We start from the raw sequence: 57671 nt of genomic DNA, 5'->3' as shown, positions 1-57671 counted from the left end.
CCGACAGATTATCAAGTGTCATTAGATAATATTACATTTCAGTCAAGTGTAATTGTTGAAACTACAGAAGCAGCAAATGGTAAAATAATTTATACAAGATTTACACCTTCGTCAAAACAATTAATAATTTCCGGCCCATTAACTGTAACCGGAACTGGATTAAACAAGCAAATTGGTTTATTGACAGGTTCTTCTTTACCAAAAGCAGATACATTTGATGTGGTAACATACAATTTAGAATTTTTTGGAACAGACGTAAAAGGAACAGACGGAGTAGAATTTGGTCCAACAGATGATGCCTTGCAAATTGATAATGTTGCCAAAGTAATGAACAAACTAAATGCGGACGTTTATGTAGTTCAGGAAGTTTCTGATGATCCGTCGATTGATGCTTTAATCCAAAAAATAAACATCAACGGAAAAACATTTGACAAAACAACTTCTACATCATGGTCGTATTCTTTTGATACGCCAGATCCTAATTTCCCGCCACAAAAACTTGTTGTACTTTATAACACACAGACAACTTCTGTAAAAAAGACTCGTGTTATGTTTAAAGAGTTTTATGACGAAGTTCGTGCCGGAACAAAAACGTTACCGAATTATCCTGGCGGAAATGGTTCTAGCTTTTTCTCTTCTGGACGTTTGCCGTATTTGGTAACAATCGAAACCAATATGGGCGGATTTACAAAAGAAATCAATTTGGTAGATCTTCACGCGCGTGCCAACAGCGGAAGCGATATTTCACGTTATAACATGCGTAAATACGATGCTCAGGTTTTAAAAGACAGTTTAGATGCACATTATTCAAACTCTAATTTAATTATTTTAGGAGATTATAATGATGACGTAAAAGCATCTGTAATTACGCCAAATCCTTCTTCTTACGAAAGTTTTGTTACAGATACCAATAACTACAATGCACTTACTTTAGGAATCAGTCAGGCTGGAGCTTACAGTTTTTTAAGTTCAGGCGGATTTCTGGATCACATTATAATTTCTAATGAATTAAGTGATGAATATATTCCAAATTCCATTGCAGTTTATGACCCGCGTAATGATATTCCGAGTTATACCACAACAACATCTGATCACGGACCTGTAATTGCTCGTTTTGAATTAAAAGAAGATGTTTTATCAACTCCTGATTTTGGAACTAAAAACGGATTTTTTGTAAAAGCATATCCAAATCCGGCAGTTGATGATTTAAATTTTGCCGTAAAAACAAGCGAAAACAGAAATCTAAAACTAAGACTTTACGATATAAATGGTCGTGTATTAGGAAATCCTATTGAGATTAAAAGCAGTCAGGAACTTTCAAATACCGTAATGTCAGTTCGTAATTTATATCCGGGACTTTACATTTATACTTTATCAGAAAACAATAAAGTGATTTATAAAGAAAAAATCCTGAAAAAATAAGCTAAAGATTAATTCATTAAAATTATTTTTGTTTTTAATAAATTAGTCTTTTACAATTTTGAAATAGATTGGCTTATCATTCCGTCGGAATGTTTCGTTGGTAGAAAAAAACAATAGCAAGCAGTGTTTACGTTCCGTAGGAACGTTTGATATGATATTGAAAAAAATGATAACAAAATGAAACGTTCCTACGGAACGTAAATTATATGGTAATAATATATTTTCTACCAATGGAATGTTCCTACGGAACAAAAACATACATAAAAAACAAAAAGGCAGTTCAATTCGAACTGCCTTTTTGTTTTTATCTATTTGCCAAGTAAAAACTTAGCACGATTTATATCTGTTTGATCAGAAATGGGTAAAAAATAATCCAATTGCCATTGCTGCGTTTTTTGAGCCTGTTTGCTTGTCGTTTCATCCCAAGGCGGATAAACTCTCGTGGCTCTTATTCCTTCTTTTACAGTTGTTGTAAAAATTCCTTTTTTAAGTAAAACCTCTTTCGGAAAAATAAACTGCCCTAAAAGATTTTCTTTTTGAACACCTACAATTACAAAATCTATTGCATCACAATAATCAAAAGGTTCGATAATTCCGGCTTTATTTCGTTTCCATAAGGTTACAAACTGACCCGTTTTGGTAGGCGTAATTTTAGCCGATCTAAATTTAATCTGGCTTTCGCCGATTTTAAAATCGAAAGCGTCATATTCCTGACTTTCCTTTTCGGGTTGAGGTTCAGAACATCCGAAACCGCAAATGTCATAAATCAGTTCTTTTGCAATTTGTAAATTCTTTGGAACAAATTTTAGATCATTCCAGTTATTTTTAAAAGTCATTATTGTTTTATTTTCCCTGCAAAATACAATAAATCAAACATTAATTCAATAAAAAAGGCAGTTCAGTTGAACCGCCTTTTTGTTATATCTATTGAAATTAAAAACAATAAACTATAGATATTAAAAGTTCACATTCAACCCAAAATTCAATCCCCATTGAAATTGATTAAAAGATTGATTGCTTAAAGGATTTGCATAATAATTAACAGCAGGTTCAACAAAAACGTTTGTTTTTTTATAAACCCTATATTGTACCGTACTGCTCAAAGTGGTACCATAAACATAATCGTTTGCATTTACGTTTTCGCCCATAGAATTTCCATCAATGGCAACACTGTTCGAAATCAGTTTACCAACAAATCCGCCTGTGTTTAGATTTATGTTTGTTCTGTTTTTGTTAAAAACAGAATACGAAACTTCTAAAGGCATTTCGATGTAACGAAGATTTTGGCTCAGATTTCCAGTTTCTATATTATCGCTTTGCAGCACATCTTTGGTAGTATTTGAAACTAAAACATAACGTGTATCGCTTGCAATTTGAGGAACACTTTCATTTTTTACAAAATAATCGCTTGAGCTGAAAAGAGCTTGGTTTCTTGTGCTTAAATAGGAAACATTTGCCACACTCTGTCCCAGTTCATTGATTTTAAAGCCAGAAGCAACAGCCCATTTTTTATTGATTTTATACTGTGTTTTTACACCGTACGAATTACTTTGTTTAGAATCGTTTACGTTTCCTAAAGTTTTATTGTTTTTATAATTTTCAGAATTGGCAACACCGGCAAAAAGCTGTAAAGCCCATTTTTCTGATTTAGATAATGTTTTGTCTTCTTTTTTCTTTTTCTCTGCTTCTGGAGTAACAGCAGCAATTCCTTTTTCTAAATTTTGAAGTTCCGCTAACTGCACAGAATCTTTTTTACTCAAAACAGTTGAATTACTAAAAGCAGTATTGTTTTTTGAATTACCATTTTGAACACTTGCAATACTTTTGTCAGCAGTCGTTTTTTGAATATTTTCTTTATTCAACGAAGGACTTAAAGCATTTGGATTTCTCTTTGCTGCAGAATTTGAAGCATTAAGTGCAAGTGCATTTTTATTTTTTGAAGACGAAAGATCCTCAAAAATTGAATTCGGTAATTGATTTCCTGAAACAGCATTAAAATTATTTGTTTTTGCCGGAGCAAATTTCTTCTCTGCTAAAACCTTATCAGCATTTCTTTTTTCAATGTCTGACTGACTTTTTGAACCGTAATTAAAAGAATCCGATTTGTTTGGGGCAAATGATTTTTCGGCAACAGCCTTATTTAAATTCTCTTTTTTAGTGGTCGAAAGTTGATTTTTAGATGCCGCATTAAATCCATTTTCTCCAGCTGAAACAAATGTTTTTTCGGCGACAGCGCGATTTATATTTTCTTTTTTATTGGTAGAAATTTGACTTTTAGAATCTGCATTTAACCCATTTTCTCTCGCTGGAACAAATGATTTTTCGGCTACGGCATTATTTCTTTCGACATTTACTTTTGGTTCAAAGCTGTTATTATTTGTTTTATTTTGAGAACCCGTTTGAGCTTTAACTGTTTTTGAATTTTGATTTAATTGATTCTGATCTGATTGATTTGTTGTTTTTTCTGATGACGAAACCCGATTATTATTCGATTCTTTTTCAAGGATATTTTCTTTATTTTCAATACTTCTGGTTTTATCTGTGTCCTTATTTTCCTGATCCAGAACCACATCATTATTTTCAATAGAATTGTTTTGTATTGTTTTAATTCCCGAATTATCAGAACTAAAATGCAATACAGATGGGAGCAGTAAACCTAATAATAAGCATGCAGCCGCAGACCACCAAAGAATTGCTCTTTTCTTCTTTTTAGGTTTGTCGAGTTTTTCTTCAATCTGACCCCACAATTCAGGAGGCGGAACACTCGAGAAGTCTTCCATTGATGAAAAAATATCTTCTATTTTTTGCTTCTTCATGCTATCTTAAAATTTTTTTTTATGCTCAGTATTCTTTTTTGCAAAATATGTTTAGCTCTATTTAAATTTGATTTTGATGTTCCTTCAGAGATTTTTAGTAATTCGGCAATCTCTTTGTGTTTCATCTTTTCAAAAACATAGAGGTTAAAAACCGTTCGATATTGATCTGGTAAATCTCTAATATATTCTAACAGTTTTTCTTGTTCTATTGGGATAATGTCCAGTTCCTCTTCTTCTACAAAATCAGTATCGGGATCAAAAACATCAAGAAAGAAACTCTCTTTTTTCTTTTTATTTAAAGTTTCAATCAGCTTATTAATGAAAATTCGTTTTAGCCAGCCTTCAAAACTTCCTTCAAATTTATATTGGCTGATTTTTTGAAAAACAATAACAAATGCTTCCTGGAAAACATCCTTCGCATCGTCTTCATTTTTCATATACTTAAGGCAAATACCGTATAAAACAGGAGAGAACAACTGATATATTTTCAGTTGTCCTCCTCTGTCATTTTTCATGCAAAGCTTAATATATTTCTCTAAATCGTCTTTCAAAAAATGGATTAATTTGGTTTTGCAAAAATAGTTCTTAAAAGCTTACAAAACTACATTTTGTAAATAGTTAGAACTAGTGGTATTTTGTGTTAGTTTTTGATTATCAAGTATATCTGTATCTTCTATTGGATAATAAAAGATACAGATGTTACTTAATGAGTATTATTTTAAGCTGTTGATTTTTGCCTTAAGTGCCATTCTGAAAGCTTTTATTTCACTGCTCATATCCGGAGTATCATTATTGTCAATAGTAATTTTAGTTACTGTAATTCCCTGACGAAGCTCAAAATAAACGCCGCCCTGAGCACCTGGTGTACCATAGGTTTTTGTCTGGCCTTTAATTGCTGTAATTTCTGTAGGGATAGTTTTTGACAATGTAGTATATTCACTTCTTACCGTTTTAGCATTGTATTTATATTGCTCAAACTCGTAGTTTCCGGTAGTTACACCAAGGAATTTTAAAATATTGTAGTCATTGATCTGAAAAAAGTCATTTGTAGTTCCAAAACTTCCAATTACGATATTGTCAGGACTTTCGTTAGTTCTGTTAAACAAAATTGCTTTTGCTGTTTTAGGGATCAAAATGAAATCTGTCGGGTAAGTTGGAGTCTGCGTTAAAGTTTCTCCCGTTTGAGGTCCTTTTTCGTAGAAATTAACAATGATTTCGCAGTTATTTTGTACAATAGAAGTAATTTTTATGGCGTAACCATTTGTAGGTTTTACTCCTGCAAAAAGTGCAATCATATAGTTATCACTAAAATTAATGTTTGGATCGCTTGCAACTGTACAGGTATTGGCATGTTTTGTAAAATAAGCGTCCATTTTTTCCTGCGAAGTTATAATAAGGGCACTTGGATTATTAGGTAAAGTTTTTACACTATAATTACATAAAACAGGGAAGCCCGAAAAAGGTAAATCTACATTAGTTCCACAGTCAACATTCAGGTCGTCATTACTAAGAGAGCAGGCGCTAAATCCAAAAGCGATAAATAAGCTCAACATTAATTTTTTCATGATTATTTTTTAATAGGTTATATAATGTAGATGGAGCAGCTTTAAAATGGTTGCGTGAAAAATTATTTTTTTAAAGGATTTCCGTAAATCTTATTTAGATTGTTTGTTTAATTTAGACCCCATACTAATTCGTGATATTTTAATTTTTAAAAACACGAACTACGTATTATTGCGTACTTTTACTTAAAATTAACTTAGATATGTTAGAATTTCTTCCACTTTTATTGGCTTTTGTAATTGCTTTGTTTCTGGGGATATACTTAGGAAAAATGTTGTTTTCTGCTAAATTTCAGGCAGAAAAAGTAAGTTTAGAAGAAAGACTTACTGCAAATGCAAATCAGCTTCAATTACAGAAAGAGCAGTTTGAAACAGAAAGAAATAATTTTCAGAAGCAACTTCATTTAATTAATTCTGAAAAAGAAAGTATCCGAACAGAAAAAGACAGTCTGGCCATTCAGCTTTCTAAAAAAGAAGTTGATTTTGAGAATCTTTGGGAACGCCATAAAGAGCAGAAAAGTGAAATAAACGAACTTCAGGAAAAATTCACCAAAGAATTTGAAAATCTGGCGAACAAAATTCTCGAAGAAAAATCGGCAAAATTTACAGAACAGAATAGCGAAAACATGAAAAATATCCTGCTGCCACTTCAGGATAAAATTCATGTATTTGAACAAAAAGTAGATCAAACCCATAAAGAAAGTATTGATTATCACGCAGCATTGCGCCAGCAGATTATTGGTTTAAGCGAAATGAACGCTCAAATGAGCAAAGAAACCCTAAACTTAACGAAAGCGTTAAAAGGGGACAGCAAAATGCAGGGAAACTGGGGTGAACTTGTTTTAGAACGTGTTCTCGAAAAATCTGGTTTAGAAAAAGGAAGAGAATATGAAGTACAGCAAAGTTTTGTAAATGCCGAAGGAAACCGTGTTTTTCCAGATGTTGTCATCTATCTTCCGGATGGTAAGAAAATGATTGTCGATTCTAAAGTTTCTCTTGTTGCTTATGAAAAATGGGTAAACGAAGAATCTGATTTACTAAAAGCAGACTGGCTTAGAGAACATGTTTCATCTATTAAACGCCACGTTGAGCAACTCGGAAATAAAAACTATCATGATTTATATCAAATAGAAAGCCCGGATTTTGTTTTGCTTTTTATCCCGATAGAACCCGCTTTTGCGATTGCGCTCAACGAGGATTCTACGTTATATAATAAAGCTTTCGACAGAAATATTGTAATTGTTACACCAAGTACATTATTAGCAACGCTGCGCACGATAGATAGTATGTGGGCAAATCAAAAACAACAGGAAAATGCTTTTGAAATTGCCCGACAAGCCGGAGCTTTATACGATAAATTTGAAGGTTTTGTTACCGATTTAGTTAGAATTGGAAATAAAATAAAAGACACTAAAACTGAATACGAAAACGCCATGAATAAGCTTGTTGACGGCAAAGGAAATTTGATTTCGAGTGTAGAAAGATTGAAAAAAATGGGTGCAAAAGCCAAGAAATCACTTCCTGAAAATATTATCAACAGAGCTTTAAATACGGATGAAACCGAATTATTGAATTAAAATAAAATACCAAATATTCCAAAAACAAAAAACATGACTACAGATTTTAAACCCGTTTCTTCCTCAAAAATCAGCATTTCAGAATTAATGCTTCCGTCGCATACTAATTTTAGCGGTAAAATTCACGGGGGCTATATTTTACAGCTTTTAGATCAGATTGCATTTGCTTCGGCGTCAAAATTTAGCGGTAACTATTGCGTAACGGCTTCTGTTGATACCGTAAACTTTCTTAAACCAATAGAAGTTGGAGAATTAGTAACCATGAAAGCCTCTGTAAATTATGTGGGAAGAAGTTCGATGATTGTGGGCATTCGTGTTGAAGCAGAAAATATCCAAACCGGAGTAATCAAACATTGTAATTCCTCTTATTTTACAATGGTTGCCAAAGATAAAGAAGGTAAAAGTGTTCCTGTTCCGGGATTAATTTTATCAAATTTAGATGAAGTGCGACGTTTTAGAAAAGCAATCAAACATATCGAGGTTCGAAAAGAAGTAGAAGAACACGAAAAAGTTGCCAATATTAACTCAATCGAAGACTTAGCAAGCCTAGATAAATACAATGTGCTCTTAGAAATCAGCTAAATTTTTCTACCGATCAGATATCTCTCTGAGATATTTCTTTCGTATTTAGTTGTAATTTTTTCATTCAATGATTATATTAGTAATATAATATCTCGTTGGTAGACGAAAAAGATATGTACCAACACATTTTGTCCCGTAGGGATATCTCATTTTTATTAATCATTCATTAAATAAAGAAATCATGATAAAGTTTGGATATACAATTTTATACGTTGAAGACGTAGAAAAATCAATAGAGTTTTATGAAAATGTATTCGGGTTCGCAAGAAAATTTATAAGCCCGGATAATGATTATGGAGAATTAAATACGGGCGAAACCACCATTTCGTTTGCATCAAAAAAGTTGGCATCGCATAATTTAAGCGAAGGTTTTATAGAAAGCAGTTTAGAAGACAAACCTTTTGCAATAGAATTAGGTTTTATTACAGAAGATGTTGGCGATCTTGTTCAAAAAGCAACTTCGTTTGGAGCCGTTTTAGTTACAGAACCAAAGAAAAAACGGTGGGGACAAGTTGTAGCGTATGTTAGAGATACAGATGGTTTTTTATTGGAGATTTGTACGCCAATGCATGGATAAAATGTCATTAATAATAGCGGTATAGTCCCTACGTGACATTTGGGTCATTCGTTATTTTTTTTTGCTACCGATATGTAATCTCTACGAGATATTCCGTTAGGAATTACATATCGGTAGAAAAAATTAAAATTTTCAAAAACGAATTTTGTTCAAATAGAATATTCACAAAAGAATATCTCGGAGAGATTACATATCGGTAGAAAAATCAAAATTTCCATCTCGTTTTGTCCCGTAGGGACTATACGACATTTATTATTTCGCTGTCAAAAAAAATATCTCGTAGAGATATCTCATCGGTAGAAAAAATAAAATTTCCGACCCCAATATTTGTCCCGTAGGGACATTTGATTTCACCTCAAACAAATTACATTTCACATTTTATATCCACCATTTCGTACACCAAAATATTCACAAATATTTAGCACTAGTTCAAGAACTCCGCATCTTGAAATTTCGTAACTTTAAGTATAAACATTAGGTTACGAATTTTTTCACGGAGTACTGCCGTTCTATTTTTGAACTTGTAAAATTCTTCTTAGAAATAGAATGACATAATTGTTTAATTGATGACGATTATGAAAAGAACTACATTACTTATTTTATTTTTTACTGCATTTTCATTACTTGCCCAAGACAAATTTAAAACCACTACGGCAGTTGTAAATTTTGAAGCTTCTGTTCCTTTTTTTGAAGAAGTAAAAGCAGTAAATAAACTCGGAACTATTATTCTCGAACCTGAAACAAGTACTTTAATCTGTACTGTTGTAATCAAAGATTTTCGTTTTAAAATGGATTTAATGCAAGAACATTTTAATGAAAATTATATTGAAAGCCATCGTTATCCAAAATCAGTTTTTAAAGGAAAAGTTCAAAAATTTGACTTGAAAAACGTTGATGAAATTGAAAAGGAATATGACGTAAAAGGAAAACTTTACCTGCACGGAAAATCGAAAATCATTGAAATGAAAGCCTTAATAAAAAGAGTTCCGGACGGAATACAGATTTCGTGTAATTATCCAATTTCAGTTTCAGATTTTAATATAGAAATACCGAGTGTGGTTGCCAGCAAAATTTCAAAAACGGCCAATACAAATTTACTTGGAGTTGTAAAAAGTGAAGATATGAAGTATCTAACTTTGAAATGATTTTAATGAATACTTGCTATAAGCGCTTTTTCTAAATCAGTAAACTGAAATTCAAATCCGGTTTTTTGTATTTTTTCTGATGAAACCCTTTGTCCGGTAAGGACCGCTTCGCTCATTTCTCCTAAAACAATTTTAAGAATAAAAGGAGGGATTTTAGGCAGCCAGATTGTATATCCGTATAATGAAGCCAATATTTTAGAAAACCTTGAATTTGTAGTGTTATCTGTCACAGCCGCATTATACGGGCCATGCATTTGGTCATTTGAAACTGCTTTGCAATAAATCTGAGATAAATCTTCGATATGAATCCAGGGTAAATATTGTTTTCCTGATCCTAAAACAGCACCAAAACCAGCTTTAAAATTAGGATTGACTTTTTTCAAAAAACCTTCATCTTTTCCCAATACAATTGCAGTTCTGATTTTTACAGTTCGAATGCCTAATGCTCCGATTTTATCAGCTGCATTTTCCCAAATTTGGCAGGTTGTGCCTAAAAAGTCATTGGCAGCAGGCGTTTCTTCAGTACAAATTTTATGACTGGTAACAGCGCCATAAATTCCCACTCCCGAAGCCGAAATAAAAGCATTAAGCTTTTTATTGTTTTTTTCTAAAACCGAAAAAATCAAATCAATTGGTTTTATGCGGCTTTCCAGAATTGCTTTTTTTCTTTTTTCTGTCCATCTTTTTTCAACGATTCCTTCACCGGCAAGGTGAATTACGAAATCAGCATTGAGAACGGCATTTTCATCAATATAATTTTTGTTCAAATCCCATTTATAATACGTGATTTCAGTTGTATTTTTTTTATGGGAACGGCTCAAAACAGACACAGAATATCCAGCTTGAATAAGAACATTTGTTAGATGTTTTCCAATGAATCCGCTTCCTCCGGTTAATAGAACATTTTGAGCCATAATAGTTTATAATATATTTAACAGTGCTTGCCGTTTAATCATTAGTAAAGGTACTTAAACAATGTTTACCTTTATGGCAAATTCTAAATTTTAAATAAAATGACGACTAAAAAAAAGGTAATTACCAAAGATGATATCGTTTCAAAATACATGGATGAAGTTTTAGAAAAAGGCCAAAAACCAAAATCAGTTTATCATTTTGCGAAAGAAAATGATTTTACCGAAGCGGAATTTTATTCCTTTTTTGGAACATTAGAAGGTTTAGAAAAAGAAATATTCCGATTGTTTTTTGAAAACACGGTTAACTTACTTCACAAAAACGAAGAATATCAGGAATATGACATGAAGAATAAAATGCTGAGTTTCTATTTTACCTTCTTCGAAATTTTAACCGCAAACAGAAGTTACGTTTTACAATCGCTTAAAATTGATAGAAATCCGCTTAAAAATCTGGTTCAGTTAACTACGCTTAGAAATAGTTTCAAAGAATATGTTTCAGAAATTCTGACTGATGATTATAGATTAGAATTAGAAAAACTGCAGAAATATCAGGAAAAAGCCATTCAGGAATCGGCATGGTTACAATTAATGCTGACGATTAAATTCTGGATGGAAGATGAATCTGCTGCTTTTGAAAAAACAGACATCTTTATCGAAAAATCAGTTAATGCATCATTTGAATTAATGAATGTTGCACCAATGAATCATTTAATAGATTTTGGAAAATTTCTATTCAAAGAAAAAATATACAGCAAGCAATGAAAACAATCGATTATATTCCAACTTCAAAAATAGAAAGAGCTGGAAAACTAGTTCAGACCGGAGCTAAAATAGGAGTAAATTATATAAAGCATTATGCTGAAAAAGTAGTAAATCCGGATTTAAGCCGCGATAAACTTAACGAAAATAACGCCGAAGATATTTACGACGGACTTAAAAGCTTAAAAGGAAGTGCCTTGAAAGTAGCGCAGATGTTAAGCATGGACAAAAACTTTTTGCCTCAGGCTTATGTGGAGAAATTCTCTTTGTCACAATTTTCAGTTCCGCCGCTTTCTGCACCTTTGGTTTTAAAAACTTTCAAGACTAATTTTGGTAAAACGCCTTATGAAATTTTTGATGAGTTTAATGCAAATTCCGTAAATGCAGCAAGTATTGGTCAGGTTCATCTGGCTAAGAAAAACGATAAAAAACTGGCCGTTAAAATTCAATATCCGGGTGTTGCCAATAGTATTTCTTCTGATTTAGCTTTGGTAAAACCTATTGCAATCAGAATGTTTAATCTGCAGGGAAAAGATTCAGACAAATATTTTAAAGAAGTTGAAGACAAACTTATTGAAGAAACGAACTATTTGTTAGAATTAAAGCAAAGTCAGGAAGTTGTAGAAGCTTGTAATAAAATTGAAAACATCATTTTTCCAAATTACTATCCTGAATTTTCATCAGAGAAAATCATTACAATGGATTGGATGACGGGAATTCATCTTTCTGAGTTTACAGCTAAAAATACAGATCAGGTAGTTGGCGATAAAGTAGGGCAGGCGCTTTGGGACTTTTATATGTACCAAATTCATGTTTTGCGAAAAGTGCACGCAGATCCGCATCCGGGAAATTTTTTAGTTAATGATGAAAACCAGTTAATCGCTCTAGATTTTGGCTGTATGAAACAAATACCTGAAGAGTTTTATACACCATATTTCGAATTAATCAATAAAAATGTGATTACAGACGAGAAGCTTTTTAATAAAAAATTATTCGAATTAGAAATCCTTCGTCCAGACGACACTCCGGCAGAAGTAGAATATTTCACCGATATGTTTCATGATTTATTATCACTTTTTACCAAACCTTTTCAAAATGAGACTTTCGATTTTTCCGATGAAACTTTCTTTAATGCGATTGCTGAATTAGGCAAACGTTTTTCTGAAGATACAAATTTGAAAAAAATGAACGGAAATCGTGGTTCTAAACACTTTATTTACATGAACCGTACTTTCTTCGGACTTTATAATTTAATGTTCGATTTGAAAGCGAAAATTGTTGTGGAGAATTATTTGAAGTATTAAGTTGGGAAATTCCAAATTTTTTAAATTCCAAATTCCAATTTATAGATATACGCCTTTGTCAAAGTTTTAAACTTTGACAAAGGTTTTTTTTGTTTAATTTGTCAGGATGACAAGATTGTGTATAATTGGAATTTGGAATTTAAAAAATTTGGAATTTTATTTAATGATCCCCTTCTTATAAGTCGCAATCGCGCGATCCCTCGCAAAGGCATGATCAACCATAGGTTCATTATATCCAAAATCAAACTCAGGAATCCATTTGCGAATGTATTGGCCTTTTTCGTCAAATTTCTTTTGTTGGATTTCAGGATTAAAAACTCTGAAATACGGGGCAGCATCACAACCTGTTCCTGCGGCCCATTGCCAGTTTCCTACGTTTGAAGCCAGTTCAAAATCCAGTAATTTTTCGGCAAAATAAGCTTCGCCCCACTGCCAGTTAATCAATAAATGTTTGCATAAAAAACTGGCCACAACCATACGAACGCGATTGTGCATGTAACCCGTTTCGTTGAGTTGACGCATTCCCGCATCGACCATTGGATATCCCGTTGTTCCGGAACACCAGCGTTTAAAATCTTCTTCATTATTTCGCCATTGAATTCCGTCGTAAGCTGATTTGAAATTATTATTCACACAATTAGGAAAGCTGAACAGAATTTGAATAAAGAATTCTCTCCAAATCAATTCGCTTAAAAAAGTCTGATTTTTTTTGTTTGCCCAGTTTACTAATTTCCGAATACTTACGGTTCCGAAACGTAAATGCGGCGAAAGATAAGATGTACTGTCAAGAGCGGGAAAATCCCTTGTTTCCTTATAATTGGCAATTTGTGTTAAGTTGTGAGGCTGAACTTTTATAGAACTTCTTTCAAAACCAATTGCTGCTAATTCAGGAAATGGAAATTGATTTTTTGCAAAATTAGATTGAAATGAAGTGGAATCATATTCTGGAGCTGATCCTGATAAATGATATTTTTCAAGCCATTTATTTTTATAAGGAGTATAAACCGTGTACGGAAGTCCGTCGGCTTTTGTGATTTCTTTTTCTTCGAAAATAACATGATCTTTAAAAGAAAGACATTCAATATTATTTTCTTTTAATAAAGAACAAATTGCAGTATCACGCTGGATCGCAAAAGGCTCATAATCTTTATTGAAAAATACGTTTTGAATATCAAATTCTTCCAGAAGTGATTTCCAAACGTCTTTTGTTTTTCCTTTTTTGATTAAAACCGAAGATTTAAAAGTGTTTAATTCGGTATTTATTTTTTGAAGTGAATCGTAAATGAAACTTACTCGTGCATCGTTTTTTGGAAGATTATCCAGAATATCATCATCAAAAATAAATAATGGAATTACAGGAAAACTGGATTGTAAAGCATGAAATAATCCGGTATTGTCTTCTAAACGTAAATCACGTCTAAACCAGAAAAAGGAAACTTTTTGTTTTGTCATTTTATATGTTTTCGCTCGACTAATTTTTTAAGTTTTTTTCTTTACTGCCGAAATTTGCTCGCAAAGACGCAAAGTCGCCAAGTATTTCTTTTTAAGTTTTTGCAACAAAACTTTGCGACTTAGCGTCTTTGCGAGATTAAAAATTATGCGACTTTATTATGTGTCAAATAGAGAAAATGCTTAAATACTTTTTTGCTCGGCATTTATCTGTATAATCTTTGGCTGTGATTTTGAATTAAACAATTCTTCGATTTTATTATAACGGAAATCAAAAATGGTTTTTAATTTATTCTTCACCACCAACCAATTCATAATTCTCCCTAAAATTCCCAGTGGCAGCGCGTAATGAACAACGTCTGTCATTTTGGTTCCTCCGTCAGCAGTTCGTTCAAAAAAGTGTTTGTGGTGCCATAATTTATAAGGGCCAAAACGCTGAACATCGATAAAATAGTTGTTTTCTTTGCAGGCTGTGATTTCTGTAACCCACGAAATTTTGATTCCTAAAAGCGGTCGCAAAGTATAAGTTATAATTTGTCCGTGATACATTCGCTTTTCGTCAAAATCCTTGATTTCAAAATTCATATTGTCGAGTGTAATAGTCTGCAGGTTTTTTGGACTTGAGAAAAAATCCCAGCAGTCTTCGACCTTGGCGTTTACATATTGTACGGTTGCTATCTTGTATAATTTCATCTTCTAACTAAATCAATGGTTACAAATGTTTCATTTGGAACACCCAAATAAGCTACATTTTATAATATTTTAAGGGTACAAACAACATTCCGAAACATTCTCCTTTTTCTTTATTTAGGTGTTTGTGATGTATTTTATGTGCCTTTCGAAGCCCAATGAGGTATTTGTTTTTGGTGTTTTTAAACCATTTAAAACGCTGATGAATCAATACATCGTGAATTAAAAAGTAACAGGCTCCGTAAAGCGTAACGCCGCAGGCAATGAAAAACAAATAATTGAACCCGCCCTGAACTCCAAAATAAAATAGGAGAATACTTGGGATAGCAAAAATGACAAAGAAAATGTCGTTGCGCTCAAAAGTATGCTCGTATTTTGGCTGATGATGGTCAGCGTGAAAATACCACATAAAGCCGTGCATTACATATTTGTGCGTAAGCCAGGTCACACATTCCATAAACAGAAAAACGCCTAAAAAGATTAAAAAAGAAATCATTTTATAAATGTTGTTATTAAAATTATGATTTAAAATCGTTTGAGTTTAGCTTTAGTTTATAAAAGATTGACTCTAAAGATTATTTTTTTGTTATTGTGAGTTCTCTCATTTTTGTCATCCTGAGCGAAGTCGAAGGACCGTAAGCAGCTCCGCAATCTAAAGTAACAATCTTTGTAGAGCTTCTCGCGTTCCTTCGACTTCGCTCAGGATGACAAACCGTTCGTTTAATATAAACTAAACTAATTTCAGTTTATAAGTCACAAACGACTGCGCTAAAAGTCCGGCTTTTGTATAATTTGAAACTCTGATTCTTGAATTTCCAATTTCATGGGACGGTGTGTTTTTTAGTTTTTTAAGCAATTTGCTGTAATAAACATATGCCGTATAAACGCCAAATTTGGCTTCGATTGGCAATTTTACAATTCCCTGATAAGCAATGTGAAAATCTTCTTCAATTTCTTTAATGATCTGCGCTTTTGAATCTTCGTTGAAATTGTTGAGGTTAACGCCAGGGAAATAAGTTCGGTTTAAGATGGTATTGTCATCTTTTAAATCTCTCAAAAAATTCACTTTCTGAAAGGCCGATCCTAATCGCATGGCTTCGCTTTTTAATTGTTGATATTTATGTTCTTTTCCTGATACAAAAACCTTTAAACACATTAAACCCACAACATCTGCAGAACCGTAAATATAATCCGCATATTCGGCTTGTGTGTTATAAGTTGATTTTACAAGGTCGAGTTTCATGCTTTTTAAAAAAGCCTGAACCAGATCATCAGTAATATTATATTCTTTCACCGTATGCTGAAAAGAATTTAAAATAGGATTTAGGCTGATTCCTAATTCCATTGCTTTATAATATTCTTTTTCAAAATCGTCAATCAGGGCTTCTTTATCATAATCATGAAAAGAATCTACAATTTCGTCTGCAAAACGAACAAATCCATAAATGCTGTATATAGCATCGCGAATGCTTGGTGACAGCATTTTTACAGCAAGTGAAAAAGAGGAACTATAGTTTTTGGTAACTAGTTTGCTGCATTTAAAAGAAACGGCGTCGAATAATGATTTCATTTTTTAAGATCTTAAAGATTTTTGAATTAATTCAGCGGCTAGTTTTCCTGAAATTAATGCAGGCGGAACACCAGGGCCGGGAACGGTCAATTGTCCTGTGAAATATAAGTTACGTACTTTTTTGCTTTTTAGTTTTGGGCGCAAAAATGCAGTTTGCAATAATGTATTAGCCATTCCGTAAGCATTTCCTTTAAAAGCATTGTAATCTGCTTCAAAATCGTTTTTACAAAATGATTCCTTAAATATAATGTTATTTCTGATTTCTTGTTGTGTAAGTAGCTCAAAACGAGTAATTATCTTTTCGAAATATGCTTCTCTTAGTGTTTCGTTATCTTCAATTCCCGGCGCAAGCGGAATTAAGAAAAATCCCGTTTCCATTCCGTCAGGAGCTGCGGTCAGATCTGTTTTAGACGGGAAGTTGGCATAAAATAATGGAGCTTCCGGCCATTTTGGATTGTCATAAATATCAGCTGCATGTTGATTAAAATCGACATCAAAAAATAAGGCATGATGCGAAATATTTTCAATTTTCTTATTGAAACCCACAAAAAACAGGAGAGAAGAGGGTGCAAAAATTCGGCTTTCCCAGTATTTTTGAGAATAAACCTGATATTTTTTTTCCAGTAAAGTTTCGGTATGCTGATAATCGGCACCACTTAAAATAATATCGGCTTGTATAATTTCGCCATTAATAACAATTCCTGCTGCGATTTTATTTTTAACTATTATTTTTTCAATAGGAGAATTTGTTTGGATGGTAACACCAAGTTCTACAGCTAATTTTTCTATTCCTCGAATAACATCAAACATCCCGGTTTTAGGATGCCAGGTTCCGAGTCCAAAATCGGCATAATTCATAAAATTGTAAAATGAAGGCGTTTTAGTTGGCTTTGCGCCGAGGAATAAAACGGGAAATTCGAGAATTTGAATCAGCCTTTCATTTTTAAATTTCCTGCGTATATCTGAGCTGACATTGCTAAAAAACTGATTGAGCTTTAATGCTGTTTCCTTTGTAATTAATTCAAGTGGAGAAACTCCGGGACGATAAACCAAATCTTTTATGGCAATATCATAATTACTTTTGGCTTGATTAATAAAGATTTCCAGCTGGCTGCCGCTTCCTTTTTCAATTTCTTCAAATGTGGCTTTAATCTCTTCTAAATTATCATAAATGCTGATAAAATCATTTATTCCAAAATAAACGCGATAGGCAGGATTTAGCTTTATAAGCTCGTAATAATCTGATGGTTTTTTATTGAAGTCATTAAAAAAACGTTCAAAAACATCAGGCATCCAATACCAGCTTGGACCCATATCAAATGTAAAACCCTCTTTTTTGAATTGTCTTGCGCGACCGCCTATCGTTGAGTTTTTTTCGTAAATAGTCACCTTGTTACCTTGCTTTGCCAAGTAACATGAAGCGGCTAACGAAGAAAAGCCCGAACCTATAATTGCAATAGTTTTTGTCATTTTTGTTTAACAAATATACAAAAACTTTAAACGAAACTTTTATATTGTTTCCATTGTTTCTTCCATCGAATCAAAAATACGGATTCGTTCCGGCAGGTTTTTGTGATCAATATGTTCAACCATTTTACCCATAAGCCAGATTTCATTATTTTTTTGCAGCAGTTTTTGCCCCATTGACTTGACATACTGGTTGATAACGCTGCGATCCGGCTGTATTGTCATGAAGGAAACAAAAGTGATGTTTTCAAAATGTTTGGTTAAATCCTGTAGGTTTTCAATTGGCATACTTTCGCCTAAATAAATGGTTTTGTAGCCTTTAGATAAAATTTCATATTGAAGATAAAGCAATCCTATTTGATGAATTTCATTTAATGGAAGGGAAAGAACAAAGATTCGGTCTGTTTTTGTTGGTTTTTGAATCTGAAGGCTTTCAGTATAAATTAAGATTTTCTGTTTGATCAAATGACTCATAAAATGTTCATTTGCAGGTGTAATTGTTTCTGACTGCCACAATAATCCCAATTCTTTCAATAAGGGTAAAAAATGGTCTTTAAAAACTTCTTTGAATGTTTTTTCAGAAATAAGCCAGTCAAACGTGTTGAAAAACAGCTCCTGATCAAAATTCATCATCGCCATTTTAAAAGATGTAATGGCGTAGTTTTGAGAGTTTTTCTTCGAAATAATTTCACGGACCAACTGCGGAATTTTTTCTTCAGGATAAGTTGCTATTTTAGAAATTTTATAGCCGTATTCGTGTAATAATGTGATGTTAAGAAGTTTCTGTAGATTTTGCAGATTATAAAGCCTGATATTGGTATCAGTACGCATTGGCTCCAAAATATTATACCTTTTTTCCCAAATGCGAATCGTGTGTGCTTTTATTCCGGATAAATTCTCAAGATCTTTTATACTGAAAACAGTTTTTATATTGTTTACCATTTGATACGATTATGTAAACAAAAGTAAAATAAAATCTCAAAAAACCTTAAAAACTAGATAAAAATGATTCTTTATGAGAAGTTTGTAGTATCAAACTGATTTAATTTGTCTAAATGTAAAATCGTTTTAGTATTATCTTTGCTTCGGTTGTACATAATTTGGAATTTTGCACCGTAAATAATTTCGTTAAAAGTATACGAAGTTCGGGCTGCCACGGTATTGCTAAACATATCATCAAAAGTGGTGATGAAAACTAAAATCTCTCCGTGTGTGTTTTTAAAATCTTCTTCGGTAAAATTGTACAAAGGGCTGTTCTCATCAATGGGATGAACTAATGTCCAGCTCAGCGAGAGTGCATTAATGCGATCTATTTCGAGGTTAAGAGTATAAAATTTATTTACTCGCTGACCGTTTTCTTCAATGCTCATCCCTAAAGTAACTTTTGCCACTGCATCTGTAAAATTGGTGTTTTTAAAAGGAACAAGCCTTATCATTAAGCCTTTGCTTTCTCCATAAGGAGAAATTAAGGCATTGTGCGAAAATTTTAAAAAGGCAGTTGGTTTGCTGAATCTTCCAAAGAATAAACCGGTTGCAATGGCAAAACTCAGCAAACCAATTAAAGCCTCGGCTGCAGACAAAGCACTTGTCAGGAATCCGGTTGGGCTGATATGTCCGTAACCAACCGTTGTAAAAGTCTGCGCACTAAAAAAATAAGCCTGACCAAACTGCGTTAAAAGACTTCCTGATGGTGAAATTCCGTCCAGATGTTCAACACCGATGGCATAATAAATAACTGCAAAAATAAAATTGATTATAATATAGAAAGAAAATAAAATAAGCATGAATTTCCAGTTGGGCATATCGATCATGGTGTGGTACCAGCTTATTCGGCGAAGCAGGTTCATACCTCTTTTTTCGATATTGGGAGTTCCGTTTTTATTTACAAATCTTCCGCCGTAGCTTCCGGCATTAGTACCAAATCCTGAATTTTTATCTGTTTGAAGGTTATTTATTTTTCTTAAAAGTGACATGCAGTTTTTACTGTTATTGTTTGATTACCTTTTTGGTGCTGTATCCATTTTCATTGGAAATCGAAATATAGTAAATTCCTTTTGGATACAAACTCCAATCTGCTTTTATTGTATTAGAATCTTGTTTGGATTCATACAATAAACGTCCCAATACATCATAAACTTTGTAATTTAAAATAGGTTTGTCTGCCTGAATGGTTAAGGTGTTTTTTACCGGATTTGGATATAAAACGGCATTTTTTAATTCAATACTTTCAGGAACAGATAAATTATTATCTGATGCTGCAATCCAGCTTGACGCCAGCGCATTGTCAAGATCAGTGCTGGAAAGTTGTAAATAACTTCCGTTTCCATCTGCATTTGGCCACGGAGATACATTTGTATATTCTACTGAATCGATTGTGTTTCCAAAACCATCTGCTAAAATTATTTTTTGCGATGTATTAGATAAGTTACGGGAGAACTGCCCAAAAGCGGTTACTCCGTATTTAGATTCAAAAGTAGGTTTATTGCTTGTAATGTAAATACCCTGATTTGCCGCTAATGTTGCATTGGCTGGAAATTGATACGATAGTCCCAATTCGCTTAAATAAATACCGGTTAAATTAACGGTGGTGTTTCCTGTATTTCTAATTTCTATAAACTCCAGATCATTACTGGTTGGAAAAGTTGCCGAAACGCCTGGATTGTAATTTATTTTTGTGATAACAAGCGAAGGAGTTTCGATATTGCTGCAACTGCTAAAACTTCCTAATTGTCCTGTTATCCATGAAATTCTATTGGATAAAAATGATTTTAGATTATTGATTTCAAGTGCATCGTTTGGAATTGTTCCCCATTTTTGATTTTCTCTCACTTTTGCTTCGCTGATATAATTTACAGTTTCGTCTATAAACTGAGTAAGGCTGTTGTAGTTTAAAGGTTTTCCCTGCAATGTAAGTTCATTCCATCTTTTAGTGAAATAACATTTAAATGTAGTGTCAGTAAATAAATCTCTCCAAAATCTGGCGCCTTCATTGTCTCCGTTTGAAAATTGCCAAACATCGTATTTGCTTCTGTCATATCCCCAGCTAAACAAATCATTTCCGTATGTTAGATTAAAATCCCAAATAGGGCCGGCACGCAGTTTTCCTTCTTTGTCTTTATGAAAATAAGTGCTGTATTGATAACTGTCAACATTTGAAGCTAATTCGGCCAAAATCATATAATCAACAAAAGAGGGAACATCAATAATAGATGAATATCCTGCTGCTAAATCAGAATTATGTGCGCCGGCTGTAATTTCCAGATTTTTAAACTGGTTTTTTATATAATCATTTTGTTCAATAGTTGTGTTTTCCGGTTTTGGCAATTCATGAATAAAATCTACAGAAGAACCGTTGTATGAAGACATCGTCCAGGCAACCGGATCTCCGCCAGTTGTTTTATCGGCTTTTGTAATATAACCTCCGCTTACATTTGGAAGTGTATTATCAGTATCGGCCATTTTAATAACGTTTACTCTGTTAACGTTTGATTTTACTTTTTCCTGTAAAATGTATAATCCTTTATATTCATTGTTGATTACTACTTCGCAGTAAACAGTTCGCGTAGCATAATCGCCAATTTGTCTGGATAAATTATACGAAATATAATCACGAATACAAGAAGGATCAAAAGCTAATGAATTTAAAATCCAGTCATTTTCTACCGGCATTCCCAGTAAGCTGACATTATTATTACTTGTATTATTCGCTTTTAAAGTGGTAAAGCCATACGGTTTTTTAGGAAGCGACTGTGAAGAGGATCCTCTCAGTTCAATGCCAATTCTTCCGTTATAATTTAAATAAGCGGCAGTATTACTATCGGTTAAATAATTTCGGGTTCCGTCTGGTCTTTTAATGATTTTCATCGTTGCTAAAATTTTTGGATCATCGGGAATTTCAATTGGCTGATTCGTGTTTGGATCTATGTCTGTATTAATAATGACAATAGGTAGATTACTGTCTGTAAAGGTTTGTGATTTTACATTGGCTGTAAACAGAAAAACCAATATGAAAAGGGTATAAGGAGTGTAAGTTTTTGAAAAGTAGTGTTTTATCATGGTTAGGTTAGTTTTGTAACAAATGTAACAACTAACCAGATTATTAAAAAACGGACACTATTTTTTTATGAATAAGGTATAAAAAGCAATCTGCAAAGGCGTTATTTTGCAGATTACTTTTTGTTAACACAAATTTGATTTATTATTTACAAAAAGTGCTTTTGTTTTTTATAGCACTTTGACTTCCTAATTCGATTGCTTTTAAGAAATCTTTGCAGGATTTGGCTTTGTCTCCAATTTTATTGTAAGCTAAACCTCGTAAATTATAAGCAACATAATCTCTTGGGTTTAAACTAAGTGATGATGTGCAGTCTTCAATGGCTTCTTTAAATTTTGAAAGTTTGAAGTTTACGTTTGCACGGCCCGTAAAAGCATCGGCATTCATATTATCAAGTTCAATGGTTTTGCTAAAGTCGGTCATTGCGCCTTGTAGGTCATTCAATTGGTATTTTGCAACGCCGCGATTTTGATACGCTTCAACAAATTTAGAATTTTTGCCAATGGCTTTTGTGTAATCAGTAATTGCGCTTTTGTAATTTCCGTTTGCAGCTTTGTTAAAAGCTCTGTTAAAATAAATTTCTGCGGTTTGTGACCACGACGAAAAGCTTATCATAATAAATGATAATAATAGTAGGTTTTTCATAAAACTAATTTGGGATTAGCAGGTTAATTATTCTTCAAACGAATTTAGCAAAGTTTTGTTTTTGTGAAAGAATTCTTTTGTAAAATAATTACTAATTATGAAAATTGGATTTTGGATAATATTTATTTCTTCTCAATTCCTATTAAATACAGTACCACTCCAGGAGCTGATTTTACCCGGTTAATCTGCCAGCTATAAGATTCTGTATTATGTAGTCCATTTACAAGATCATTCATTTCTTCGACAGAATAAGTTCTTAATGAAGAAACAATACCATCCCATAAAACAAAAAGTGGAACTATAGGAATTAAATAAGTAAAAATAATTCGGCCAATTTTAAAAGGCCTGATAAATGGCGTAGTCAATAAAACACTAATTGGAGAAAAAATCATTGCCAAAATACTGGCAAAACTTCTTTCCTGAACTTCAAAAATAGCGATTGGAGATTTAGCATTTACTGCATTTTGTAAAATCTGTTTGGCATCGTTTGGGTTAAAATGATGTAAGGAAAGAAACTGAGTTCTAAGTCCGTTTAATTCTACAGGAACATTTCGTGCATCTACAGAATGGCTCATATATTCAAAATTATCAGCTTGTTTTTTAGTGTATTCAAAAGCCGGAATGTTTGGGTAATAATCAGTTAGAATGATTTGTAAGTTCGGGATTTCTTTTTTTAATTCATCGTTTAACCAAATAAGTCCACCGCCGCCGCCAGAAGCCAGATCAATAATTGTTGTTGCATTATTGGTTTTTAGAATATTTACAAGTAAAGGAACAACAGGTTTGTACATTCCGGTTTTGTTTGACAGGAATTGTAAAAAGTCGGTTATGTAATTTCTTAAAAAAACAGGAAACCATTTTTGATCTTCAAATTCAAATAAATGTATTCTTGCCATAAAAATAATTTTAAAGAAATAGAAACAGTGCTCAAGTTACAAAAAATATCGAAAAGGATCCATTTTAGGTCTGTAAAATATAACTGCGGAATGACTTGTAAGGCTAGTATTTCCAAGGTTTTTAGAATTGTAATAAATGAAAAATACCAAATAATAAATGAAACCTGAGAAATAATAATTCATGTTCAGTTACTAAAAAACATATCATACATTTGTCTCACAACAAGCAAAATAAAAAATAGTGAGTCAAAAATTACGTCAAATAATTTTCTTTTTCTTCTTTCTTGCAGGACTTATGCTGAACGCTCAAAATGCTAAGATTGACAGCTTGAAAAGAGTGCTTATTTATACTAAAGTTGATACTTCAAAAGTCAATGAGTATAATAAAATAGCCGATTTATATAAAGAAATCAATCCTGATTCGACATTGTTTTATGCTCAAAAAGCAACTAACCTAAGTTTGAAATCTGATTTTACTTTTGGACTCGCTACGGCTTATGTCAATAAAGGAAATGCTTCAATCATTTTAGGAGATTACCCAAATGCTTTAAAATATTTTAAAAATGCTCAAGTAGAATTTGAAAAAGTTTTAAAAGAAGATTCAGGTAAAAAAGTAAAAAGCGGCCTGGCGCGTTCTTTCGCCAGCTCGGGTGTGGTTTACTCCGAACAGAGCAATCAAATTCTGGCATTGAAAAATTACGAAGAAGCCTTGCAATTGTACCAGGAAATTGATGAGCAGGCCAATGTTTCTAAAGCACTAAATAATATCGGGATTATTTATAAATCACAGTTAAATTATCCAAAAGCACTAGAATATTTAAAGAAAGCATCTAAAATTCAAACTGAAACAGGAGAAAAAAACGCTGCTGTTACGCTTACCAATATTGGTGCGATTTACTTTGAAACAGGCCAAAATAAAAATGCGATTTTGTACTATAACAAAGCTAAAAAGCTTTTTGAGAATACGGATAATATGCGAGGATATGCACTTTTGTGTAATTATTTAGGCGATTATTATAAGAAAGAAAATGATTTAAAACTGGCTAATGAATATTATACGAAGTCATTGAATTTGTATGAAGAACTGCAGAATAAATTTGGTGCTTCACTTTCTTTATACAATATCGCAGGTTTGCTTCAGGATCAAAAAAAATATAAAGAAGCAATGCCTTTTGCAGAGAAATCCCTTGCTTATGCAAAAGAAATAGGAGTGCTGGACCAGACGTATCATTCTGAAAAATTATTAAGCGAATTATACGAAGCTTTAAATGATCCTAAAGCAGCGTTAGACCATTATAAAAATTATGTACAAGCGCGAGATAGTATTATCAATGAAACAACAAGTCAGAAATTTGCTTTGGCAGAAGTGAATTACGAATACAGAAAAAAAGAAGCTTTATTATCTGAAAAAAACAAAAGACAAATTCAGTTTGTTATTTTCTCCATTTTAGGCGCTTTACTTTTAATTGCATTGATATTGGTAATTTATAATCGAATGCAGGTAAAACGTCAGCTGACATTGAAAAAAGAAGTTGCCGAATACGAGCAAAAAGCACTGCATTTACAAATGAACCCGCATTTTGTATTTAATTGCTTGAGTTCAATTTCGAGTTTTATTGTCCAGAACGGAACTGATTCGGCATTGAAATATTTGTCTAAATTCTCCAAATTAATGCGGCTTACACTCGAATATTCAAAAGGTTCCTTGATTCCAATTGATAAAGAAATTGAAAGCCTTCAAAATTATCTGGAATTGGAAAAACTTCGTTTTCATGACAAATTTGAATTTGAAATAAGATCAAGCGAAAGAGTCGAATTTAATATGGGTTTACCGCCTTTGCTGATTCAGCCTTTTGTAGAAAATGCGATTCTTCATGGAATTGTACCTAAAGATGGAACCGGAAAAATTGAAGTTGATTTTGATGTTGAAAAAGAGCAGCTAATCTGTACGATTAAAGATGACGGAATTGGTTTATCTGAATCGAAGCATTTAAAAGAAAACTCGGTTACGGCGCATAAATCAATGGCTTTGGGAATTACAAAAAAACGTTTGGAAATCATGGAATCCATAACTTCCAAATCTGCACAAATAGAAATCACCGAATTACAATCAGAAAATAAAAAAACAGGAACAAAAGTCGTTTTGCGTCTGCCTGTTCAATACATACCCTAATTTTTAATAAATGATAACAGCAGTATTAATAGAGGACGATAAACATTTGAGAACTGGTCTAAAAGCGCTTTTAGAACGTTATACAAATGATATTTTAATTGTTGGCGAAGCCGAAAGTGTAAAAACCGGAATTGCCGTGATTGAAAAATTAAGGCCTCAGGTTATTTTTCTGGATATTCATTTAACCGACGGAACTGGTTTTGATATTCTCGAAAGACTAAATAAAGTAAACGGAAAACTAAATGCCAATGTTGTATTTATCACTGCGCATGAACAATATGCTGTAAAAGCATTTAAATTTAGTGCTCTTGATTTTATCTTAAAACCTGTTGATCCGGAAGAATTGCAAGATACAATGGCAAAAATTAAAGAAGCTGTTGGAAAAAACAATTCATTCGAAAACATTGATTTACTGCTGGAAAACATCCGAAAAAAAGTCGACAATTTTAAACGTATAGCACTTTCTACCAGCGATGGAATTCATTTGTTTGAAGTTTCGGATATCATTCGCTGTGAAGCAAAAATTAATTACACGCAGTTTTTTATTAAAAATCACAAACCCATATTAATTTCTAAAACGCTTAAGGAATACGAAGAATTACTCTCAGAACATGGATTTGAGCGCATTCATCAATCGCATTTAATCAACTTGTCTTATCTGAAATCTTATATAAAAACAGATGGCGGTTATGTGATTATGGCTGATAATTCGAATATTCCGATTGCGCAAAGCAAAAAAGAAAAATTGCAGGAATTAATAAATGCTCTTTAACGATTTCCCCAAAAACCAAAATATCACTAATTATGAGAAAAAAATTACTCCTCTTTTTACTGTTTTTCACAGTAATACTAAAAGCACAGATTTTAAATTTTACTGATCCAACATTTAAAAACATGCTTGTAAATGGCGGTGCGGCAAATTTTACAGCTTATTCTGGCGGCGTTGCTGTTACGAGAATCGATACTAATTTTGATAATCAGATCCAGGTTTCTGAAGCGGCTTTAATTGACAAACTTTGGATAGAAGGTGCTAATGCTTATGCCGTAACCAATATTCAGGGAATTGAAGGTTTCACGAATGTAACTGAATTGGGTTTTAACGGAATCAGCACGACTTCGATCAATTTAAGCGGAATGCCGAACTTAAAAACGATTTATGTAAAAAGTCCAGCTTTGACTTCTGCGACAGTTTCAGGAATGAATGGATTAACGGGCGTTACTTTTATGGAAAACTCGTTGATGACTTCTTTAACTATTTCGAATTGTTCCAGTCTTACTAATATCGTAGCACAGCAAAATCCGGTTTTTTCTACATTAAATTTCAGCGGTCTTTCGGCTTTGAACCAATTGTATTTAGAAGATAATGTTTTAACGGAACTCGATTTAACTGGCTGCCCAAATTTAGAATATTTCAATGCGGTAAATAATAAACTAATAACATTAAATGTTTCGGGATTAACTAAACTGACTACTTTTTTAATAACAGATAATCCAACTTTAGAAAATATAAATGCTTCGGGATGCACGCTGCTTAATTTTCCGCAGTCTACTTTTCCTTCTAATCAGGTTTTAAAAACAGCTGATTTTTCGAATTGCTCCAGTTTACAAAATCTTCTAATTCAGGATAATTTACTGACTACTTTAAATTTATCAGGCTGCAGTTCGTTACAGGGATTAAATGTGTTTAACAATGCATTGACAAATTTAAGTCTTACAGGATGTTCGGCACTTTTGACTATTGAGTGTTCCAAAAATCAATTAACTTCTTTAGATTTGAGTTCGTCTTCAAATCTTACTCAACTTAGGGCAAACACAAATTCTATTTCAAATTTGAATTTGACAGGTACTGTGAATTTAAAAAATGTTTTTTTGGTTTCTAATCAAATTCCTTCAGTTGATCTTTCAGGAAATACAAATTTGGAAATTTTAGAATTGGATACTAATCCAACTGCAAATCTAAATGTTTCAGGATGTACGAAGTTAAAAGTTTTAAGCATTCAGGATGTTCCGTTAGTGACCGCCGACTTTTCAAATTGCAATGCGATTACAGTTATTAGTAATACTAGTGAAGCATTGAATTCAATAAATGTTCAGGGATGTGCTGCGCTTGAAACGCTTGTACTTGCCGGAACAAATGTTCAAAAAGCACCTTTGACTTCGTTGAATGTATCTGGATTGACTAATTTAAAACTTTTAAACTGCAGTTATAATAACATCAATTCAGTTGATTTAACAAATTGCAGTGCATTGATAAATGTATTTTATTCTGATATGCCTTTAGCGACAGCTGATTTCTCTGATTCGCCAAATATTACAGTTTTAAATATTACTAAAACAGGATTGCAAAATATTGATGTTTCGAATTTTTTAGCTTTTCAATCCTTGACAGCAAATGATAATCCGAATCTGAAAACGGTATTTGCAAAAAATGGGAGAGATGAAGATTTGTTTATTAATAACGGAAATTCAAATTTAATTTTTGTTTGTCAGGATGATACAGATGTAGCTGATACAAAAAGTTATTTGGTAGGTATTGGTTTACCGACAGTTGTTGTAAACTCATATTGCAGTTTTAATCCGGGCGGAAATTATAACACCATAACCGGAACAATTGCTTTTGATGTTGATAATAATGGCTGTGATACTGCCGATTCAAAACAAGCTAATGTAAAAGTGAATTTAAATGATGGTTCTTCTCTAAGTTCAACTTTTACAGATTTGAACGGAAAATATACCTTCTTTACCGATGCCGGAAATTTTAATATAACAACGGCGGTTGAAAATCCTGCTTTCTTTACTGTTTCGCCAACAGCACCAGTTGTTTCATTTGCAGATAACAAAAATAATACTGCACAACAAAATTTCTGCGTAAGCGCATTAGGAACAAACAGCGATGCAGAAATTGTGATTGCGCCTATATATCCTGCAAAACCCGGATTTATGGCGTGGTACGAGATTTTGATACGAAATAAAGGAAATCAAACACTAAATGGTACAGCTAACTTTACATACAATCAAAATGTATTGCATTATGGAATAGCAACGCTGGCGCCAAATGTTCAAACTCCGGGCAATATCGGATGGAATTACGCTAATTTACTTCCATTTGAAACTAGGAGAATTTATGTCGGATTAAATGTAAATAGTCCGGTACAGGTTCCTCCAGCAAATTTGGGAGATATTTTAAATTTTACTGCTTCAATAAATCCTATTGCTGGAGACAGTAATCCGGCAGACAATCAGTTTGTTTTTAATCAGGAAATAGTGGGTTCATTTGATCCAAATGATATTACTTGTTTAGAGGGTGAGAGCGTTTCTCCTTCAACAATTGGGAATTATTTACATTATGGAATTAATTTTGAAAATACAGGCACCGCTGAAGCCGAAAACGTGGTTGTAAAGGTTGTTATAGATCAAAGTAAATATGATATTAATTCACTTCAGTTATTAGATGCGTCGCATGCAGTACATGTTGTCATAAAAGGAAATACTGCCGAATTTGTTTTTGCAAAAATTAAATTGAGTACCTCAAAAGCGCCGCCGGTTGGAGGTCATGGAAATATTTTGTTTAAGATAAAAACACTGCCTTCACTTCAGTCTGGAGATGAGGTTGAACAAGATGCCAGTATTTATTTTGATTATAACGAAGCAGTTGATACAAATACAGCAGAAACCATTTTTAAATCATTAGGAAATAAGGATTTTGAAAAAGACAGCACTATAAATATATATCCAAATCCAACAAAAGGTGAGGTGTTTATTAATTGTGACAATGCAATAAAAAGAATTGAATTATTTGATGTGCAGGGCAGAATTCTTCAGTCTGTAATTGAAAACAAAAACAGTTCAAAAATTAATTTATCTAATAAATCAAACGGATTGTATTTCATCAGAATAACTTCTGAAAAAGGAACTTCTGTAGAAAAAGTAATTAAGGAATAAATTTAGGTTACAATTTTTATTCTGATTTAAAAGCCTTTCAAAGTTTGATGACTTTGAGAGGCTTTTTTATTAAATTTTGAATTTCTCAATTCGTTTAGAATATAAATTAACACCAAAAATTATTGCTCCCATAACGAATGGAACAAAATGAGAAATCTGCCAAAAAAGATCAGTTCCAGTTTTCAATCCTTCATTTGATACTTCAAATATGCCCAATCCTATAAAGAATAAGCAGATAACAAATAAAATAAATTGAATTTTATAATTTATCTTAATCATAGATTTTTAATTTTATAAGAAAAATCAACTAATTTAACTTGAGATGCTTTAATAAAAAAATATTTTACGAATTATTTGTATAAGAATTTGCAATTCTTGTTATCAGCTTTTTGTGAAAGTAAAAGAAATCTTGAAATTGATAAATTTCTATTTAGCTGTCCAAATTCAAAAGAACTAATTGATTCTGAATGGTTATTAATTCCTGCATCGAATTTTTTAAATAAGCCGGCATAGAATCAATTTCCTTTTGTTTGGCATAAAACTCATTTTCATCTTTGTAATGCGTAATACTCACTAAAAGGTTCTTATCTTGAAAAACAGGTAATCTTGGGAAATCATTTTCAGCCATTTCGCTTACCCAAAGAGTTATGTCTTCTATTTTTAAATTTTTAAGAAAAGGAATATACGTAGTTTCAAATAGTTCAATAACCTTTTCAAGTGTGTTGTTGCAAATATAAAAATCAACAACAGTAAATGTTTTATCCGTTTTTAGCTGTTCACTATTAATATCTTCCTTTAACGGTCGTAATAAATAAACATTATCAGAGTTTATCATCATCTCGTTTGCGCCTTTGCCATATTCTTTCCAGATTGCGCTATTAACATAAAAATCATTCAGGAATTCTAATCTGGTTTTCATATCAGTAAAACCACGAAACCAAACAAATCGGTCGTTTGTATTGTCAATTTTGAATTCTCCCAACGTGTAACCGCCTAATTCGTTCATTGGCGTAACAAATTTCGAATGAAAATAATCGCGGAACTTATTGGTCAAATTTGGTTTTAATAAATAATTCCGGATTTCTAATACTTGTATGTTTTCTGAATTTTGTTGGGTTAGATTACTCATATTGGTTTATGTATAATTAATTGCTGCCATTTCTTCTAAAGGTCTTAACAAATAAAGTAATTTAATATCTTTATCGCAAGTACGTACATTTTAGTTCTTTAGGTTCTAAAAATATACTATTGTTGATTATTAGTATTTTATATAATGAAATAATAATGGAGAAAAGAAATATTAAAGTATATTGCCCAGTTGATTATGCTTTTCAAAGAATAGGCGGGAAATACAAAGGAAGAATTTTGTGGTATTTAAAGGATGGTTTAATGAGATATGGTGAATTGAAAAAAGCTGTTGAAGGTATAACACCAAAAATGCTTACGCAAACACTCAAAGAGTTAGAAGCTGATGAGCTGATTTCAAGAAAGGTTTATCCCGAAGTTCCGCCTCGAGTTGAATATACTCTTATTGAAAATGGACAAGAATTAATTCCTTTTATCAATCAAATGAGAATTTGGGGAGAAAAGCAAATGGGTTTGAATAAATGATTCAATTGTTTTGATTTAGTTTTCTTCAATCCGTATTTTGTCTATGCTTAATCTTTCTCTAAATTTTTCTACCATTGTTAAATATTCGTGTCTGGAAAAATTGAATTCATCTAATTTATCAAACCATTCTACAGTTGAACCTGTTTTTTCAGCATCCCATTCTTTTGTTTTGTCAAGCCCAATTTGTTTCCATTGAATTAAGTCTCCAAAATTTATAATTTCAGCAACAATTAAAGTACAGGAAAAGTTATTGTCATCAGGGCACATTAAAATTGGACAAATAGACGTTTCATTTTTGTTTGGCAGAATTCGTTTCCAAACAACTTCTTTTTCATCTTTTCTTTCCATCCAATACACTAGAGTGGGAATTAGTCCTTTGTATAAATTATTGGGATAAAGCTCATCAAGTTTTTCATCTAGCCAATAACCGTCAATTTGATAGTTGAGAAAGTCCCAATAATCTTCGTAATCGCTTTGATTTTAAGTGATGTATAAATTTGTATTGCAGAAACTTTTATCAGTCATACTTCTCTTTCTGTCTAAATTTCTCATACAGATTATTTACAGTCAAAAAATTATATCCTATATCAATAATTTTATCTCCGCATTTAAAATATCTGCCGTCAGTATATATTATTTCTTTTTTGTTCTGATCATTCCAAAATTCAATCTTGTATTTATTATCAAATTTAGAAGCTGTTTCTTTACCTTTATATATTTCTGTGAAAAGATAAAAACTCTCAGATTTTGCTAGGTCGCAAATTTGATTACCTTTTGTAAAACCTACTCTTGATAATGCAGATAAAGGTTTTTTTCCTTTTAAAGGAATCAATTTAACTTGCTGATATAAATATCTAACAGGTGTATAAGCCCAAATTAGCGCAGCTGGAGATTGTTCTCCATAATCACTAACAGATTTTATTATTTTATTGTTTTTGATAAATGAAATAGTAACAGTTTCGTCATCAGTCCAGTTTCCTTTATAATTATTTTGAAGATTGATTATATTGGTTTTTTTAAAATTAGTTTGAATTTTTTGATATTCATCTTTGGCAATCTTGGATTTATAAAAACCATTATGAATATTATAGTATTGACCATAAAAGAAGATATTACCATTATCATCAATACTTATGTTTGAAACAGGGCAAGAGCCATAGCAGCCAGAAGAAGAAACTATAATTTTGTCATAATTTTCATTTTGATCAATTTTATATTTTGTTCTTGCATATTTTGTAAATATGCTGTCACTGATTTCTGTTGTTAATGTGTCTCCAATAATCGAAGTTATTTTTTGATTTTCCCAATTCTTAGTTACTAAATCTAAAATTTTTAAACTATCGTTTACAATTTTGTATTTAGTTTCAGTTCCTAAGAAAAAAATCTTTCTATTTTCTCTTTCAACTGCTTCAATTCTTTTGAAATAACCGGATTTGTTTTCGCATAAGTTATTTTCTGAAAAAATATATCCCTGTATGTGACTGCCAAAAGGTGGGGGTGGTGATATCCTAATACCATAGTTTTTGTCTGGTTTTCTTTGATCTTCTGTTTTTATGTAAGTCCACTCGCCAATTATATCTTTACTTAATTGCGAGTCATTATTTTTTTGACAAGAGTATAAAATGAAAACAGTTAAAATGGATAGTGAAATTTTTTGCTTCATAAATTTATTTCTACGACTAATTATTATTGTCTTCAAGATTACAGTTTTGTAAATATAAATGATTTTTAAAGCAATATCTGGATAATTATATGAATTGGTTATTTGTAAAAATAAAAAAGCGGAAACCTTTTAAATAAAGATTTCCGCTTTTTAGTGACCATGGAGGGATTTGAACCCTCACGCCCTTGCGAGCACCACCCCCTCAAGATGGCGAGTCTACCGTTTCTCCACATGGCCTAAATGCAAAAAAGGTCAAGTAAATTAATACTCGACCTTTTTGTGACCCGACTGGGGCTCGAACCCAGGACCCCATCATTAAAAGTGATGTGCTCTACCGACTGAGCTATCGAGTCATTGCTTTCAAGAAACTTATTTTGTTAATCACAAATTTTGTGACCCGACTGGGGCTCGAACCCAGGACCCCATCATTAAAAGTGATGTGCTCTACCGACTGAGCTATCGAGTCATATTCGTTTCTTGAATGCGGGTGCAAATATAAGGAGTTTATTTTATTAATTGCAAGCAATTTTATTATAAATTTGTCTTTTTTTAAACAAAATTTACAATCCCCTAATTTATAGTGTTTTATTAGAATGAAAAAAATCGTCTTATTAGGTTATATGGGCTGCGGAAAGTCAACAATTGCCCAAAACCTTTCAAAAATTACAAATATTCCATTTTTAGATTTAGATAAATGTATCGAAAAAAAAGCAAATCTGTCCATAAATGAGATTTTCGAACAACACGGAGAGATTTATTTTAGAAAATTAGAACACGAAATGTTTCTTGAATTGCTGCAATCTTCAGAAAACACCATTATTGGTTTAGGCGGAGGAACTCCTTGCTATGCAAATAATCATTTATTATTGCAAAATGAAGATCTAGTATCAATTTATTTAAAAGCTTCAATTGATACTTTATATAATAGATTAGTTCACAATAAAAGTAAACGTCCTTTAATTGCGAATATGGATGAGGAAGAAATGAAAGAATTTATCGCAAAGCATTTATTCGACAGAAGTTTTTATTACAATCACGCACAACACAAAGTTGTGGTAGATAATAAAACCGTCGATGAAACAGTTGATGATATTTTAGAAATCTTAGCTTAGGAAGGCGTAATTGTCTCCGTTTTCATCAAAAACAACCTGAACGTGCTCTAATAAAGATGTAGATAAAGATATTCCTTTAAAATCGGCTTTTACAGGGTATTTTTTGTGATTTCGGTCTACAAGTACCGCAGTTTTGAATTTTTTAAGCGGAACGTCCAGAAAATGACGAACAGCGTAGATTAATGTTGTTCCTGAATTTAGGACATCATCAACCAAGACCAATCCTTTATTAGAATATTCTTCTGCAGTTAAAGAAGTCTGAATAGGCAGCTGCGGATTTTGTTTGTCAACTCGTACTTCGCAAAGAGAAATTTTCAGAGTAGATATGTCGCTTAACACCGCAGCAATTTTTTGAGCAAAAACAGAACCGCTGGAAGCAATTCCGGCAATTACAACTTCTTCTTCGTCTACAAACGTCTCGTAAATTTGATAAGCGATACGTTTTATTTTGTGTTCGATTTCCTGATTGTTTAAGATGATGTTTTTGCTCATGATTTATTTTTTTGCTAATATAACTAATTTAAATTCCAATATAAAAAATCCAAATTCCAATTTTTATAAAGGAAATTCCAAATTTTTTAAATCCCAAATTCCAATGTTGAGCTTTTGATTTTAGAGTGTTTGGGATTTGCAATTTGAATTTTTGTGTTTTTATAAAGTTTTGAAATTTACTCCGTTTCTTCCTCGTCAATAAAATCGCTTCCATAATCATCAATATCTCTTCGGTCTTTTTTAGTCGGTCTTCCGGTTCCGGCTTTACGATAATGTTCTTTGGAGAGTTTTAATAACTCTAAATGTTCGTAAGCTTCTGCAGGGGTTTCATTCTTACGGTAAATGTCAACAAGTTTAGCTCCCACACGACTTTCCGGAATATCGAGTACGGTTATAATTTGTGTAATTTGATCTTTTCTAAAAGTAATTCTATCAGTAGGAAAAACTTCTTTAGATGGTTTTGCAACTTGCCCATTTACCGTAACATGGTTCTTTTTACAAGCCTCAGTTACCATGTTTCTGGTCTTATAATAACGTACGCACCATAAGTATTTATCTATTCTCATAATTTTTCTAAAATCCAAGTTAAATTCTTTACAAAAATAAATCAATATTGTATCTTGCGCACCTAAAAAATTAACAATAATGAATAAATTTAAATATTATTTTATTTTATTACTTGCGGGTATAGCTATAGTTTCCTGTAGTAAAGACCATGATGACCCGGAAACAGTTCCTTTAAGAGATTATAAAGAACAATATAAAGCTGACAATGACTCTATTGTTAAATATTTAAATACTCATTATATAAAAGAAGTAACGGCTAATTTTGATATAACGATTGAAAAAATTCCGGCAGGAGGAACACAAACTTCAATCATGAATCAAACAGTATATCCTTTGCAATCAAGAGATGTTTACAATCACGATGTTACTTATAAAGTATATTACTTATCCTTAAATAAAGGTTCTGGAGAGGCTCCTTTAAATTCAGACAGGATTTTTGCTTCATATACAGGAAGTTTGTTAAACGGAACCGTATTTGATTCTTCTTATGGTGTGGGAAGAAGTTTTGAATTGTATTTGTATGCAGCACAATCTGTAATTGATGGATGGGGCGAAATTTTCCCGCAGTTTAAAACAGGTACACCTAGCGCTCCGGCTGCCGATGGAACAATAACGTATTCAGATTTTGGTGCAGGAGTTATGTTTTTGCCTTCTGGATTAGGATATTATGGGTCAGGACAAGATGCTATTCCGGCTTATTCACCTTTAGTATTTAGTTTTAAATTGTTCAGTCTTCAAAGATTAGATCATGATTTTGACGGTGTTTTCGATTATCAGGAAGATCTAAATGGAGATGGGTATATTTATGATTTTAGAGATACTGCAAGATATCCAACTCCTCCAGCAACGATGGTGGCTGATGATACAGACAAAGATGGTGTTCCGGATTATGTAGATACTGATGATGATGGAGATGGTTATTCTACTTATTATGAAATCACTAAACCTACTGAGCATATTGGCTGGGTAAATGGAGTGTTTAACGGAGCAAGTACCTATTATCCTTGGGATCCAGTTATTGATAATCCAAGTACGCCAAATACAGATGAAACAGAGCCGCGAGGAATTCCTAGAAGACCAACTGGTCCTCTTAAAAATCCTGCTGATCCAACTGAATCAATTGATAATCCTAAAAGTTTTTTACCGGCAGATTATACAGCTGCAGGAAGAAAAAGAATTCATTTGGATAATACATATCCTTATCAAAAGAAATAAATAATAAAACATAAGACATAAAAAAAACCTCGAAATCACTTTCGAGGTTTTTTTTATAAAGTAAGAAACTAAAAATTATTTTCTTTTAATAGCTCTTTCTACAGCTTCAACAATAGCCTGATTGTTTAATTTGTATTTTTCCATTAATTGCTCTGGAGTTCCAGATTCACCAAAACTATCTTGTACTGCTACAAATTCTTGCGGAGTTGGATTGTTTAAAGCTAATACTCCAGAAACGCTTTCTCCTAAACCTCCAAGGTAGTTGTGCTCTTCAGCAGTAACTACACATCTTGTTTTAGCAACCGATTTAAGGATAGCTTCTTCGTCAAGTGGTTTAATAGTATGAATGTTGATTACTTCAGCAGAAATTCCTTTTGCTTCAAGAGCTTCAGCAGCAATAAGAGCTTCCCAAACTAAGTGCCCTGTTGCAATAATAGTAACATCAGTTCCTTCGTTTAATAAAATTGCTTTTCCAATTACGAATGGCTCGTCAGCAGGAGTGAAGTTAGGCACAACCGGACGACCGAAACGTAAATAAGCAGGACCATGATGATCTGCTAATGCTAATGTTGCAGCTTTAGTTTGATTGTAATCGCAAGTATTGATTACAGTCATTCCTGGTAACATTTTCATTAATCCGATATCTTCTAAGATTTGGTGCGTTGCACCATCTTCTCCTAATGTTAAACCAGCGTGAGAAGCACAGATTTTTACGTTTTTGTCTGAATAAGCAACAGATTGACGAATTTGGTCGTAAACTCTTCCTGTTGAAAAGTTAGCGAAAGTTCCAGTAAATGGAATTTTTCCTCCAATTGTTAAACCTGCAGCGATACCAATCATGTTTGCTTCTGCAATACCAATTTGGAAAAAACGCTCCGGGTGATTTTTCTTGAAATCGTCAAATTTTAATGATCCAATTAAATCTGCGCAAAGTGCTACTACATTTTCATTTTTTTGACCTAGTTCAGTCATTCCCGCTCCAAAACCAGAACGAGTATCTTTACTTCCTGTATTTTCGTATTTTTTCATTTTATATTTTGCTGTACGCAATAGGCTGTAGGCAATAGGCATAAAGCATACTGCTTAAAGCTTAAAGCTGGTTTTTAATAGTCTGCTAAAGTTGAGATGTTTTGACCTAAAGCACCTGCTAACTGGTCGTTGTTTGGTGCTTTACCATGCCATGCATGAGTGTGCATCATAAAATCAACACCATTACCCATTTCAGTATGTAGTAAAATGCAAACTGGTTTACCTTTTCCTGTTCTTGATTTTGCATCATTTAAACCTGCAAGAATTGCATCAATGTCGTTTCCTTTTTCGATATCGAGAACATCCCAGCCAAAAGCTTCAAATTTAGCACGGATACTTCCCATTGGTAAAACTTCGTCAGTTGTACCATCAATTTGTTTTCCGTTAAGGTCAATTGTCGAAATTATGTTGTCTACTTTTTTAGCAGAAGCATACATGATAGCTTCCCAGTTTTGACCTTCTTGTAATTCTCCATCTCCGTGTAAAGAATAAATTAAATGATTGTCTCCATTTAATTTTTTAGCTTGAGCTGCTCCAAGAGCTACAGATAAACCTTGTCCTAATGAACCAGAAGCTATACGAACTCCAGGTAACCCTTCGTGAGTTGTAGGGTGTCCTTGTAAACGTGAGTTTAATAATCTGAAAGTTGCAAGTTCTGAAACAGGGAAATAACCGCTACGTGCTAATACGCTATAAAAAACTGGAGAAATATGCCCATTAGAAAGGAAGAATAGATCTTCTCCAATTCCGTTCATATCAAAACCTTCTTTGCGGTCCATAATATTTTGGTATAGTGTAACCAAAAATTCAGTACAACCTAGTGATCCACCTGGGTGGCCAGAGTTTACAGCATGTACCATTCTAAGAATATCTCTTCTTACTTGGATCGTTAAATCGCTTAATTGTTGTGTGTTAGGCTTCATTTTATATGTAAAAGTTAAACTGTTGCAAAAGTAATCGTTATTTTGCGGGGAGACAAATGATTTTCTGCTTTAGTTTATCACAATTGTTAAATTCTGTTTCTTTTTTTATTAATCTTAAAAAAAAAGCCAATTTGGTTTAGAATTTTTAAATTCCACATTTTAGATGTTATGATTTCCAGTAATTTGCTAAACAAAAAAAGCCCCTTAAGGAGCTTTTGGAATAATCGAACGATATAAAGCTAATTATTATCGCCCTCGCTGTAGAAATTATTTTCTTCGTCTTCTGAACCTATTTCTTCCTGATCATCATCAAGTTCAGAACCCGGAACATCAAGATCATTTCCAAGTTTATCACTATTTTGTTTCCATTCATGATTGTCCTGATTAATGATTCTTTCGCCAGAAATGCCTTCCGGGTCAATATCTTCTAATTTATCTTCCTGATTGTAAATATCTTCATTTGCCGGATAATCCAGGTTTTCCAGATTTCTTTCAATTTGTTCATCCCTGATTTGATCTAATTTTTCTTCTGAGTTTATCATGATTTCTTTATTTTAATATTTTTTATAAAGTTATGAAATCAATGATTTTTGCTTCTTATACTTTTAATAACAGGATATTGTAATATTCACATTAAAATAGAAAATTACCTCATTATCTAAATTGACAAATTATATAATTGGTCCTATCTCTTTCCAGGTAATTAATTGAATTCCGTTTTCTTTTAATTTCGTTTTGCATTCATCGCTTGTAAAATAATCAAAATCAATTTGACGCCATTCTGAACCAAAATTGGGATGATTTACAGTAATACCCTGCATTTCAAAATCATCAAAAGCAGGATGAAGCAAGAAAACATTAAATCCTGTAGTAATACTGTCTAAAGCTTTTTCGTAAGATTTTTTAAGTTCTCCTTTTTCGAAATCATTATAATATCCAATTAAAAGATTGTCTGCTAAAAGAGTATTTTCAAAATCATATTTTTCATCAGATAAACTAATGGATTCTACAAAATCTTTATTGATGAAAACAGGTAAATTGTATGTTTTTCCGAGTTCTTTATAAATCTCTAAAATTTCTGGAGTTACGCCAACACTGCACATATGCGAGTCAAGATGTGTAGGCTGAATACCAAATTGCAAAGCTTTTTCAATTTGGGCGATTAGTTCTTTTTTGATTTCAGAAGGTTTTGCATTTTCTTTAAAATCCTTTCTGGTTTTATAAAAATAACCGTTTTGATCGACTAAACTCGGAACTTCAGAAACTGGAAGAACAGGTCCGAATTTATAATTTTCCCATTCGCAAGTTAATGTCAAATGTATTCCGCAATCATAATTTGGATTGTTTTTCGCAAATACTGCCATTTCATAAAACCACGGGCAAGGTACCATTATACTATATGAGTTTACAGATCCGTTTTGAAGTGCTTTAATCGTTGCCTGATTTTCTGAATGTGATAATCCGGCATCATCCGCATGAATGATTAATAGTTTTGAGTTTTCAGGATATCCAAGTTTTTGAGCTAAATTCATTTTATTTTGTTTGAGTTAATGGCAAACGGGTTTTCATGGCTTTAAACAGGTTTTGTTTTTTGTTTGATGGCTCTGCTTTGTGAGCGCTTCGACTTTCCTCAGCCTGACAATGTTGAATTTTTTGTTCTTCAAAGAATTTTTAATACTATTCAAATTTAAAAATTTCTCGTGTAACGGTCACGTCTTTTTTGCGTTAGGGATAGAAGCGACATCCTTTTGTGACAAATGTTTGGGCTTAATTAACAATGAGTTTTTCTGGAACAAAAGATATAGCGGATAGCCCGACCGAAGGGAACGCCCAATAGAAGTTAAATGTTATACATAATGTGGTTAGAAGTTTTGTTTTTGAATTAACTCAATTTTATAATGGACAAATTATCTAATTAATTAAATTTCCCTGAAATTAACTTATCTTTGCCGACTGAAAAAAGAAACACATGAAGTTTGATTTATTACAAAAAGATCCGCAGTCTAAAGCAAGAGCGGGAAGTATAACTACTGATCACGGCGTAATCGAAACGCCTATTTTTATGCCTGTTGGAACGGTGGCTTCGGTAAAAGGAGTGCATCAGCGTGAATTAAAAGACGATATAAATCCGGATATTATTCTGGGAAATACTTACCATTTATATTTACGTCCGCAGACAGAAATTCTTGAAAAAGCAGGAGGATTGCATAAATTCATGAATTGGGATCGTAATATTTTGACAGATTCGGGTGGATATCAGGTTTATTCTCTTTCTTCAAACAGAAAAATTAAAGAAGAAGGAGTGAAGTTTAAATCGCATATTGACGGTTCTTACCACTTTTTTACTCCAGAAAATGTAATGGAAATTCAGCGTACTATTGGAGCCGATATTATTATGGCTTTTGACGAATGTACGCCTTATCCTTGCGATTACAGATACGCACAAAGATCAATGCACATGACACACCGCTGGCTGGATCGCTGCATTAATCATTTAGAAAAAGTTCCTTATAAATACGGTTACGAGCAGACTTTTTTCCCAATTGTTCAGGGAAGTACTTATAAAGATTTGCGTCGTCAGTCAGCCGAATATATTGCGAATTCTGGTCAACAGGGAAATGCAATTGGCGGATTATCAGTAGGAGAACCTGCTGAAGAAATGTATGCGATGACTGAAGTTGTCTGCGAAATTCTTCCGGAAGATAAACCTCGTTATTTAATGGGAGTAGGAACTCCTATTAATATATTAGAAAATATTGCATTAGGAATTGATATGTTTGACTGTGTTATGCCAACACGTAATGCAAGAAACGGTATGCTGTTTACGGCAAACGGAACAATCAATATTAAAAACAAAAAGTGGGAAGCTGATTTTTCTCCTATTGATGAAATGGGACATACTTTTGTAGATACAGAATACACAAAAGCATATTTACGCCACTTATTTGCCGCTAACGAATATTTAGGAAAACAAATTGCGACAATTCATAATCTTGGTTTCTACATGTGGTTGGTTCGTGAAGCTAGAAAACATATCTTAGCAGGCGATTTTAGACCATGGAAAGAAATGATGGTTAAAAATATGAGTCAAAGACTTTAAAAAAAAAGAGTTTCAAGTTTCAGGTTTCATGTTTCACGTTCTACAGAACTTGAAACATGAAACCTGAAACAACAAAAACAAAAACTATATGCTGTCAATAATAGATAAATACATCTTAAAAAGATATCTCGGAACTTTCTCTGTGATGCTGCTTTTGTTTGCGCCAATTGGAATCGTAATTGACGTTTCTGAAAAAGTAAATAAGATGCTCGAAAACAAGATTCCATTTATGGATATCGCGTTCTATTATTACAATTTTACGATCTATTTTATAAACTCTTTATTTCCGATATTTTTGTTTTTATCGGTAATCTGGTTTACTTCAAAACTGGCAAATAATACAGAGATTATTGCAATTTTAAGTTCAGGAATTTCATTTACGCGCTTCTTACGTCCTTATATCATAGGTGCAACAATCGTTTCGATTTTCGTTTTGCTGATGGGATTTTTTATTGTTCCGGCTGCAAGTGAAGGGTATAATAATTTTAGGTATACTTATTTGAAAGGAAATGGAAAGGAACTCATGCGGGGTGAAAACACCAATGTTTACAGACAGATCAATGATCATGATTTTATTTTTGTAAACAGTTTTAATGAAGAGTCTAAAACAGCGTTTAATTTTACGTTAGAGCATTTTGAAAAAGATAAACTAACGTATAAAATTACAGCAAGCCGTATTAAATGGGACCCGAAATTAAAAACCTATATTTTGTATGATTATACAAAAAGAACTCTAGCTGATTTAAATGATGTAATTGAAAAAGAACCTGAGAAAAAAATAAAATTTAAGTTTGAACTTGCTGATTTAACGCCTGTTGTTTATATAGCAGAAACATTGACTTTAGGCAAATTAATTGATTTTATTGAGAAAGAAAGAAAAAGAGGTTCAGGAAACATCAATACCTATTTAGTAGTTCTTTATAAAAAATACAGTATTCCGGTTTCTGCCTTTATCCTGACTATTATTGCAGTATCCGTTTCTGCAATGAAACGCCGCGGTGGTATGGGAATGAATTTAGCAATTGGAATCGCAATTGCGTTTTCATTTGTATTCTTTGATAAAATATTTGGTACTCTTGCCGAAAAATCTACTTTTTCACCTTTATTAGCTGTTTGGTTCCCCAATATTGTTTTTGGAATTTTGGCAGTTTACTTATTACGTAATGCGAAACGATAATTTAAAAAGTTACTTAAACCTTCATTTAATTGTTTTTATTTGGGGATTTACCGCTATTCTTGGAGCTTTAATTACAATTGATGCCGAAAATTTAGTGTGGTTTAGAATGTTGATTGCCGGAATTTTTCTTGGTGGATTTATTCTTTATAAAAAGCAGTCTTTTAAAATATCAGCACAATCTTTTGCTAAATTAATTTTCGTTGGGTTATTAATTGCACTCCATTGGATTTTCTTTTTTAAAGCCATTCACGTATCAAATGTTTCTATAACATTGTCGATTTTTTCGCTTGGCGCTTTTTTTGCGTCTTTATTAGAACCGCTTTTTTACGGAAGAAAGATTTTATGGTACGAAGTTTTCTTCGGATTAATCATTATTGCCGGATTAGGATTGATATTACAGGTTGAAATTAAATATCTCACAGGAGTTTATTATGCCTTAATTTCGATAATTCTAGGAGTTTTATTTACGCTGATGAATGGGAAATTAATCTCAGATCACGAACCTTCAGTTATTACATTTTATGAATTTGGCGCTGGAGTTTTCTTTATCTCCATTTATTTTTTAGTGATAGGAAAATTCAATGCTGATTTTTTTGTAATGTCATTAAATAACTGGGTTTTGTTGTTAATTTTAGCTTCTGTTTGTACAGCTTATGCTTTTACTGTTTCGGTAAAAGTAATGCAGCGCTTAACTCCTTATACGGTAATGTTAACTACTAATTTAGAGCCGGTTTACGGTATTCTTTTGGCCTATTTTATCCTCGGCGGAAAAGAAAAAATGAGTACCGAATTTTACATAGGAGCTGTAATAATTGTTATTACAGTTATTTTAAATGGTGTTTTTAAACATTATAAGAATAAAGAAAAAGTGTAGTATTTGCCTTATTTTTAAATTACATTTTTACATTTTAAACACGAAATAATCACACGAATAGTATAATATTTTTATATTTGCGGTTCGATTTAAAAACAAAATTCAAAAATCCATGGAATATTTAGATTTTGAGCTTCCAATAAAAGAACTTGAAGAACAGTTAGAAAAGTGTGTTATAATTGGAAAAGAATCTGACGTTGATGTTACGCCAACTTGTAAAGAAATCAACAAGAAATTAGTAGAGACTAAAAAAGAAATATACAAAAACCTTACGGCTTGGCAGCGTGTACAATTGTCAAGACACCCAAATAGACCTTATACTTTAGATTATATCAGAGCAATTTGCGGTGATACATTCTTAGAACTTCATGGAGACAGAGGTTTTAAAGATGATAAAGCAATGGTTGGTGGTCTTGGTAAAGTAAACGGACAATCGTTTATGATTATCGGTCAGCAAAAAGGTTTTAATACAAAAACACGTCAATACCGTAATTTTGGTATGGCAAATCCAGAAGGATACCGTAAAGCTTTGCGTTTAATGAAAATGGCAGAGAAATTCGGAATCCCGGTTTTAACTTTAGTAGATACTCCGGGTGCATATCCAGGGCTTGAAGCCGAAGAAAGAGGACAAGGAGAAGCTATTGCAAGAAACATTTTCGAAATGGTTCGTCTGCAAGTGCCAATTATTACCATTATTGTAGGTGAAGGAGCTTCTGGAGGAGCATTAGGAATAGGTGTGGGAGATAAAGTTTATATGTTAGAGAATACTTGGTATTCTGTAATTTCCCCAGAATCATGTTCTTCAATTTTATGGAAAAGCTGGGAGTACAAAGAACGTGCTGCAGATGCTTTAAAATTGACTTCTTCTGACATGAAAAAACAAAAATTAGTTGATGATGTAATTCCTGAACCACTAGGCGGAGCGCACTACGACCGCGAAACTACTTTTAAAACAGTGGCAGAATACATTACCAAAGGATATAACGAATTGAAAGACTTATCAACAGCCGAGCTTATTGCCCAAAGAATGGACAAATACAGCAACATGGGCGAGTATAAAGAGTAAATTCATATAATATGATTAAAAATCCGAAGCCCTGCGGTTTCGGATTTTTTTTTGGTTATCAACAAAAGCAAAATATTTATAAACATTTAATAGTTATAACTAGATAACAATTTTTTTTTAAATTTTGTTACTTTCGCTATATGGAAAATTTCAAGAATGTAAATCCTGTAAAGGTAGATAAAACCACTATTATTAATCTGGAGAAAGGAAAATTGCCGCCGCAAGCACTTGATCTGGAGGAAGCTGTGTTGGGAGCAATGATGATTGATAAAAAGGGGGTTGATGATGTAATTGATATTTTGCAGCCCGATGCTTTTTACAAAGATGCACACCGACATATTTTTGAAGCGATTTTACAGCTTTTTACCGAAACTCAGCCAATCGATATCTTAACAGTTTCAACTCAGTTAAAGAAAAACGGAAAATTAGATTTAGCAGGCGGAGATTTTTATTTGATTCAGCTTACTCAAAAAATTGCTTCTTCGGCGCATATCGAATTTCACTCGCGTATCATTCTTCAAAAATTTATTCAGAGAAGTTTGATTAGAATTTCTTCAGAAATTATTGAAGAATCGTATGATGAAAGTGCAGACGTTTTTGATTTATTGGATAAAGCAGAATCTAAATTATACGAAGTAACGCAGGGAAATATTAAACGTAGTTCTGAAACTGCACAAAGTTTAGTTTTACAAGCTAAAAAGAAAATTGAAGAAATTTCTAAAAAAGAAGGATTAAGTGGTGTAGAAACTGGTTTTCATAACTTGGATAAATTAACATCCGGATGGCAGCCAAGTGATTTAATTATTATCGCGGCCAGACCAGCGATGGGAAAAACGGCATTTGTACTTTCTATGGCTAGAAATATTGCTATTCAATATGGGCATGCAGTAGCTTTATTCTCTCTAGAGATGGCATCTGTTCAGTTAATTACGAGGCTTATTTCTTCTGAAACAGGATTGTCATCAGAAAAATTACGTACAGGTAAATTAGAGGCTCATGAATGGACAATGTTGAGTACTAAAGTGAAAGATTTAGAGAAAGCACCTTTATTTATTGATGATACACCCTCACTTTCTATTTTCGATTTAAGAGCAAAATGTCGTCGTTTAGCATCGCAGCATGGTATTAAAATTATCATTATAGATTATTTGCAGTTGATGACTGCTGGAGGAAATAATAAAGGAGGAGGAAATCGTGAGCAGGAAATTTCGACAATTTCCCGAAACTTAAAAGCTTTGGCAAAAGAACTTAACGTTCCGGTTATTGCACTTTCTCAGCTGTCGCGTGCTGTAGAAACACGTGGTTCTAGTAAACGTCCGTTGCTGTCAGATCTTCGTGAATCTGGAGCAATTGAGCAGGATGCCGATATCGTTTCGTTTTTATACCGACCAGAATATTACAAAATTGAGGAATGGGATGATGAAGAAGCTTCGCCAACAGCTGGTCAGGCCGAAATTATGATAGCCAAGCACCGTAATGGTGGTATTGAAAACATCCGTTTGAAATTTTTAGGACACTTAGGAAAATTTGATAATCTTGATGAATTTTCGGGAAGTTATGATGATTTACCATCAAAAATGAATCATGATGATAATCCGTTTATAACTAATAATCTTCCTTCGGCAAATGAAGCCTTTGGAAGCAATTTAAATGATGACGATGACGACAGTGATGTTCCATTTTAATTTAAATAAAATTCTAAATAAAAAAATCTTTATGAGCAGCCAGCTTGTAAAGATTTTTTTTTATTCAGCGATTAAACACGTCCATATATAATTTCACAAAATAATATTTCTACATAAAAATTAATTCGGTAGATTAGCAAAACCATAAACAATTCTAAAACTATTAACTAATTAAAATTCAAAAACTATGAGCGAAAAAAACTTTCCGGGGCCAATCCAAATCCCGTTGGCTACTGCAGAAGTGTGGGAAAAAAGATACGAGGATGATACCACGATCGAAACCCGAGAAAACAAAGTAAAATCTTTTTTAATTCCACGAGAAAGCTTAGAAAATGTACTTGCACTAAATACAGATGCTGTTCGTGCATATATTGGTATCAATGATCAACAAGAAAAAACCTTACTTTTTGTTGGTGCACAATATGATAAAGAAACGGGTAAATATGTAGATGTTTACGGGCATTCATCATCTCAGCAAAATAGAGCAGAATCTGCTGATGATATTGTGTTCGATGGCACACGTCCTAGTCCTCCATATTAATATTCAGCATATAAAAAATGAATGAAGAATTATTAATATACTCGACATATACCGTTTTATTAATAAACCTAATAGTCTATTCATATAGCTTTTTCCGAAAGGGAAAAGCTAATGTTTTTTTTGTCTCTTATTTAGCTTTTTGCTTTACTATGCAATTTAGTATGGAACTATGCTATCACCTTGGAATGACTAATTTAATTTTTGTCAATATGTTCTTTATTGGACAAATGATATTACTTGGAATTTTTTATAATTCACTAACTCAGATAAAGAGCCAAAAAATATTTATAAAAATTAGCCTTACCATAGCATTGTTAGTTTTAGCGATACAATTTTATATAGATTCAAGTGAGTTTTTTAAGTTTAATTTATTTGAAATTACTTTGACTAATCTGCTTATTGTAATTTATGCCTTGTTTCATTTTTATAATATGCTGACAGAAAATAAAAGTTATTATTATACTACCGTAGGTCTTGTCTTTTACTTACTAGCAAGCACAGTGTTGTATTTAATTGGAAATTTTTCTTTAGGACTTAGCAGCGAACTTAAATATCTGACCTGGATATTAAATGCTTTTTTAATTTTAATCTATCAGTTTTTCATTTTATACGATTGGATAAAAAGTTTTTACAAAAGTTCGGTTAACTTAAAATCTTAATGTTTAATATAGAATTTTGATATGAATACCCATTCAATCCCTGAAAAAGAACTTGTTGCCATTATATTGTATATCTCTCTTTTCTTTATAATTGTAGCAGTTGTATTGATAATATTTTTCTATTTCTCCAGAAAAAAAATAATACAGAAAGAACTCGAGAAAAAAGATCTTGTATTACAGTATCAAAAAGAACAGCTTCACGCCATTATAGTGACACAAGAGGAAGAACGTAAACGTATTGCACAAGATTTGCACGATGATATAAGTTCAAAACTTAATATTGTTTCTTTAAATACGCATTTACTTTCTGCACCTAATTTAACCGAAGCAGAAACTATCGAGATCACAGATAATATTATAAACCTGACGGCAAAGGCCTTAGAGAATTCCAGAAAAATTGCTCATAATTTATTACCGCCGGTTTTTGAAAAATTTGGATTAAATGCCGGTGTTGAAGAATTATGCGAAGAATTTGAAAGCAGTAAATCAGTTAAAACCTATTATAAAAATGAAATAGATTTTGATGATAATATCGATCGTCATTTGCACATTTTTAGAATTTTGCAGGAATTAATGAATAATTCGCTCCGTCATGGTAAAGCAACAGAAATTTGGATTGCCTTTAAAGATAATAACGGAATAAATACTTGTTATTATGAAGATAACGGAATTGGTTTTGACAGCAAAAACAGTGAAAATCAAAAAGGACTTGGAATGAAAAATATTGACAGCCGGGTTTCCTTTTTAAACGGAACTATTAAAATAGATTCAGAAATAAATAAAGGTATTGCTGTAATTTTTACCTTTTGATATGAATTTTAGTAAATAATTATGCTTTAGGATCAATAAAACAAGGTTCTGTAGTTATTATTAATTCATATTTTGTAATTTCGGGAAACCAAATGACCAAAAACAAACAAAATGAATGCCGTAATTAAAATCGCCTTAGTCGATGACGAAGTATTGTTTCGGAAAGGAATAGCTTTTTTATTGCAAAGAGAAGACAATATTGAAATTATTTTTGAAGCTTCAAACGGTGAAGAGCTGGTTAACAAATTACAAAATAATGATGTCAAGCCAGATATCATTATCATGGATTTGAAAATGCCGGTTTTAAATGGCGTCGAAGCAACAAAAATTATTCGAAAATCTTTTCCCGATATTAAAATTATAGCACTGACCAGCTATGATTCAAAATCATTTATTGCAAATATGATTCAGGTTGGGGCAGTGGCATACCTCATTAAAAACACAACTCCAAAAGATCTAATCAAAACGATTAATGAAGTTAACAGAAAAGGATTTTTTTACAACGAAAATGTATTAAAAACTATTCAGGAAACTATTGTATCTTCTAAAAACTCGAAAGGGAATCTTGAAACAAGTTTTCTTTCTCCGCGTGAAATTGAAATTTTACAGCTTATCTGTCAGCAAAAAACAACTACAGAGATAGCAGAACATCTTTTTTTAAGTCCGCGAACTGTAGAAGGACATCGTAATAATTTATTGCTAAAAACAGAATCACGAAATATTGCCGGTTTAGTTGTTTATGCTATTCAAAATGAAATTGCTGTTTTGACATTATAATTTTAACTTGTTAAAAATTGAATGGATAAAACATAATAAACGATTATTGTAAAAACGAGTACACAAATACCTATTTTTTGCATTATGCTAAATTCTTTTGGTTGATTATTTTGGTTGTAATTCATTTGGTTTGATTTTAATCGATTAATTTGGTCGATTTTAGATTCCAAATTTAGGCAGAAAAAGTTGTCATAGTTTACGTATTTTTACCTGTTTTTTACAAAATTTCAATCTTTCAACTTTTTTGTATTCTTGTTAATTAACAGTTTTATATTATTATAAAACCAGTCTTCTATTGTGATTTTATAAGCTTCCTTTATATCTTTACTTAAAATATTTTTTGATGAAAAAAAGTTTAGTTTATATTTTCATTTTATTGCTTTCCCTTAATGCAAAAGCTTCGTTTATTTTACTTCCGATGGATGAAACAACGCAGCAAAACCACTTAAAAGCTTACGGTATTACCTATTGGTGTTTGAGCAGAGATTACAAAGCCAGTTGGTTGCTTAATTATCGCGGAGGCTCATTTCTATTACCGGATGCGGATGAAATTCGTAAAGAATGTAAAATTCGAGGCGTTAGTTTTGAGATACTGTCAGATAGTGAAGAAGCCTCAATTTTAAATGATATTTCAAGTCCATCACAAAATATGGAATCAGTTGTTCTTGAAAAAGCGCCAAAAATTGCCGTTTATACTCCAAAAGGAAAACAACCTTGGGACGACGCTGTAACATTAGTATTAACTTATGCAGAAATTCCATTTACCCCAATATATGATGAAGAAGTTTTAAGTGACCAATTATTACTATATGATTGGCTGCATTTACATCACGAAGATTTTACCGGACAATATGGGAAATTTTATGCTGCTTATAAAAATACACCTTGGTATATCGAACAGAAAAAAGATGCAGAAGCTTTAGCAACTAAATTGGGTTACTCTAAAGTATCTCAGGAAAAAGGTGCAGTAGCAAAAAAAATAAGAGATTTTGTTATCGGCGGCGGATTTATGTTCGCCATGTGTTCAGCAACTGATAGTTTTGATATTGCGCTTGCAGCAGATGGTGTAGATATTTGCGAAACTATGTTTGATGGAGACCCAAGTGAATCTAATTATCAATCAAAACTAAATTATGCAAACTCTTTTGCATTCAAAGACTTTATTTTAGAGCGAAGACCAGAAGTTTATGAGTTTTCGGATATTGATATGACTGGTAAAAGAAGAGTCCCAATGGAAAAAGATTACTTTACCTTAATGGAATTTTCTGCAAAATGGGATCCAATTCCAAGTATGTTATGCCAAAATCATACACAATTGGTAAAAGGATTTATGGGACAAACCACTTCTTTTAATGAAACATTAGTAAAATCAAATGTATTAGTGATGGGAACCTGCGAACTAAATGGTGAAGCAAGATACATTCACGGAGAAAAAGGAAAAGGAATGTTTACCTTTTTTGGAGGGCACGATCCCGAAGATTTTCAGCATCAGGTTGGAGATCCGCCAACTGTTTTAGATTTACATCCTAATTCTCCGGGTTATCGCTTGATTTTAAATAACGTTTTATTCCCAGCAGCAAAAAAGAAAAAGCTCAAAACATAATTTAATTCAACGAAAATTCAAGCCAAATAGGAATATGATCGGATATTTTTCGGGCATCCTGAAGCGTATTGAATTTTTTATAGAATAAAATTACTCCTGAATCGATGTGATTTAATCGATTTGGGTTATAAAAAGTATTATCAAATTCAGAAGCAAGGCAAATATCTCCATTACATTTTTGCTTTAAAGTAGTTTTTTGCTTCTGCAGCATCGAAGTATATCCCATTTTCTTTAACGGATTAAAAACAGTATGGGACTCCGGACAATTAAAATCTCCGGTAAATACTAAATTGAGATTGGGATATTGCTGAGGCAGAAATTTAAAATATTTAATTTCAGTTTCCGGCTGTTTGCTTTTTGTGATTGCATGAAAATTGACCAGAGTAAATGTTTTTTTGTTTATCTCGAAAGTTGCAAAATAGGGTTCGCGGTCAATTTCTAAATTATACTTTTTTTCAAGCCATGGTTCTCCTTTTAATTTGGCTTTATTTGTTTTCCAAAGAAAAGCATAGCGTTCTTTTTTATAGCTGGTTCCACTTGTAGGATCACTAATAACATAATCCCATTTTGACCCTTTTTCATTTAGCAATATGGCAAGTTTCGCAACAGTCTGCGAGCCGCCGTATCCGGCAACAACTTCCTGGATGGCAACAATATCATAATCGCGTACCGTATTAGCAATAAAATTTAAGGTAGATTGTGATTTAGATTTTCCAAAATTTTCCAAATTCCAGGAAATAATCTTAGTCTGTGCTAAAGAATGGAAAGAAATGAATAATAAGAGAACGTAATTTATAAGAATTTTCATAAGGCTTTAAAAAATCAAATATAAGCATTTCGATATTTTTAAATCAAAATACTTAAAGCTTTTTATATCTATTTTGTAAAGCTTTTCCAATAATTATTATTTGCAAAACAAGAAGTGCAGGTATAAAAATAATCTTCCAGTCTATTTCAAGCCAGCCCGTTTTTTCAGAAACATAAGCAAAACATATAGACAAGAAAAGACAAAGCAGTAATGTTTTTATGATAATTTTATTGCTGGCTGTGTTGATCTTCGATATCAGATTAAATTTATATTTAAGTTTCATAAAGTTTAACAGGATTTAAATTAAGCCGAAATCTTTGGCTATAGCAATTAAGTGTACATTGTTATTAGCTTTAAAATATATTTTTAATTTATTAATTCGTTTCTCAATGCTGCTGGTTCCGTTTGGAGTTATCGATTTTGCCTTAAATTCATTTGAAATGTTTCCTAAAATATAGCCTCTTGCCATTAAGGTTAAAATAGAAATGTCATAAGATTCAATTTCAATTAAAGATTTATCATTAAAACTAAAGCTTAAATCTGAAGAAAGTATTTTCTCTTCATTCTTGTAAGCCTTTTGCATAGCAATTTTTAACTCCTCAATACTGTTTCTTCCTTTAGAAACATAAGCCGTGATCTTTGATTCATTAAAAAGCTTTTTTATTCTATATGATTTATCTTCCGATGAAAATACAATTTTCTTTAATTGTGGATGTATTTTATTCACGGAGTTAATAAGCTCTTCACCGTTCAAAATGTTGGTATTTCGATGATCCATTTTAAAAGATAAATCGGTAATTAGTAAATCATACGGCTCATTGTCAAGAAGACTTTTTCTGATTTTTAATAAACCATCATCATAATATTTTACATGATGAATTACCGGAATTTCTAATTCTTCAAGAACTTTTATAATTGTTGCACTAATACTGTCTATGTCCTCTGCAATTAAAACCTTTTTGAACATACAAATTTTATTTTATAGTAAATTGAAACCTATTCTTTTTTTCAAAATTAATCCTCTTAGTTATAGCCTTCGTACGGATTTCCGTATTTCCCCGTACTTATAAATAACTAATGAAAAATCCGATGAAGATTTATACTTGTTATATTTTTGAGTTGTGAGTTTTTTAAATTAGAAGAATTAGAATACTCCTTCTGACATGCAAAAAAGACAAAAGAAACTGCCATAGAGTATGAATTTATTGTAGTGTATTTTGAAATCATAAATCAAAAATAGAAAACCTAAATTCCTATGAAAGAGTATAAATACCTGTTTTTGTAAAATGATTGAATTTTTATTTAACTGAGTCTCATTTACAGGTAAATACAAAGAAACCCTCTGGCAGGAGGGTTTAGAATTTTAAAAATGTTGTAAAATTTATCCTTATAAAGGAATTATACAGCTCTTAATCCTGTAGTAATTGCCAATCTGTTCCAAGAGTTAATAGTAATGATTGCAAGGATAATTTCTGCTAAATATTTTTCATCAAATAAGTTTGCAGCATTTTGATAAACTTCGTCAGTAACATGATTGTTAATTAAAGTTACCTGTTCTGTTAAAGCTAAAATAGCTTTTTCTTCTTCAGTATAAACATCAGCTTCACGCCATGCGCTTGTTAAGTATATTCTCTGTTCAGAAATACCATGTTTTCTCGCATCAGCAGTGTGCATGTTGATACAATAAGCACAACCATTAATTTGAGAAGCGCGTATTTTAATTAATTCTTTATGAACTGGAGTTAATGAAGTAGTAGAGATATATTTTTCTAAGTTAATTAAAGCTTGATAAGCTTGTGGGGCAGCTTCTGGGATAAGAATTCTTGATTTCATTTTTATGTGTTTTAAAAGTTCATTACAAAGGTCAGTAATGTATCCTTTTAAAAACTTGAACTACTTCAAGAAATTGAAATCATACTTTTCCAGCCCTGATTTTACTCATAAATTCTGCAGAAAAATCTAAATAGGAGGCAAGCATGTATTGTGGTACACGCTGTACAAACTCCGGATTTTGATTATTAAAATGATGATACCTTTCCTCTGCAGACATTGTAAATAAAAATTTAATACGCATTTGAGCAGCTCCAAATGATTTTTGAGAAACAATTCTAAAATATCTTTCCAGCTTCGGAATTTCAATTAACAGAGACTCTAAAGTGCTTTTTTCAATTGCGATTAATTCACAGTTTTCAACTGTTTGAATATAGAAATGGGATGGAGTAGTGTTGTGATAACTTAAATAGTCGGTTATCCACCAATTTTCAACTGCAAATTGCAAAGTTTGTTCTACACCTTTCGGATTAATGATATATTGTCTCGCACAGCCTTTTAGTATAAAATATAAGTTATTACAAACCTGGCCTTCCTGTAATAGGTGTTCTTTCTTTTTTACTTTCGAGATAGTAAGACATGCTTCTAATATATCAATTTCTGAAGGCTCTAGTGTTATGAATTTCTGAATATGATCAAAAAGTGCCGTAAACATTTTACAATTGTTTTATGAGAGGATTAAAGGTAAAGCAGATTATCGTAAAAACAAAAAACCATCCGAATTAACGAATGGTTTCTTTATGATAAGTAAGTAATCTAAATTGAGTTTATAAAACGTTTATTTTACTTTATTAAGTATTGCTTTGAAAGCTTCTGGGTGGTTCATAGCTAAATCTGCAAGAACTTTACGGTTCAATTCGATTCCGTTAGCTTTAACTTTCCCCATGAATTGAGAATAAGACATTCCTTCTAATCTAGCTCCAGCGTTAATACGTTGAATCCATAATGAACGGAAATTTCTTTTATTCTGTTTTCTGTCACGGTAAGCGTAGCTCATCGCTTTCTCTACCGCGTTCTTAGCAACTGTCCAAACGTTTTTACGTCTACCAAAGAAACCTTTGGCTTGCTTCATTATTTTTTTTCTTCTTGCTCTTTTAGCAACTGAATTTACCGATCTTGGCATAATTTTAATGTGTTTTTGTAGCAGGCGTCCTGAATTGAATCAAAGGAACTTGAAAGCCATACTCCAAGGTTATATAAATAATTTTTTAACCTAAAGAATTATTAGATAATTCTTAATTGTTGTTTGATGCTTTTCATATCTGTTGAGTGAACTAGCGCTGAGTGTGTCAAAGCTAATTTACGTTTTTTAGATTTTTTAGTCAAGATGTGACTTTTAAAAGCATGCTTTCTTTTAATCTTTCCAGAACCAGTAACTTTAAAACGTTTCTTAGCGCTAGATTTAGTTTTCATTTTAGGCATTTTTCCTAGTGTTTTAATTTATTCTTACTTACTTATTTTTTTAGTTGTCAGTCTCGGTTTTCAGTTTACAATGCGAAAACTGAAAACTGCGACTGCAAACTGTTTTACTTTTTCTTTTTCGGAGCAATGAACATAATCATTCTCTTTCCTTCAAGAACCGGCATAGCTTCCACTTTACCATGCTCTTCTAAATCTGTTGCCAAACGTAAAAGTAAAATTTGTCCTTGATCTTTATAGATGATCGAACGTCCTTTAAAGAAAACAAATGCTTTTAATTTAGCTCCTTCTTTTAAGAACTTCTCAGCATTCTTTCTTTTAAATTCATAATCATGCTCATCTGTTTGAGGACCAAAACGAATCTCTTTTACTACAACCTGCGATGATTTAGCTTTTAATGCCTTATCACGCTTCTTTTGTTCGTAAACAAATTTCTTGTAATCCATGATTTTACAAACCGGCGGCTCAGCATTTGGCGAAATTTCAACCAAGTCTAATTCAAACTGATCTGCTAGACGTAAAGCTTCTGCAAGCTTAAATACACCTGGTTCGATGTTCTCGCCTACTAACCTTACTTCCTGTACACCACGAATATTGTTATTTATTCTGTGTGCATCTTTTTTTTCTACTCGAGGTTGAAAACCTCTGTTACTTTTTATTGCTATGACTTTCTAATTTAAGTTAAACTGTAAATACTTTTAATGTCTTTTTTATTTCTTCGTCTACAATCGAAGCAAATTCTTCGATAGAAACAGTGATATTACCTTTTCCTTCTTGGCCGTGGCGACGAATAGAAATTGTACCGTTTTTCTCCTCTTCCTCACCCACGATAAGCATAAATGGAATTTTTTGCATTTCTGCATCTCTAATTTTCTTACCGATAGTTTCATTTCGGTTGTCAATTAGGGCGCGAATTTCGTGATTTTCTAGCAAATCTAAAACTTTTTTAGCATAATTTTCGTATTTCTCGCTCAAAGACAATATAATAGCCTGCTCAGGCATTAGCCAAAGTGGGAAATTTCCTGCAGTGTGCTCCAGTAAAATTGCTATAAAACGTTCCATAGATCCAAAAGGAGCTCTGTGAATCATAACCGGGCGATGTAATTCATTATCAGCACCTTTGTATGTCAAATCAAAACGCTCAGGAAGGTTGTAATCAACCTGAATTGTTCCTAACTGCCATTGTCTTCCCAAAGCATCCTTAACCATAAAGTCAAGCTTAGGTCCGTAAAATGCAGCTTCACCATATTCTACAACAGTATTCAAACCTTTGTCAGCTGCAGCATTGATAATTGCGTTTTCAGCTTTCTCCCAGTTTTCATCTGTACCAATATATTTCTCTCTATTCTCCTGATCTCTCAATGAAATTTGAGCAGTAAAGTTTTCAAAACCTAACGAACCAAATACATATAGTACAAGGTCAATTACTTTTTTGAACTCTTCATCTAATTGTTCCGGAGTACAGAAAATATGTGCATCATCCTGAGTAAAACCTCTAACACGAGTTAAACCATGTAACTCACCAGATTGCTCATATCTATATACAGTACCAAATTCAGCATAACGCTTAGGTAAATCTTTATACGACCAAGGTCTTACATTGTAAATTTCACAGTGGTGAGGACAGTTCATTGGTTTCAATAAAAACTCTTCACCTTCAGCAGGAGTATGTATCGGCTGAAAACTATCAGCACCATATTTAGCATAGTGACCAGAAGTTACGTAAAGTTCTTTTTGTCCAATATGCGGACTCACAACTTGCTCGTAACCTGCTTTCTTTTGAGCTCTCTTTAAAAATTGCTCCAAACGCTCTCTAAGCGCAGCACCTTTTGGTAACCATAAAGGTAAACCTTGGCCCACTTTCTGAGAGAAAGCAAACAATTCAAGTTCCTTTCCTAATTTACGGTGATCACGACGTTTAGCTTCTTCAAGAAGTTCAAGATACTCAGTTAAATCTTTTTGTTTAGGGAAAGAAGTTCCGTAAACACGAGTCAGCTGCTTGTTTTTTTCATCACCTCTCCAGTAAGCACCGGCAACACTCATGATTTTCATAGCTTTGATGATTCCAGTATTCGGAATATGTCCACCACGACATAAATCAGTAAAAGTAGAGTGATCGCAAAAAGTAATAGTACCGTCTTCAAGATTAGAAATCAATTCAGTCTTGTAAACATTGTCTTTGTACATTTCTAATGCATCAGCCTTACTAACCGGACGCATTTTGAATTCATGTTTACCTCTTGAAATCTCAAGAACACGATCTTCGATCTTTTTAAAATCAGCCTCAGAGATCTTTTGGTCTTCAAAATCCACATCATAGTAAAACCCATTAGCAATTGCCGGCCCAAGAGTTAATTTAATTCCAGGGTACAATTCCTCTAGAGCTTGCGCCATTACGTGCGAAGTCGAATGCCAGAAAGCTTTTTTACCTTCAGCATCATTCCAAGTATATAATATAAGATTACCATCGGTCGTTAATGGAGTCTCGGTTTCAATAGTTGTACCATTAAAAGATGCAGAAATAACATTTCTTGCAAAACCTTCGCTAATGTTTTTAGCGACCTCCATTGGAGTTACGCCTTGAGCGAACTCTCTAATTGACCCATCGGGTAAAGTAATCTTGATCATTGTTTATAATTTTGTGAATGCAAATATAAGTGATTACAAAAATACATACAATATATATATGTAGAAGATTGCTTTATTATGTAAGTATATATAATTGTGGTGTCCATTTGTATAACTGGACATATTTACAAAGCCTCCAGTTTGTTTATATAAGTAGAAAGCTCTACTATAATATATAAGAGTGAAAAACTCTAAGGTTTGAGTGAAATCGTTATGATTTGAATACCGATTGTCCGGCTGAGCGAAGTCGAAGCCTTTTGGTTTGGAATTTGGAATTTAAAAAAATGGGATTTACTTTTTTTAAGGAGCTATTTCCCGCTATCCGTTTCAATCTTTTATTTTGAACCCCAAAATAAAAGGATTTCCACTTCTATCGGGGCTAGGGCATGAGTTTTCAAAAGTAAAACACCTCAAAAATAGAAATTTTGCGCCTCTGCCTCTCTGCGAGATTAATAAAACGGTAGAAAAACCAGACTTTGCGTCTTAATGCCTTTGCGGCAAAACCAGTCAAAACAAGTGTAAAACATAAAAACTCCTC

At 32.5% G+C, this 57671-nt stretch carries 57 protein-coding genes and 3 tRNA genes (1 of these 60 running past the window's edge); 23 read left to right on the top strand and 37 right to left on the bottom strand.

Going from position 1 to position 57671, the window contains the following annotated elements; all coding sequences use genetic code 11:
- On the top strand, positions 1 to 1422 hold the end of the coding sequence (locus FLAPXU55_RS17830) for a T9SS-dependent choice-of-anchor J family protein (protein ID WP_180859869.1). Its footprint begins 1989 nt before the window's first position; 1422 of the gene's 3411 nt are visible here — the last part of the coding sequence; its start codon lies beyond the left edge, outside the window; the stop codon is at positions 1420 to 1422.
- Positions 1423 to 1730: 308 nt separating this feature from the next.
- On the opposite strand, the gene FLAPXU55_RS17825 is transcribed toward FLAPXU55_RS17830, so the two are convergent.
- The 4 genes from FLAPXU55_RS17825 to FLAPXU55_RS17810 all read right to left on the bottom strand — a co-directional run bounded on the left by FLAPXU55_RS17825 (position 1731) and on the right by FLAPXU55_RS17810 (position 5803).
- Positions 1731 to 2258, bottom strand: coding sequence for a MepB family protein (locus FLAPXU55_RS17825; RefSeq protein WP_180859867.1), 528 nt, complete (start codon positions 2256 to 2258; stop codon positions 1731 to 1733).
- Positions 2259 to 2378: 120 nt separating this feature from the next.
- Complete coding sequence (locus FLAPXU55_RS17820) at positions 2379 to 4238, bottom strand: hypothetical protein (RefSeq protein WP_180859865.1); 1860 nt, start codon at positions 4236 to 4238, stop codon at positions 2379 to 2381.
- Positions 4235 to 4789 (bottom strand): RNA polymerase sigma factor, encoded by a 555-nt coding sequence (locus tag FLAPXU55_RS17815; RefSeq protein ID WP_053474305.1) that lies wholly within the window; start codon positions 4787 to 4789, stop codon positions 4235 to 4237. Before FLAPXU55_RS17815 ends, FLAPXU55_RS17820 begins: the two co-directional genes overlap by 4 nt.
- Positions 4790 to 4951: 162 nt before the next feature.
- Positions 4952 to 5803, bottom strand: a complete 852-nt coding sequence (locus FLAPXU55_RS17810; protein ID WP_053474304.1) for a protease complex subunit PrcB family protein — start codon at positions 5801 to 5803, stop codon at positions 4952 to 4954.
- A 200-nt stretch (positions 5804 to 6003) separates the two neighbouring features.
- Here FLAPXU55_RS17810 and rmuC point away from each other — a divergent pair, with 200 nt between their 5' ends.
- The 4 genes from rmuC to FLAPXU55_RS17790 all read left to right on the top strand — a co-directional run bounded on the left by rmuC (position 6004) and on the right by FLAPXU55_RS17790 (position 9681).
- The gene (gene rmuC / locus FLAPXU55_RS17805; RefSeq protein ID WP_180859863.1) at positions 6004 to 7377 is read left to right on the top strand and encodes a DNA recombination protein RmuC; all 1374 of its coding nucleotides are present in this window, start codon (positions 6004 to 6006) and stop codon (positions 7375 to 7377) included.
- 33 nt (positions 7378 to 7410) lie between these two features.
- Positions 7411 to 7959 (top strand): acyl-CoA thioesterase, encoded by a 549-nt coding sequence (locus FLAPXU55_RS17800; RefSeq protein ID WP_053474302.1) that lies wholly within the window; start codon positions 7411 to 7413, stop codon positions 7957 to 7959.
- Positions 7960 to 8140: 181 nt separating this feature from the next.
- Positions 8141 to 8536 carry a VOC family protein gene (locus FLAPXU55_RS17795; protein WP_180859861.1) on the top strand — a complete coding sequence of 132 codons (396 nt, stop codon included), beginning with the start codon at positions 8141 to 8143 and terminating at the stop codon, positions 8534 to 8536.
- Positions 8537 to 9111: 575 nt separating this feature from the next.
- Positions 9112 to 9681, top strand: coding sequence for a YceI family protein (locus FLAPXU55_RS17790; protein ID WP_053474300.1), 570 nt, complete (start codon positions 9112 to 9114; stop codon positions 9679 to 9681).
- Positions 9682 to 9683: 2 nt separating this feature from the next.
- Here the strand turns inward: FLAPXU55_RS17790 and FLAPXU55_RS17785 are convergent, their stop codons facing one another.
- Positions 9684 to 10595, bottom strand: a complete 912-nt coding sequence (locus FLAPXU55_RS17785; protein WP_180859860.1) for a TIGR01777 family oxidoreductase — start codon at positions 10593 to 10595, stop codon at positions 9684 to 9686.
- A 99-nt stretch (positions 10596 to 10694) separates the two neighbouring features.
- Between FLAPXU55_RS17785 and FLAPXU55_RS17780 the strand changes: the two genes are divergently transcribed.
- Both FLAPXU55_RS17780 and FLAPXU55_RS17775 read left to right on the top strand, forming a co-directional pair.
- Positions 10695 to 11357: a TetR family transcriptional regulator C-terminal domain-containing protein gene (locus tag FLAPXU55_RS17780; protein ID WP_180859859.1), complete on the top strand. Its 663-nt coding sequence runs from the start codon at positions 10695 to 10697 to the stop codon at positions 11355 to 11357.
- Positions 11354 to 12658: an ABC1 kinase family protein gene (locus FLAPXU55_RS17775; protein WP_180859858.1), complete on the top strand. Its 1305-nt coding sequence runs from the start codon at positions 11354 to 11356 to the stop codon at positions 12656 to 12658. Before FLAPXU55_RS17780 ends, FLAPXU55_RS17775 begins: the two co-directional genes overlap by 4 nt.
- A 156-nt stretch (positions 12659 to 12814) precedes the next feature.
- Here FLAPXU55_RS17775 and FLAPXU55_RS17770 read toward each other — a convergent pair whose 3' ends face one another.
- The 10 genes from FLAPXU55_RS17770 to FLAPXU55_RS17725 form a co-directional block, all read right to left on the bottom strand.
- Positions 12815 to 14110 (bottom strand): cryptochrome/photolyase family protein, encoded by a 1296-nt coding sequence (locus FLAPXU55_RS17770; RefSeq protein ID WP_180859857.1) that lies wholly within the window; start codon positions 14108 to 14110, stop codon positions 12815 to 12817.
- Between the two features lie 180 nt (positions 14111 to 14290).
- Positions 14291 to 14800 carry an SRPBCC family protein gene (locus FLAPXU55_RS17765; RefSeq protein WP_053474295.1) on the bottom strand — a complete coding sequence of 170 codons (510 nt, stop codon included), beginning with the start codon at positions 14798 to 14800 and terminating at the stop codon, positions 14291 to 14293.
- A gap of 52 nt (positions 14801 to 14852) precedes the next feature.
- A complete protein-coding gene (locus FLAPXU55_RS17760) occupies positions 14853 to 15293 on the bottom strand; it encodes a sterol desaturase family protein (protein ID WP_180859856.1) in 441 nt (146 codons plus the stop codon).
- Between the two features lie 234 nt (positions 15294 to 15527).
- Positions 15528 to 16367, bottom strand: coding sequence for a phytoene/squalene synthase family protein (locus tag FLAPXU55_RS17755; protein WP_053474293.1), 840 nt, complete (start codon positions 16365 to 16367; stop codon positions 15528 to 15530).
- A 3-nt stretch (positions 16368 to 16370) separates the two neighbouring features.
- A complete protein-coding gene (locus FLAPXU55_RS17750; RefSeq protein ID WP_180859848.1) occupies positions 16371 to 17837 on the bottom strand; it encodes a phytoene desaturase family protein in 1467 nt (488 codons plus the stop codon).
- Between the two features lie 39 nt (positions 17838 to 17876).
- Entirely contained in the window at positions 17877 to 18776 is a 900-nt protein-coding gene (locus FLAPXU55_RS17745; protein WP_053474291.1) for a MerR family transcriptional regulator, read from the bottom strand.
- A gap of 71 nt (positions 18777 to 18847) precedes the next feature.
- A complete protein-coding gene (locus tag FLAPXU55_RS17740; RefSeq protein WP_180859846.1) occupies positions 18848 to 19807 on the bottom strand; it encodes an ion channel in 960 nt (319 codons plus the stop codon).
- A 13-nt stretch (positions 19808 to 19820) separates the two neighbouring features.
- A complete protein-coding gene (locus FLAPXU55_RS17735; RefSeq protein ID WP_180859844.1) occupies positions 19821 to 21890 on the bottom strand; it encodes a CotH kinase family protein in 2070 nt (689 codons plus the stop codon).
- 142 nt (positions 21891 to 22032) lie between these two features.
- Entirely contained in the window at positions 22033 to 22533 is a 501-nt protein-coding gene (locus FLAPXU55_RS17730) for a tetratricopeptide repeat protein (RefSeq protein WP_180859836.1), read from the bottom strand.
- Positions 22534 to 22655: 122 nt separating this feature from the next.
- Positions 22656 to 23429, bottom strand: coding sequence for a hypothetical protein (locus FLAPXU55_RS17725; RefSeq protein WP_180859835.1), 774 nt, complete (start codon positions 23427 to 23429; stop codon positions 22656 to 22658).
- Between the two features lie 241 nt (positions 23430 to 23670).
- On the opposite strand from FLAPXU55_RS17725, the gene FLAPXU55_RS17720 reads away from it, so the two are divergent.
- Genes FLAPXU55_RS17720 through FLAPXU55_RS17710 form a run of 3 tightly spaced genes read left to right on the top strand, consistent with a single transcriptional unit; the run spans position 23671 to position 29544 of the window.
- On the top strand, positions 23671 to 25602 hold the full coding sequence (locus FLAPXU55_RS17720; RefSeq protein ID WP_180859834.1) for a tetratricopeptide repeat-containing sensor histidine kinase: 1932 nt from the start codon (positions 23671 to 23673) through the stop codon (positions 25600 to 25602).
- A 10-nt stretch (positions 25603 to 25612) separates the two neighbouring features.
- A complete protein-coding gene (locus FLAPXU55_RS17715; RefSeq protein ID WP_180859833.1) occupies positions 25613 to 26374 on the top strand; it encodes a LytR/AlgR family response regulator transcription factor in 762 nt (253 codons plus the stop codon).
- Between the two features lie 32 nt (positions 26375 to 26406).
- Positions 26407 to 29544 carry a DUF7619 domain-containing protein gene (locus tag FLAPXU55_RS17710; RefSeq protein ID WP_180859832.1) on the top strand — a complete coding sequence of 1046 codons (3138 nt, stop codon included), beginning with the start codon at positions 26407 to 26409 and terminating at the stop codon, positions 29542 to 29544.
- A 69-nt stretch (positions 29545 to 29613) separates the two neighbouring features.
- On the opposite strand, the gene FLAPXU55_RS17705 is transcribed toward FLAPXU55_RS17710, so the two are convergent.
- Positions 29614 to 29823 carry a hypothetical protein gene (locus FLAPXU55_RS17705; protein ID WP_180859831.1) on the bottom strand — a complete coding sequence of 70 codons (210 nt, stop codon included), beginning with the start codon at positions 29821 to 29823 and terminating at the stop codon, positions 29614 to 29616.
- 151 nt (positions 29824 to 29974) lie between these two features.
- Positions 29975 to 30673, bottom strand: coding sequence for a hypothetical protein (locus tag FLAPXU55_RS17700; RefSeq protein WP_180859830.1), 699 nt, complete (start codon positions 30671 to 30673; stop codon positions 29975 to 29977).
- 155 nt (positions 30674 to 30828) lie between these two features.
- On the opposite strand from FLAPXU55_RS17700, the gene FLAPXU55_RS17695 reads away from it, so the two are divergent.
- A complete protein-coding gene (locus FLAPXU55_RS17695; protein ID WP_180859828.1) occupies positions 30829 to 31155 on the top strand; it encodes a winged helix-turn-helix transcriptional regulator in 327 nt (108 codons plus the stop codon).
- A gap of 15 nt (positions 31156 to 31170) precedes the next feature.
- Here FLAPXU55_RS17695 and FLAPXU55_RS17690 read toward each other — a convergent pair whose 3' ends face one another.
- The 5 genes from FLAPXU55_RS17690 to FLAPXU55_RS17670 all read right to left on the bottom strand — a co-directional run bounded on the left by FLAPXU55_RS17690 (position 31171) and on the right by FLAPXU55_RS17670 (position 33284).
- Positions 31171 to 31503 (bottom strand): hypothetical protein, encoded by a 333-nt coding sequence (locus tag FLAPXU55_RS17690; protein WP_235992096.1) that lies wholly within the window; start codon positions 31501 to 31503, stop codon positions 31171 to 31173.
- Positions 31504 to 31672: 169 nt separating this feature from the next.
- Positions 31673 to 32818, bottom strand: coding sequence for a DUF6438 domain-containing protein (locus tag FLAPXU55_RS17685; RefSeq protein WP_219637272.1), 1146 nt, complete (start codon positions 32816 to 32818; stop codon positions 31673 to 31675).
- Positions 32819 to 32972: 154 nt separating this feature from the next.
- Positions 32973 to 33055: transfer RNA gene (locus FLAPXU55_RS17680), tRNA-Leu, on the bottom strand.
- Positions 33056 to 33098: 43 nt separating this feature from the next.
- Positions 33099 to 33171 (bottom strand) — tRNA-Lys (locus FLAPXU55_RS17675).
- A gap of 40 nt (positions 33172 to 33211) precedes the next feature.
- A tRNA-Lys gene (locus tag FLAPXU55_RS17670) sits at positions 33212 to 33284 on the bottom strand.
- A 127-nt stretch (positions 33285 to 33411) separates the two neighbouring features.
- Between FLAPXU55_RS17670 and FLAPXU55_RS17665 the strand changes: the two genes are divergently transcribed.
- Entirely contained in the window at positions 33412 to 33930 is a 519-nt protein-coding gene (locus FLAPXU55_RS17665) for a shikimate kinase (RefSeq protein WP_180859825.1), read from the top strand.
- On the opposite strand, the gene FLAPXU55_RS17660 is transcribed toward FLAPXU55_RS17665, so the two are convergent.
- Both FLAPXU55_RS17660 and FLAPXU55_RS17655 read right to left on the bottom strand, forming a co-directional pair.
- Positions 33922 to 34422, bottom strand: coding sequence for a phosphoribosyltransferase domain-containing protein (locus tag FLAPXU55_RS17660; RefSeq protein WP_053474278.1), 501 nt, complete (start codon positions 34420 to 34422; stop codon positions 33922 to 33924). The genes FLAPXU55_RS17665 and FLAPXU55_RS17660 overlap by 9 nt on opposite strands.
- Positions 34423 to 34598: 176 nt before the next feature.
- Complete coding sequence (locus FLAPXU55_RS17655; RefSeq protein WP_053474277.1) at positions 34599 to 34988, bottom strand: RNA-binding S4 domain-containing protein; 390 nt, start codon at positions 34986 to 34988, stop codon at positions 34599 to 34601.
- Positions 34989 to 35067: 79 nt separating this feature from the next.
- Between FLAPXU55_RS17655 and FLAPXU55_RS17650 the strand changes: the two genes are divergently transcribed.
- Positions 35068 to 36204, top strand: a complete 1137-nt coding sequence (locus FLAPXU55_RS17650) for an FKBP-type peptidyl-prolyl cis-trans isomerase (RefSeq protein ID WP_180859824.1) — start codon at positions 35068 to 35070, stop codon at positions 36202 to 36204.
- 75 nt (positions 36205 to 36279) lie between these two features.
- On the opposite strand, the gene FLAPXU55_RS17645 is transcribed toward FLAPXU55_RS17650, so the two are convergent.
- The 4 genes from FLAPXU55_RS17645 to FLAPXU55_RS17630 all read right to left on the bottom strand — a co-directional run bounded on the left by FLAPXU55_RS17645 (position 36280) and on the right by FLAPXU55_RS17630 (position 39688).
- Positions 36280 to 37233: a transketolase family protein gene (locus FLAPXU55_RS17645; RefSeq protein WP_180859823.1), complete on the bottom strand. Its 954-nt coding sequence runs from the start codon at positions 37231 to 37233 to the stop codon at positions 36280 to 36282.
- Between the two features lie 74 nt (positions 37234 to 37307).
- A complete protein-coding gene (locus FLAPXU55_RS17640) occupies positions 37308 to 38156 on the bottom strand; it encodes a transketolase (RefSeq protein WP_053474275.1) in 849 nt (282 codons plus the stop codon).
- 239 nt (positions 38157 to 38395) lie between these two features.
- Entirely contained in the window at positions 38396 to 38698 is a 303-nt protein-coding gene (locus FLAPXU55_RS17635) for a hypothetical protein (RefSeq protein WP_180859822.1), read from the bottom strand.
- A gap of 129 nt (positions 38699 to 38827) precedes the next feature.
- Positions 38828 to 39688 (bottom strand): polysaccharide deacetylase family protein, encoded by an 861-nt coding sequence (locus FLAPXU55_RS17630; RefSeq protein WP_180859821.1) that lies wholly within the window; start codon positions 39686 to 39688, stop codon positions 38828 to 38830.
- A 437-nt stretch (positions 39689 to 40125) separates the two neighbouring features.
- Between FLAPXU55_RS17630 and tgt the strand changes: the two genes are divergently transcribed.
- The 10 genes from tgt (at position 40126) to FLAPXU55_RS17580 (ending at position 50448) form a co-directional block, all read left to right on the top strand.
- Positions 40126 to 41256, top strand: a complete 1131-nt coding sequence (gene tgt, locus FLAPXU55_RS17625; protein ID WP_035649585.1) for a tRNA guanosine(34) transglycosylase Tgt — start codon at positions 40126 to 40128, stop codon at positions 41254 to 41256.
- A gap of 88 nt (positions 41257 to 41344) precedes the next feature.
- A complete protein-coding gene (locus tag FLAPXU55_RS17620; RefSeq protein WP_056201516.1) occupies positions 41345 to 42433 on the top strand; it encodes an LptF/LptG family permease in 1089 nt (362 codons plus the stop codon).
- Positions 42420 to 43307 (top strand): DMT family transporter, encoded by an 888-nt coding sequence (locus FLAPXU55_RS17615; protein WP_180859819.1) that lies wholly within the window; start codon positions 42420 to 42422, stop codon positions 43305 to 43307. Before FLAPXU55_RS17620 ends, FLAPXU55_RS17615 begins: the two co-directional genes overlap by 14 nt.
- A gap of 112 nt (positions 43308 to 43419) precedes the next feature.
- Positions 43420 to 44373, top strand: coding sequence for an acetyl-CoA carboxylase carboxyltransferase subunit alpha (locus tag FLAPXU55_RS17610; RefSeq protein WP_053474271.1), 954 nt, complete (start codon positions 43420 to 43422; stop codon positions 44371 to 44373).
- 140 nt (positions 44374 to 44513) lie between these two features.
- The gene (gene dnaB, locus FLAPXU55_RS17605; protein ID WP_053474270.1) at positions 44514 to 46058 is read left to right on the top strand and encodes a replicative DNA helicase; all 1545 of its coding nucleotides are present in this window, start codon (positions 44514 to 44516) and stop codon (positions 46056 to 46058) included.
- 187 nt (positions 46059 to 46245) lie between these two features.
- Positions 46246 to 46599 carry a hypothetical protein gene (locus FLAPXU55_RS17600; protein ID WP_053474269.1) on the top strand — a complete coding sequence of 118 codons (354 nt, stop codon included), beginning with the start codon at positions 46246 to 46248 and terminating at the stop codon, positions 46597 to 46599.
- 17 nt (positions 46600 to 46616) lie between these two features.
- Positions 46617 to 47258, top strand: coding sequence for a hypothetical protein (locus tag FLAPXU55_RS17595; protein WP_180859818.1), 642 nt, complete (start codon positions 46617 to 46619; stop codon positions 47256 to 47258).
- Between the two features lie 21 nt (positions 47259 to 47279).
- Complete coding sequence (locus FLAPXU55_RS17590) at positions 47280 to 48068, top strand: sensor histidine kinase (protein WP_053474267.1); 789 nt, start codon at positions 47280 to 47282, stop codon at positions 48066 to 48068.
- Between the two features lie 111 nt (positions 48069 to 48179).
- Entirely contained in the window at positions 48180 to 48845 is a 666-nt protein-coding gene (locus FLAPXU55_RS17585; protein ID WP_053474266.1) for a response regulator transcription factor, read from the top strand.
- Positions 48846 to 49188: 343 nt separating this feature from the next.
- Positions 49189 to 50448, top strand: a complete 1260-nt coding sequence (locus tag FLAPXU55_RS17580) for an asparagine synthetase B (protein WP_180859817.1) — start codon at positions 49189 to 49191, stop codon at positions 50446 to 50448.
- Position 50449: 1 nt separating this feature from the next.
- Here FLAPXU55_RS17580 and FLAPXU55_RS17575 read toward each other — a convergent pair whose 3' ends face one another.
- The 9 genes from FLAPXU55_RS17575 to thrS all read right to left on the bottom strand — a co-directional run bounded on the left by FLAPXU55_RS17575 (position 50450) and on the right by thrS (position 57133).
- On the bottom strand, positions 50450 to 51256 hold the full coding sequence (locus FLAPXU55_RS17575; protein WP_180859816.1) for an endonuclease/exonuclease/phosphatase family protein: 807 nt from the start codon (positions 51254 to 51256) through the stop codon (positions 50450 to 50452).
- Positions 51257 to 51308: 52 nt separating this feature from the next.
- The gene (locus FLAPXU55_RS24250) at positions 51309 to 51539 is read right to left on the bottom strand and encodes a hypothetical protein (protein WP_053474263.1); all 231 of its coding nucleotides are present in this window, start codon (positions 51537 to 51539) and stop codon (positions 51309 to 51311) included.
- Positions 51540 to 51554: 15 nt separating this feature from the next.
- A complete protein-coding gene (locus tag FLAPXU55_RS17570; RefSeq protein WP_053474262.1) occupies positions 51555 to 52223 on the bottom strand; it encodes a DNA-binding transcriptional response regulator in 669 nt (222 codons plus the stop codon).
- A gap of 431 nt (positions 52224 to 52654) precedes the next feature.
- Entirely contained in the window at positions 52655 to 53089 is a 435-nt protein-coding gene (locus FLAPXU55_RS17565) for a carboxymuconolactone decarboxylase family protein (RefSeq protein WP_053474261.1), read from the bottom strand.
- Positions 53090 to 53168: 79 nt separating this feature from the next.
- Positions 53169 to 53741, bottom strand: coding sequence for a Crp/Fnr family transcriptional regulator (locus FLAPXU55_RS17560; RefSeq protein ID WP_180859815.1), 573 nt, complete (start codon positions 53739 to 53741; stop codon positions 53169 to 53171).
- A gap of 123 nt (positions 53742 to 53864) precedes the next feature.
- Positions 53865 to 54209 carry a 50S ribosomal protein L20 gene (gene rplT, locus FLAPXU55_RS17555; protein ID WP_008464948.1) on the bottom strand — a complete coding sequence of 115 codons (345 nt, stop codon included), beginning with the start codon at positions 54207 to 54209 and terminating at the stop codon, positions 53865 to 53867.
- A gap of 101 nt (positions 54210 to 54310) precedes the next feature.
- Complete coding sequence (gene rpmI / locus FLAPXU55_RS17550) at positions 54311 to 54508, bottom strand: 50S ribosomal protein L35 (protein WP_007810722.1); 198 nt, start codon at positions 54506 to 54508, stop codon at positions 54311 to 54313.
- Between the two features lie 104 nt (positions 54509 to 54612).
- On the bottom strand, positions 54613 to 55164 hold the full coding sequence (gene infC / locus FLAPXU55_RS17545) for a translation initiation factor IF-3 (protein WP_073489566.1): 552 nt from the start codon (positions 55162 to 55164) through the stop codon (positions 54613 to 54615).
- Positions 55165 to 55186: 22 nt separating this feature from the next.
- Positions 55187 to 57133: a threonine--tRNA ligase gene (thrS, locus tag FLAPXU55_RS17540; protein WP_053474258.1), complete on the bottom strand. Its 1947-nt coding sequence runs from the start codon at positions 57131 to 57133 to the stop codon at positions 55187 to 55189.
- Between the last annotated feature and the right edge of the window lie 538 nt (positions 57134 to 57671).

The sequence above is a fragment of the Flavobacterium panici genome (genome assembly GCF_903819335.1).
GTDB lineage: Bacteria > Bacteroidota > Bacteroidia > Flavobacteriales > Flavobacteriaceae > Flavobacterium > Flavobacterium panici.
Note: the sequence above shows the minus strand (reverse complement) of the source record. Positions and strands in the feature narration are given on the sequence as shown.

Bases quoted from the DNA above. Each gene is read 5' to 3' on its own strand.
- FLAPXU55_RS17825 (WP_180859867.1), bottom strand. From the start codon at position 2,258: ATGACTTTTAAAAATAACTGGAATGATCTAAAATTTGTTCCAAAGAAT.
- FLAPXU55_RS17820 (WP_180859865.1), bottom strand. From the start codon at position 4,238: ATGAAGAAGCAAAAAATAGAAGATATTTTTTCATCAATGGAAGACTTC.
- FLAPXU55_RS17810 (WP_053474304.1), bottom strand. From the start codon at position 5,803: ATGAAAAAATTAATGTTGAGCTTATTTATCGCTTTTGGATTTAGCGCC.
- rmuC (WP_180859863.1), top strand. From the start codon at position 6,004: ATGTTAGAATTTCTTCCACTTTTATTGGCTTTTGTAATTGCTTTGTTT.
- FLAPXU55_RS17800 (WP_053474302.1), top strand. From the start codon at position 7,411: ATGACTACAGATTTTAAACCCGTTTCTTCCTCAAAAATCAGCATTTCA.
- FLAPXU55_RS17795 (WP_180859861.1), top strand. From the start codon at position 8,141: ATGATAAAGTTTGGATATACAATTTTATACGTTGAAGACGTAGAAAAA.
- FLAPXU55_RS17790 (WP_053474300.1), top strand. From the start codon at position 9,112: ATGAAAAGAACTACATTACTTATTTTATTTTTTACTGCATTTTCATTA.
- FLAPXU55_RS17785 (WP_180859860.1), bottom strand. From the start codon at position 10,595: ATGGCTCAAAATGTTCTATTAACCGGAGGAAGCGGATTCATTGGAAAA.
- FLAPXU55_RS17780 (WP_180859859.1), top strand. From the start codon at position 10,695: ATGACGACTAAAAAAAAGGTAATTACCAAAGATGATATCGTTTCAAAA.
- FLAPXU55_RS17775 (WP_180859858.1), top strand. From the start codon at position 11,354: ATGAAAACAATCGATTATATTCCAACTTCAAAAATAGAAAGAGCTGGA.
- FLAPXU55_RS17770 (WP_180859857.1), bottom strand. From the start codon at position 14,110: ATGACAAAACAAAAAGTTTCCTTTTTCTGGTTTAGACGTGATTTACGT.
- FLAPXU55_RS17765 (WP_053474295.1), bottom strand. From the start codon at position 14,800: ATGAAATTATACAAGATAGCAACCGTACAATATGTAAACGCCAAGGTC.
- FLAPXU55_RS17760 (WP_180859856.1), bottom strand. From the start codon at position 15,293: ATGATTTCTTTTTTAATCTTTTTAGGCGTTTTTCTGTTTATGGAATGT.
- FLAPXU55_RS17755 (WP_053474293.1), bottom strand. From the start codon at position 16,367: ATGAAATCATTATTCGACGCCGTTTCTTTTAAATGCAGCAAACTAGTT.
- FLAPXU55_RS17750 (WP_180859848.1), bottom strand. From the start codon at position 17,837: ATGACAAAAACTATTGCAATTATAGGTTCGGGCTTTTCTTCGTTAGCC.
- FLAPXU55_RS17745 (WP_053474291.1), bottom strand. From the start codon at position 18,776: ATGGTAAACAATATAAAAACTGTTTTCAGTATAAAAGATCTTGAGAAT.
- FLAPXU55_RS17740 (WP_180859846.1), bottom strand. From the start codon at position 19,807: ATGTCACTTTTAAGAAAAATAAATAACCTTCAAACAGATAAAAATTCA.
- FLAPXU55_RS17735 (WP_180859844.1), bottom strand. From the start codon at position 21,890: ATGATAAAACACTACTTTTCAAAAACTTACACTCCTTATACCCTTTTC.
- FLAPXU55_RS17730 (WP_180859836.1), bottom strand. From the start codon at position 22,533: ATGAAAAACCTACTATTATTATCATTTATTATGATAAGCTTTTCGTCG.
- FLAPXU55_RS17725 (WP_180859835.1), bottom strand. From the start codon at position 23,429: ATGGCAAGAATACATTTATTTGAATTTGAAGATCAAAAATGGTTTCCT.
- FLAPXU55_RS17715 (WP_180859833.1), top strand. From the start codon at position 25,613: ATGATAACAGCAGTATTAATAGAGGACGATAAACATTTGAGAACTGGT.
- FLAPXU55_RS17710 (WP_180859832.1), top strand. From the start codon at position 26,407: ATGAGAAAAAAATTACTCCTCTTTTTACTGTTTTTCACAGTAATACTA.
- FLAPXU55_RS17705 (WP_180859831.1), bottom strand. From the start codon at position 29,823: ATGATTAAGATAAATTATAAAATTCAATTTATTTTATTTGTTATCTGC.
- FLAPXU55_RS17700 (WP_180859830.1), bottom strand. From the start codon at position 30,673: ATGAGTAATCTAACCCAACAAAATTCAGAAAACATACAAGTATTAGAA.
- FLAPXU55_RS17695 (WP_180859828.1), top strand. From the start codon at position 30,829: ATGGAGAAAAGAAATATTAAAGTATATTGCCCAGTTGATTATGCTTTT.
- FLAPXU55_RS17690 (WP_235992096.1), bottom strand. From the start codon at position 31,503: ATGGAAAGAAAAGATGAAAAAGAAGTTGTTTGGAAACGAATTCTGCCA.
- FLAPXU55_RS17685 (WP_219637272.1), bottom strand. From the start codon at position 32,818: ATGAAGCAAAAAATTTCACTATCCATTTTAACTGTTTTCATTTTATAC.
- FLAPXU55_RS17665 (WP_180859825.1), top strand. From the start codon at position 33,412: ATGAAAAAAATCGTCTTATTAGGTTATATGGGCTGCGGAAAGTCAACA.
- FLAPXU55_RS17660 (WP_053474278.1), bottom strand. From the start codon at position 34,422: ATGAGCAAAAACATCATCTTAAACAATCAGGAAATCGAACACAAAATA.
- FLAPXU55_RS17655 (WP_053474277.1), bottom strand. From the start codon at position 34,988: ATGAGAATAGATAAATACTTATGGTGCGTACGTTATTATAAGACCAGA.
- FLAPXU55_RS17650 (WP_180859824.1), top strand. From the start codon at position 35,068: ATGAATAAATTTAAATATTATTTTATTTTATTACTTGCGGGTATAGCT.
- FLAPXU55_RS17645 (WP_180859823.1), bottom strand. From the start codon at position 37,233: ATGAAAAAATACGAAAATACAGGAAGTAAAGATACTCGTTCTGGTTTT.
- FLAPXU55_RS17640 (WP_053474275.1), bottom strand. From the start codon at position 38,156: ATGAAGCCTAACACACAACAATTAAGCGATTTAACGATCCAAGTAAGA.
- FLAPXU55_RS17635 (WP_180859822.1), bottom strand. From the start codon at position 38,698: ATGATAAACTCAGAAGAAAAATTAGATCAAATCAGGGATGAACAAATT.
- FLAPXU55_RS17630 (WP_180859821.1), bottom strand. From the start codon at position 39,688: ATGAATTTAGCTCAAAAACTTGGATATCCTGAAAACTCAAAACTATTA.
- tgt (WP_035649585.1), top strand. From the start codon at position 40,126: ATGAAGTTTGATTTATTACAAAAAGATCCGCAGTCTAAAGCAAGAGCG.
- FLAPXU55_RS17620 (WP_056201516.1), top strand. From the start codon at position 41,345: ATGCTGTCAATAATAGATAAATACATCTTAAAAAGATATCTCGGAACT.
- FLAPXU55_RS17615 (WP_180859819.1), top strand. From the start codon at position 42,420: ATGCGAAACGATAATTTAAAAAGTTACTTAAACCTTCATTTAATTGTT.
- FLAPXU55_RS17610 (WP_053474271.1), top strand. From the start codon at position 43,420: ATGGAATATTTAGATTTTGAGCTTCCAATAAAAGAACTTGAAGAACAG.
- dnaB (WP_053474270.1), top strand. From the start codon at position 44,514: ATGGAAAATTTCAAGAATGTAAATCCTGTAAAGGTAGATAAAACCACT.
- FLAPXU55_RS17600 (WP_053474269.1), top strand. From the start codon at position 46,246: ATGAGCGAAAAAAACTTTCCGGGGCCAATCCAAATCCCGTTGGCTACT.
- FLAPXU55_RS17595 (WP_180859818.1), top strand. From the start codon at position 46,617: ATGAATGAAGAATTATTAATATACTCGACATATACCGTTTTATTAATA.
- FLAPXU55_RS17590 (WP_053474267.1), top strand. From the start codon at position 47,280: ATGAATACCCATTCAATCCCTGAAAAAGAACTTGTTGCCATTATATTG.
- FLAPXU55_RS17585 (WP_053474266.1), top strand. From the start codon at position 48,180: ATGAATGCCGTAATTAAAATCGCCTTAGTCGATGACGAAGTATTGTTT.
- FLAPXU55_RS17580 (WP_180859817.1), top strand. From the start codon at position 49,189: ATGAAAAAAAGTTTAGTTTATATTTTCATTTTATTGCTTTCCCTTAAT.
- FLAPXU55_RS17575 (WP_180859816.1), bottom strand. From the start codon at position 51,256: ATGAAAATTCTTATAAATTACGTTCTCTTATTATTCATTTCTTTCCAT.
- FLAPXU55_RS24250 (WP_053474263.1), bottom strand. From the start codon at position 51,539: ATGAAACTTAAATATAAATTTAATCTGATATCGAAGATCAACACAGCC.
- FLAPXU55_RS17570 (WP_053474262.1), bottom strand. From the start codon at position 52,223: ATGTTCAAAAAGGTTTTAATTGCAGAGGACATAGACAGTATTAGTGCA.
- FLAPXU55_RS17565 (WP_053474261.1), bottom strand. From the start codon at position 53,089: ATGAAATCAAGAATTCTTATCCCAGAAGCTGCCCCACAAGCTTATCAA.
- FLAPXU55_RS17560 (WP_180859815.1), bottom strand. From the start codon at position 53,741: ATGTTTACGGCACTTTTTGATCATATTCAGAAATTCATAACACTAGAG.
- rplT (WP_008464948.1), bottom strand. From the start codon at position 54,209: ATGCCAAGATCGGTAAATTCAGTTGCTAAAAGAGCAAGAAGAAAAAAA.
- rpmI (WP_007810722.1), bottom strand. From the start codon at position 54,508: ATGCCTAAAATGAAAACTAAATCTAGCGCTAAGAAACGTTTTAAAGTT.
- thrS (WP_053474258.1), bottom strand. From the start codon at position 57,133: ATGATCAAGATTACTTTACCCGATGGGTCAATTAGAGAGTTCGCTCAA.